Below are 57671 nucleotides of genomic sequence, written 5' to 3'. Positions count from 1 at the left end.
GATTGATGACTATGCCTTTGGCGGCGGTGCAGGGATGGTGATGATGATTGAGCCGATTGATAAGTGCATTTCGGAGCTGCAGGCCGACCGCAAGTATGATGCCATCATCTACATGACGCCGGACGGGCAGACGCTTAACCAGGGCATCGTGAATCAGTTTTCGCTATTGGAGAACGTGATCATACTTTGCGGCCACTACAAAGGCGTGGATGAGCGCGTACGGCAGCATTTCGTGACGCACGAGATCAGCATCGGGGACTATGTCCTGTCGGGTGGTGAGCTGGGCGCAGCGGTGCTGGCAGACGCCATTATCCGCATCATCCCGGGCGTGCTGAACGACGAGACCTCGGCGCTGACAGACTCGTTCCAGGACGGTTTGCTAGCCCCGCCGGTGTATACCCGCCCTGCCGAGTACAAAGGCCTGAAAGTGCCGGACATCCTGATGTCGGGCGATACGCCGAAGATTGAGCAGTGGCGCTTTGAGCAGGCCGTGGAGCGCACCAGGCAGCGCCGCCCCGATCTGTTAAGCGAGTAACAGAACCAAACAGGGTCATAGGCAAAATTTTGCTGAGGTGGCCGCCAGAAACTATATTTTTTTTCTGCAAATGTTCTTATGTAATAAATATTTACATATCTTTGCAGTCCGAAATTTGAAGAAGATACTTTAAGAGAACATAGCCATCATGAGCGAACTAATTAAATTCATTGAGCAGGAATCTACTGACAAGCGCGCCTCTTTCCCAACTTTCCAGGCGGGTGATACTATAAACATTCACGTGAAAATCCGTGAGGGTAACAAAGAGCGTATCCAGCAGTTCCAGGGTGTTGTGATTCAGCGTAAGAACGTGAACACAAACGGAGAAACGTTCACTGTAAGAAAAGTATCTAACCAAATTGGCTTAGAGCGTATCTTCCCGCTTCTTTCTCCATCCATCGAGAAGATCGAGCTGGTAAGAAGAGGTAAAGTAAGAAGAGCAAGACTGTACTACCTGAGAGGACTTCAGGGCAAGGCGGCTCGTATCAAGGAAAGAAGATAAGAATACCTGTTTTCATAAGTTTTCCATAGTTTTTGTGAAAAGGAGCCGACAACCTCGGCTCCTTTTTTTGTGCCTATACTTTACCCTGCGCTGCCGGTTATACTTTACCCTGCCGCCAGTGCTGCTTATATTTGCAGTGTAACCCTAAGCACTTCCGCACCATGAAACGCCATACTTTATACTTGCTACCCTTGCTGCTGTTTTTTGCCTCCTGCAAAACCGACTACGCCGGGCTGCCCACCTACTCGGCAAACAAGCAGCTGCAGGCGGTGGTGGAGACGCCGGCCGGGAACACCCGCAGGCTGGTGTATGATAAAGAGAAGAAAGAGTTTGTGCCGGACCTGAATGCGGGCCACGAGCGAGAGGTGAACTTCCTCCCCTACCCGGGCAACCTTGGCTTTATACCTTCCACGGAGATAGACAAGAATGGCAGAGGGCTGGAGGTACTGGTGCTGGCGGAGCGGCGCGAGCCGGGCACGGAGATGGAGGTGATCCCGGTAGGGCTGATCCAGCTGGAGAATTACGGGGAGCTGCGCCATGTGGTGGTGGCCGTGCCATCGCGGCCCAGCGAGCGCCGCATCGACGCCACGAATTACAAGAGCTTCAGCCAGAACTATCCGGGCGCCAAGGCCATACTTCAGATCTGGTTCTCAAACTACAACAAAGCCTCCAACACCAAGTTTGTAGGCTGGCGCGACGAGAAGTTCGCCGAGAAGGAGATCCAGCGCTGGATGAAGCTGTAGCCGGGCTATACTTGCGTCTCCTGAGGTCCGTAATTAGAGCAGGCTGGGAAGTATGAGCTATACTTTATACTTCTGCTTCACGAACCATAGCCCATAAAAAAGAGACGCAATCATGGCGTCTCCTCAAGTATAAAATCCCGATTGCAATTTACTACTTTGGTGAAGGTGTGAACCCACCCCTAACCCCTCCCAAGAGGGGAATCATTACAGTTGCAGGAATTCCCCTCCTCAACATAGTTAGAGGTGGGTGTTATAAAATCAAAAGTATAAAACCGGTTGCTACTTGTTTACCTGCAGCAGCTTGGCCCGGACCGCATCCACGGCTTTCTCCATGTCCTGTACGCGCTGGCGGCTCAGCTCCTGCTTCTGTTGGTTCACCTGCACGTCCTGCTCCAGTTGCTTCAGGTCTTCGGCATTGCGCACCAGCTCGGCCTCCAGCTCTTTGCGGCGCTGCTTGTTGCGCTCTATACTTAGCTGCAGGCTGTTGGCCTCTTTCACCACGCGGTCCTGCTCGGCTTTGGTGGCCTTCAGCACGTCCTCTGCGGCGTTTATCTGCCGGAACACATCATCGCGGTACAGCTTTTGGGCAAAGGCCCGCATAAACTTCTCTGCGGCGGCATATTCCTTGGGTGTGGCGGCTTTGCTGAGGTAACCAGTCCCCAGGTCCAGCGTCCACCACACCTTGCTGCCCGTGGCATCGCTGCTCACCATCGAGTACAGGCGCACGGGCTCCTTCGCGATTTCCTCCAGCTTCGCTGCGTCCACTGTTATCACGCCCTTGGAAACCTTCGCCCGGCCGGCCTCCTCGCCCAGGTATTCCTTCCAGGAGCGCTCCACGGTTTTGGGGTCCAGCTGCACCAAGAGCTGCTGCCCATGCCTTTTCACGCCCAGCACCTCCTGCTCCACCTCTTTTACCTGCACCGCCTGCGCCTGGCAAACGCCGGCCACCAACACGAAAATAGCAAGTATAAATCCTCTCATACGGCTCCTGTTTTTTTGTACTCCGATAGGTTTGATTGATACACGAAGTTAAAGAATAGCCGGCAGAATGGGCGAAGGCGAAACGAATTAATTTAGAACCTTTTGGTTTGGGATTCGGGCAAGCTACGCTAACTTTGCAAACTTATGGCACGCGCAGTCGGAGGTAATCGGGGGTAGGGCCAAACTTTACCGACCAAAAGCTGTTTAAAGCACTATGAGAGTAACCGTTTGCCGGAAGGAGCACTTCAACGCTGCGCACCGACTACACAACCCCGCCTGGACGGACGAGCAGAACAGCGCGGTTTTCGGGCTGTGCAACAACCCCCACTACCATGGGCACAACTATGAGCTGGTCGTAAAACTGACGGGCACGGTAGACCCCGAGACTGGGTACGTGTACGACATGAAGAAGCTGAGCGACCTGGTGAAGGAGGAGGTGGTAAGCAAGTTCGACCACCGGAACCTGAACCTGGACACCGCAGAGTTCCGGGAGCTGAACCCCACCGCCGAGAACATAGCGGTGGTGATCTGGAAAAAACTGCGCGACAAGATCAGCCCCGATTACGACTTAGCAGTACAACTGTATGAAACTGAACGAAACTTTGTGGAATATAATGGATAACCACGACCTGGAGAACGAGGAGGCGATGGACGACCACGTGATGAGCTCTCTGGAGACGCCCATGCGCGACGACGCCTTTGCACTTTCCGACGACGAGAAGATTACCATCATCGAGGGGCACTTCCGCGAGATCATGCACACCCTGGGCCTGGACCTGAAGGACGACAGCCTGAAGGGCACACCGCACCGCGTGGCCAAGATGTACGTGAAGGAGATCTTCAGCGGCCTGCACCCCGACAACAAGCCGCATGCGCGCCGCTTCGAGAACAAGTACAAGTATAACAAAATGCTGGTGGAGCGCGACATTACCGTTTACTCCTCCTGCGAGCACCACTTTGTGCCCATCATTGGCAAGGCGCACGTGGCTTATATCCCCAACGAGCACGTGATCGGGCTCTCCAAGCTGAACCGCATTGTGCAGTACTACGCCCGCCGCCCGCAGGTGCAGGAGCGCATGACCATGCAGATAGCCAGCGAGCTGAAGCAGGCGCTGCAGACAGAGAACGTGGCGGTGCTGATAGAGGCCGACCACCTGTGCGTGATGAGCCGCGGCGTGAACGACGTGAGCAGCAGCACCATCACGGCGGAGTACTCCGGCTTGTTTGAGCAGGAGGCTTACCGCACGGAGTTCCTGGGCCACATCCGCACCAAGCGCTAACCCATACCCCATACTGGCATATCTTCCGGGGTGGGCCCCTGCACTCCTAAAAAATATAAGAAAACTTAAATATACCTAAGTTGCGTATAGGTGAACTTACTGTGCAAACATACACAAGCTTATGCCAGGAAAAATACTCATAACAGGAGGCTCGGGGTTAGTAGGGATGCGTTTATCGGAACTGCTGATAGACCAGGGCTACGAAGTGGCGCACCTCAGCCGCAAGCCCGATAAGGTATCCAGTTACAAAACCTTTAAGTGGGATGTAAAGAATGGCTACATCGATGAGAGCGCCCTCACCTACGCCGATTACATCGTGAACCTGGCAGGCGCCAGCATAGCCGCTGAAAAGTGGACGGATGAGCGCAAAAAGGAAATCCTGAAGAGCCGCGTGGACAGCACAAACCTGCTGCACAAGTGCCTTGGCCGCCCGGAGCACCACGTAAAAGGGTTTATCTCCGCCTCTGCCATCGGCATCTACGGCGATGCCGGCGACCAACTGATGTCGGAGGAGAGCACCTACGGCGATGACTTTCTGGCGGAGGTATGCAAAGCCTGGGAGGCAGCTGCCTGGCAAATGCGCGACCTGGGCCTGCGCACCGTTATCCTGCGGCTGGGCATCGTGCTGAGCCCGAAGGGCGGTGCCCTGCCGCAGATAGCCAGGCCGGTAAAAATGATGGCCGGCGCCCCGCTGGGTACCGGCAGGCAGTACATGTCCTGGATTCATATCGATGACCTGTGCCGCCTGTTCATCCGCGCCATCGAGGACACGCAGCTGGAGGGGGTGTACAATGCCGTGGCCCCGCACCCGGTCACGAACAAGGAATTCACCCAAGAGTTGGCCGAGGCCATGAATAAGCCCCTGGTGCTGCCCAAGGTGCCCGCCTTTGCCATAAACCTGATGATGGGCGAGATGAGTGAGGTGGTGCTGGCCAGCCAGCGCGTAAGCGCCAACAAGGTGCTGCAGACGGGCTTCACGTTCGAGTACAACTACCTGGAGGATGCCCTGGAGTCGTTTTACGAAAAGAATGAGGAGTAGAGAAAACCCAAGTATAAAAGAAGAAGGGCCGGCTAAAGTATAGCCGGCCCTTCTTCTTTTATGCTTGAGCAGGTGCTGTTAGCGCCATTGCTGCCGGCAACAGCCGCAGTTTATACTTCTACAGGATATCCCCAACGTTCAGCAGTTCCAGGATGGAGTCCATCTGGGTGGAGTCTGGCATGGTTTGTTTCGGCAGCACGGTGGTGCAGTTATACTTCTTGCTGATCTTGACGGTAGGCTTGGGGAAGCGGCCCATGGTGTAGCCCAGGTCCTTGTCCTGGTAAATACGCTCCATGTAGCGCCCGAACACCGGCAGCGCCGTCTTAGAGCCCTCGCCCAGCTGCGAGGTACGGAAGTGGATGCTGCGGTCCTCGCCACCCACCCACACGCCCGTCACCAGGTCTTTGGTCACGCCCATGAACCAGCCGTCGGAGTGGTTGGAGCTGGTACCGGTTTTACCCCCTATCTCGTTGCCTTTCCACAGATTATACTCCCACAGCGCCTGCGAGGTGCCGCCGGGCTCCTCCATGCCGCCCTTGAGCATGTGCATCATCAGGAAGGCCGTCTCCTCGCTCAGCACCTTCTTCTGCTTGGGCGTGAACTGGTGCAGCAGGTTTCCGTTCTGGTCCTCAATGCGGGTGATGAACATCGGCTCGGTGTGGAAGCCATAATTCGGGAAAGTACTGTAGGCGCCCACCATTTCAAAGATAGAAACATCGCTCGGGCCAAGGCCTATGGAAGGCACTGCCTGCAGCGGACTGCTGATGCCCAGCTTTTGGGCATACTTCACCACCGTTTCCCATCCTATCTTCTCAGTCAGTTGGGCCGTTACCGAGTTCACCGATTTGCCCATGCCCCGGCGCAATGTCATCGGAGCACCCGTATACTCCCAGTCGGCGTTGTTTGGTGACCAGCTTTTCTTTTCGCCCTTCTCCACGTAGTTGATGGTGATGCGCTGGTCCACGATCTTGTCGCAGGGCGAGTAGCCGTTGTCTATCGCGGCCACGTACACGAACGGCTTAAAGGTAGAGCCCGGCTGGCGGCGCGCCTGTTTCACGTGGTCATACTTAAAATACTTAAAGTTGATGCCGCCAACCCAAGCCTTGATATGGCCTGAGAAAGGGTCCATGGTCATCATGCCGCCGTGCAGGAAGTGCTTGTAGTAGGCCAGCGAGTCCAGCGGGCTCATGGTCACGGTCTTCTCCAACGAGTCGTTGTCCCAGGTGAACACCTTCATCTCGCGCGGGCGGTTCAATTCCTTGTTTATCGCCTGCATGTCATCGCCATACTTTTTTTGCAGGCGCTTGTAGTAGGCGGTGCGCTTGATGGTTGCCTCGATAAAGCCCGGTATCTCGCGGTTCTTCTCATCCACCCACGGGTTTTTGCCTTTCCAGTGGTTGTCGAAGCGGCGCTGCAGCTTGCGCATCTGCTCCTCCATGGCAGCCTCGGCGTGGGCTTGCATCCTGGAGTCGATGGTGGTGTATACTTTCAGGCCGTCGCGGTACAGATCGTAGCCGTTGTCCTTGCACCACTCCTGCAGGTAATCGGCCACGGCTCCCCTGAAGTAAGTGGCGGGGCCGTCGTAATGGTTCTCCACGTTGTAGTCCAGCACCAGCGGCACCTGGCTCAGCGAGTCGGCCGCGGTTTTATCCAGGTAACCATACTTTACCATCTGGCCCAGCACCACGTTGCGGCGGCGGGTGGCGTTCTCGGGGTTAAAGCGGGGGCTGTAGTAGGTCGGGGCTTTGAGCAGGCCCACCAGCATGGCGGCCTCCTCCATCTTCAGCTTCTCGGGTGTGTTGTTAAAGAAAGTCTTGGCCGCTACCTTAATCCCGAAGGAGTTGGAGCCAAAGTCCACCGTGTTCAGGTACATCGTCAGGATCTCCTCCTTGGTGTAGCGCTGCTCCAGTTTGATGGCCGTGAGCCACTCCTTTGTTTTGGAGATCACGATACTGAGGCCGGGGATGTGGCCCAGCACGCCCTTGGAGTCGTCGGTGCGGGTTTTGTAGAGGTTCTTGGCCAGCTGCTGGGTAATGGTACTGGCGCCGCGGGCCTCGCCCTGAAAGGTGCCGTACACCGCCGATACGATCGCCTCCGGGTCGATGCCGGCATGTTCGTGAAAACGGATATCCTCGGTGGCCAGCAGCGCCTGCACCAGTTGCGGCGAGAGCTCCCTGTAGGTTACGGGGCTGCGGTTCTCCCGGAAATATTTCCCGATCAGCTTGCCGTCGGACGTGTACAGCTCGGAGGCCTGGTCGGACCTGGGGTTCTCCAGCCTGTCGAGGCTTGGCGTGGCGCCGAACAGGTACAGCACGTTGTGCTCCACGCTCAGCAGGTACCCCACCACCACAGCAATCCCCAGGAAAAATGCTTTCCAGGCAAAGCTGATCACCTTATGGGCTATGGATGAGGATGTTTTAGGTTCTTGTACTTTCTCTTGCTCCTTCGGCATCTTTAGCAAATAGCGGCTGTTCCGGTTAAATTCCCAATCGCACTTTATACAAAACGATCACAAAGATACTTTTTGTACACAACTTCCAAGAAGTACGCCCTGTATTACTTCGCAAATATTGTTAGAACAAGTATACTTTGACGTGTGCTGGCTATATTTGTTCCAGAAGTCGCACTTAAGATCGCCACAAAAATGCAAGCTACACTACAACAGGCTTTTAACAGAGTAATTGGGCTGCCGCTGAACAAGACCACCCGTACCGAAACAGTTGTATACTTCCACTTTGGCCACACCCACTACACCACACCGCAGGGCCTGGTGCTGGACGTGGGCGAGATGACCCTGGCCGTGAACTGCCCCTGGGAGCTGCAACTGACCGACGGCGGCCGCATAAAGCACAGCGAAATGTACATCCGCAAGCGCGAGGCGGGCCTGCCAACACCGGTATGGGACTGGAAAAGGCCCGGTTCCAGCATGCTGGACCAGCGCCTGACGGAACTGGTAAAGAACAACCCGAACCTGGTGGTGGAGCGCGCGGAGCAGCAGGATAACTGGGGGCTGCTCTTATACTTTAGCGATGGCTCCACGCTCTCGGTGCTGCCGGAGCCGGAGAAACCCTCTGCGGAGTACTGGCAGTTCTTCAGCAACACCGGCGACGGGCTGCGGGTAGGTGCCTGTGAGAGGGGTTTGATCTAAAATTTATAACTCAAGTTGCGATCAACCCACCCCTACCCCTCCCAAGAGGGGAATTTCGCAAAAGAGTAGGTGATTCCCCTCCTCGGAGGGGTAGGGGTGGGTTTACACCTGCACTGCATCAGTAAATCGCAACTTGTTAATTTATACTTCCATACTTTCTTTGGCGCAAGTATAGACCGGCTGCGTTTATACTTGCGCCTATACTTTTGAGAGGCCGGAAAACCTTTGCCGGTGCTACGGAGTACCTCAGCAAAAAGCAGCCCTTGAACATCCGCCTCCAACTTTTCGAGTTTGAAGACCTGCGCTGGTTCCCGCACGTTCTCCGGCAGGGCATGCTCGACTTCCTGCGCTTCATGATCACGCGGCTGAACGCCTACGAGGCGGCGATTCCGCTGCTGCAGGAACTGCTGGAGCGCACCCACCAGCGCCACATCACCGACCTTTGCTCGGGTGCCGGAGGCGGTATCGCCGCCATACAGCAGCAGCTGAGCCAGCGCATGGGCACCACCGTCCGCGTCACCCTCTCCGACCTTTACCCGAACCTCGGCGCATACGAGTACCTGCAGGAAAGCTCCGGAGGTGCCATCAACTTTATACCTGAGCCCGTTAATGCCACGGCTGTGCCGCCAGGTATAAAAGGCGTGCGCACCATCTTCTCCTCGTTCCACCATTTTCCGCCGCACCTGGCCAAAGCCATACTTCAGGACGCCGCCGGCAGGCGTGCCGCCATCGGCATTTTTGAGGGGGCCAGCAAAAGCTGGCTGGAGTTGCTGCTGCTGTGGCTGCTCTTCCCCATACTTATACTTCTGGTCACGCCCTTTATCCGTCCGTTCCGGCTCAGCAGGCTGTTTTTCACGTACATCTTACCACTTATCCCTTTGGGTATACTTTGGGATGGCACGGTATCGCTGCTGCGCATGTACACGCCCGAGCAACTGCAGCGCATGGCATCGGAGGTAAAAACAGCAAATTATACCTGGCGCTCCGGCCGCGCCGGTGCCGGTCCGGGCAAGCATGTGATTTACCTGATCGGGTATCCGGAGGAATTTTGAATGAGTGATTGAATGAATGTTGCGGATAACGGACAACGAACTTGAACAGCAAGTATAGCACTGCCCTCACGCTGATGCGCATCCCGTTCTCGGTGTACCTGATGCCGATTTTCTGGTTTGCGCTGAGCACGCTGCCCCAGGTGGACGTGTGGCAGGCGGTGGCGGTATTCCTGGTGCTGCATGGGCTGGTGTACCCCGCTAGCAACGGCTACAACTCCTACTACGACCGCGACGAGGGAAGTATAGGCGGCCTTAAAAAACCACCAAAGCCTAACCGGCAGCTCATGCACCTGGTGCTGCTGTTCGATGTGCTGGCCATACTTTTCAGCCTGCTGCTCTCGCCGCTCTTTGCCAGCCTGGTAGCGCTGTACCTGTTTATCTCCAAGGCCTACAGTTACGAGGGCATCCGCCTGAAGAAGTACCCGATCCTGAGCACAGTGGTGGTTACATTTTTTCAGGGGGCGTTTACCTACGGGATGGTGCAGGTAGGCGTGGGGCTAGCAATGCAGCAGGTGCTTCAGCCCCCGAACATCTGGTTTGCGCTGGTGAGTACACTTTTCCTGTGCGGCTCCTACCCCCTCACTCAAATCTATCAGCATGCCGAAGACAGCCGCCGCGGCGACCGTACCCTGAGCCTGCTGCTGGGCATCAACGGCACCTACATGTTTGCCGCTGTCAGTTTGCTGGCTGGCACGGCGCTGCTGCTGTGGCTATACTTCAGCGTGGGGCAGGTGGGCAATATTTTCATCTTCCTGCTCTGCACGGCGCCTGTTGTATACTTTTTTGCCGGGTGGGTGCTGCGCGCGCAGAAAGACCGTGGTGTGGTGAACTTTGAGAATACGATGCAGATGAACAAGCTCTCTTCCCTGTGCATTAGCGGGGCTTTTTTGTTGATGTTGCTAGCCCGCACATGGCCAACATAAACCTGATTCCGTAGTAGCGAATAGCTGCAACACACTACGCCCATGAAGTTCTTAGACGCTGTCGTGGCGGGCATCGCCGGCACCGCCGCCATGACTGCCTTTTTATACTTGCTCTCGTTTGCCACGCACCGCGTGATGAAGGTGACGCGCCTCCTGGGCACCATGTTGCTGAACCGCACCCACCCTGATGGCAGCCTCTCAGAACTCACCGGCACCAAGGTGGCGGGCACCATTGCACACTATGCCGCGGGCATATTCTTCTCTGTAGTTTACCTGGCGCTCTGGAATTCCGGTGTAGGGGTGCCCACCGCCTCCTGGGGACTGTTGTTCGGCCTGGCGCACGGGCTAGTCGCGATGGTGATCTGGTACTTCTTTTTCATGGTGCACCCCCGCCCGCCGATCATCACCCTCCGCAGCTACCTCACCTCGCTCATCTTTGCCCACATTGTCTTCGGTTTTGTTGCTACCTATACTTTCTACCTGTTGTTAAGGCCGGATTATAGTTTTTGGTGGTAGGCAATCGGATTTTTACAGACGTCGCCCCTCCCCTAACGGTAGCTGCCATAGCCAAAGTATAAGTTTCATAGTTACTGGTATCGCGCGGACAGGTCGCGAACTGTCTCTACAGAAGTATGAACCCGCTCCTGGTCTTATCACCCCACCCCAACCCTCCCCTAAGAACAGGGGAGGGAGCTCGGTTCGAGTTACATAGCAGGCGGCTATCGAAATGTTCCCAGCCTTTGGGCTGAGCGCCTATGCGAGTTTTTCCGGTGCCGAACGTGAGTGAGGCAGCCCGAGGTACGAGGGCAGGAAAAGCTCCCAGCGCGATGCCCGAAGGCGAGCCCTCTCGGGCTGGAGAGCACCAAAGTATGATGTGCAACAGTAGGTTTGTGGGAACTAGAGGATCAGCGGTTGCTAGAAAGGATAGCTTGTGTCGAATTGCTGGAAGCAGCGGCTATGAAAGTATAAATCGGTAAGTATAAAGAATAGTTGAAGTATAAAGGATGGCCCAAGATAAAACTTTAGCAAATGCAAGTATGGCTTTTCAAGCCAGTCGAGTCACAGACCCGACGCCATGGTTGGATACAAGTCTGAAGACTTGCACCATTAATTAAGTAAAGGCACAAGCGTCCGCTTGCGCCAGAAATAACATATCAAAGTATAAAACAAAACAGCCTGCCAAACACGAAGTATGGCAGGCTGCAAGTATATGTTAAGCTAACGCTTCTCCTTACCCGTTCATCGAGATCAGGAACTCCTCGTTGCTCTTGGTGCCTTTCATTCTTTCTTTCAGGAACTCCATGGCCTCTATCGAGTTCATGTCGGACATGAACTTGCGCAGGATCCAGATACGGTTCAGCTCGTCGCGGTCCATCAGCAGGTCCTCGCGGCGCGTACCGGAAGCCGGAACGTCAATGGCTGGGTACACGCGGCGGTTGGCCAGCTTGCGGTCCAGTTGCAGTTCCATGTTACCGGTACCCTTGAATTCTTCGAAGATCACCTCGTCCATCTTAGAGCCCGTGTCGATCAGGGCCGTGGCAATGATAGTGAGCGAGCCGCCGTTTTCTACGTTACGGGCCGCACCGAAGAAGCGCTTCGGCTTGTGCAGTGCGTTGGCATCCACACCACCCGACAGAATTTTGCCGGACGAAGGAACCACCGTGTTATAGGCACGTGCCAGGCGTGTAATGGAATCCAGCAGAATTACCACATCGTGGCCGCACTCTACCATGCGCTTGGCTTTATCCAGTACAATGCTCGATACCTTCACGTGGCGCTCGGCCTGCTCGTCGAACGTAGAGGCAATTACCTCGGCTCTTACGCTGCGGGCCATATCAGTTACTTCTTCCGGGCGCTCGTCAATCAGCAGGATCATCAGGTATACTTCCGGGTGGTTTTCCGAGATGGCGTTAGCGATCTCCTTGAGCAGCACGGTTTTACCTGTCTTCGGCTGCGCCACGATCATACCACGCTGGCCTTTACCGATAGGGGCAAACAGGTCCAGGATACGGGTGGAAAGCTGGCTTGGGCGTGTGGTCAGTTTCAGGCGCTCTTCCGGGAAAAGCGGCGTCAGGTGCTGGAACGGGATACGGTCGCGGATCTCCTCGGTCGTGCGTCCGTTCACGGTTTCCACCTTAAGTAGTGCAAAATATTTCTCTCCTTCCTTCGGCGGGCGGATCTGGCCTTTTACCGTATCGCCCGTCTTCAGTCCAAATAATTTGATCTGTGATGGGGAAACGTAGATATCGTCCGGCGAGGCGAGGTAGTTGTAGTGGGTGGAACGCAGGAAGCCGTAGCCATCCTGCATCAGTTCCAGCACACCTTCGTTCAGGATGATACCATCAAACTCTTTAAAGTTATTGGCACTAGCGGCATTCTGCTGGCTGCTACGGCGCGTGTTATCAGTACGGTCGTTGCTGCGGTTGTCGCCACGGTTATCGTTGCCACGATTGTCATTACCACGGCTATCATTGCCACGGTTATCGTTTCCGCGATTGTCGTTTCCGCGGTTATCGTTACCACGGTTATCATTGCCGCGGTTATCGTTGCGATTTTCTCTTTCTGCCTTGTTATCGTTGCCGCGGTTATCACGCGCCTCAGACCGGTTTTCACGGGTTTCGGGGCGGTTCTCACGCACTTCAGTGCGGGTGTCGGTGCGGTTATCGTCTTTGCGAACGCGCTCGCGCTGGCCCTGGGCGCCATGGTCTTTGGCAGGAGCCTCGGCGGGCACAGCCACCGGCACTCTTTCCTCGGTCCGGGCAGCGGCCTGCACGCGGGGGCGCCTTTCGGGCTTGGCAGGGGCTTCTTCTACTTCTACAGCAACTGCAACATCAGCAGACTCTTCACTACCAGCAGATTCGGCTTGTATTGCAGGATTGTATTTTTTGGAGATGGTGTCTGAAGGGGAAACGGCTTGCTGATCGAGGATCTTGTAAATGAGGTCTTGTTTGCTGAGCTTCTTAAAGTTCTTAACACCCAAGTGCTCAGCAATCTCTTTGAGCTCTGAAAGAAGCCTATCTTTCAATTCTTCAATTTTATACATAAATAGTGGTATGGTAGTTAACTTAACTTGCCAGGTATCGCGGTGAGCGAACAAAGCGAGAGATTTTCGTTTATTTCAGGAAAATAGAATAGGTTGCGAAAGAGTCAGAAAGGCACGGGAACTATGGCCTTCTTCAAATGTACCGCAATGTTATTGCAATGCCTTTTAATTAACAAATATTACCGGTTGTTTTAGATAAAAAGTTTCAATTTTTGCTTAAAAGATTTCGCAAAAGCCGCTAACTAGTTAAAAAGCTCTATTTTTGCGTTCATACTTTATACTTACTTATGCTACAGCTACCAGTTTTAAGAGAACAGACCGAGCAGGTGATTGCCGGGCTGAACAAGAAAAACTACAAAAACGCGGCCCAGGAAGTTGCCGCTCTGCTGGAGCTCGACCAGCAACGACGCCAGATCCAGAACGAGCACGATACCCTTCAAAGCCGCGCCAATTCCTTATCCAAGGAAATCGGCCTGCTGATGAAGAGCGGGGAGCGCGAGAAGGCCGAGGCCGCCAAAGCCGAAACCTCCGAACTGAAGCAGCAAACCAAAGCCCTAGCTGAGCAACTCTCCTCCATCGAAGACGACATCCAGAAGGCGCTGTACAAGCTGCCGAACCTGCCGCACGAGAGCGTACCCTTTGGCAAAAGCGCCGAGGACAACGAGGTGGTGCTGGAGCATGGCCAGATACCTAAGTTGCACGAAGGCGCGCAGCCGCACTGGGAACTAATTCAGAAGTACGATATCATTGACTTTGAGTTGGGTAATAAAGTATCCGGGGCTGGTTTTCCGTTCTACAAGAAGCAGGGGGCACGTTTGCAGCGCGCGCTTATCAACTTCTTCCTGGATGAGGCCATCAAGGCCGGGTACATGGAGGTGCAGCCACCGATTGTGGTAAACGAGGCGTCTGGCTACGGCACGGGCCAGTTGCCCGACAAGGACGGCCAGATGTATCATGCCACGGCAGATAACCTGTACCTGATCCCGACAGCGGAGGTTCCTATTACAAACATGTACCGCGATGAAATTGTTCCGGTGGATCAGCTGCCAATCAAGAATGCCGGACACACGCCCTGCTTCCGCCGCGAGGCCGGCTCGTGGGGCGCCGACGTGCGCGGCCTGAACCGCCTGCACCAGTTCGACAAGGTGGAGATTGTGCAGATAACGCTGCCCGAGAAGTCTTACGAGGCGCTGGAGCAGATGAGCAGCTACATACAGGGGCTGTTGCAGAAACTGGAGCTGCCTTACCGCGTGCTGCGCCTGTGCGGCGGCGACATGGGCTTTACCTCTGCCCTTACCTATGATATGGAAGTATACTCTGCCGCCCAGGGCCGCTGGCTGGAGGTAAGCTCGGCCTCAAACTTCGAGACCTACCAGGCCAACCGCCTGAAGCTGCGCTACAGAACCGAGTCGGGCAAAACACAGCTGCTGCATACGTTGAACGGAAGCGCCCTGGCCCTGCCCCGCATTGTAGCGGCTATACTTGAGAATAACCAAACGCCGGACGGCATTAACATGCCAAAGGTGCTGCACTCCTACTTAGGGTTTGAGAAGATTTCCTAATTTGAGGATTTGGAAATGTGGAGATGTGAAGATGCTCCAACCCTACTAAGCAGAACAGCCGCTGACCAAATCAGCGGCTGTTCTGCTTAGTAGCTTACGCCCTTGCTGTGTGTTTTCACCAGCAAGCAAAAGGGCGCGTAAGTATAAAATTTGAAGCTGTGTAAATTTGGAGATGGGAAGATGGGGATGGGAAGATGGGAGGATTTGGAAATTCTTTAAAACAAACGCCGCTGACTACTCAACGGCTTTTGTCCTGTTAATGGAGCGAATATAATTTATTGCCCAATCTTCACATCTCCAAATTTCCAAATCTTCTCATTCCCAAATTCCCAAATCTCCAAATCTATCAACCACCAAACTGCTCCAGGTAAGCCTGGTACTGGTTTTTGAGTTTATACTTCTTGATCAGGATCTTGGGCTCATCGAAGTTCTCGGCCTGTAGCGCTTTGGTTTGCAGCAGCTGCTCCAGGGCCAGTCGCTCGTCTTCGGCACCGTCTATACTTTCATAGTCTGTTAAGAATGTTGGCGTAAGCAGCAGTTTATTCTTCTTAATCGCCACATATCCCACCGACATCAACTTCTCCAGCCCCTGCTCCACTTCATTCTGCGAGAGCACGGTTCCGTCCACGGCATCGGCCATGAGCAAGATTTCGTGCAGCGGCGCACCGCCCTCTTCGCCGGATGCTAAAAGAAGCGCCTCCAGTAGTTGCACATCGGCTTCCTGCCAGGTTAAGTTATATTTAGGCATAGCTTTTACTCATAAATCGGTTCAAATATAGCCCGTAAGTTCATTTACTTTGCAATATATACTTGTATCTGTATATTTATTACCTGTTACCAGCTCCTAACATCACGTGATACTACTCAGAAAACAAACTTGTTTACTTTTCCTGCCGCTCCTGCTGTGCCTGGTGGCACTGCAAAGCTTCGGTCAGTCGTCAAAGGGCTTCATCATCAAGAAAGGCGGAGAGTACAACGAAGGCTTTATAAGCTTCGACCACCGTCAGCCCTGGCAGATACAATTCAACCGCTTCCGACAAGGCTCCTCCATGCTCTACAGTTCTGAGCAACTTGCTGGGTTCAAACTCAAGGACGGTAAGAACTTTGTTACCAAAACCATACTTGCTGATGGCAAGCCGCTGCATATTTTTATAGAGGTATTAGGCGACAGCACATTCTTCTACTTCAGGCGCGACAACGTTTTTCTCAAGCCCTCCTCTGCCTCTGAACAAATCCGGGAGCAGGACCTGCTCCCGTACCTACGATCGCTGACAGCCCCTTCCGATAGCTGGTACGATGAGCTCCACCTGTTCAAACTCAAGCCAAAAGCGCTACGCTATTTTGTGAACAATAGAGCAGAAGGCAAGTCGCCAACCATTATGTTTAGCAGCGTTGGCGTTTTCTCTTCCTTTAACCGCTCCGTGCTTACTAGCAAAGGCTCATGGCTGGAGGGGAATGACAGCCCGGTAAAAGCAACATCCCTCAATATCAGCGCGGGTGCCTTTGCCGACCTGCCGCTCTGGTCGGTGAACAACCTGTCGGTGCAAACACAGGCCAGCTACGGCAAAATGCGGTTTAACGAAACTACGACCGGCCGGGATACGCGCTATGATTACAAAGTGGACCTCGACTACGCCAGCCTCTCCCTGCTGCCAAAGTATAGCCATACCCTCTCCAAGCTGCGCCTGTTTGCGCAGGCAGGCCCAAGTGTAACCTATATTCTGCAAAGCGACACCCAGGCGGTGAAAGCCGTAACCGAGGGAGACAAGGTATGGCTGCACCTTGCCCCTTCCCTTGTCAGCTCTGAGGTGATGTTTGGGTTTGAGGCAGGTGCAGGCATCAGCTATTTTTACCTCCCCAGGCACTACGTGTCAGTGGGCATCAGCCAGGGAAACACTTTCAGCAAACAGTTCCATATCAGCAACCAGTCCCTTACCGTTAGCCTCAACCTATGAAAACCTGCTTCACCCGTTACATCCTGTACCTGGTCTTTGTTTGCCTGTGCAGCTGCGCCAAAGAGGAGGAGTTCCCGAAGGCGCTGCAACACCCTTACCTGGAGATGCAGCAGGCCTTTCCTGACAGCACTGGCATAAAGGCGTCGGCCATTATCCTATACCAGGGCGAAAACGCTCCAACAGAGTATGGATTCGCCTACAAACCCCAATCGGGTGATCAGCAGTCAGAGGCGAGAGTATCCGCCACCATGGCTGACAATAAGTTCAGCGCCGTCTTGTCGGCAAGGCTTACCAGTAGAATCACTTATGAAGTAAGAGCCTACGCCGTTGTGGACGACAAGACCATTTACAGCCCCTACATGGAAGCCACGAGCTTTGTCACCAGCCCGCCTACCATCACAGACTTTTCACCTAAAGAAGGCCCTGACCACACCCAGATTACCATAACAGGCTTCAACTTTTCAAAAAACAAGTATGAAATGGAGGTGTTCGTTGGACCAGTAAGAGCCAATGTTTTATCATCTGATGACAACAAACTGGTAGTAAGGATATCGGGGTCGAAGCATTTTGGCTCCTTCCCGATACAGGTGAAGAGGTATAAGGACAAAATAGGCGTATCAGAGGAGACATTCAGAATCTGGGGACCTGAAATACATAAGATGTCCAAGCTAGAGGCCACACCCGGCGATACGCTAACGCTGTTCGGGAAGCACCTCTTCGGTGGGCAATGGGGGCCGTACGTGCGTCACGGACTGATGCAATTTAAAGTGCTCTCCGCCTTCGACACGAAACTGCTGGTGGAGGTTCCCTTTCCGGATCCTGCGGAATTTGACACGCCGCTGCCACTCACGGTTACGGCCGGCGAGAAAACCGCCAGTATTCCTTTCAGCTTTACCATCCGCTCCAACTTCAGTTCGGCTACAGCGCTGGACCTGCCGGTACAGTCAAGCTATATGCCAGCTTTTGAGGCCGATGGAAAGGGGTATTTCTTCGATTACAACCGTGTAATTAGCTACTCTACGGCCACCGGGCAGTGGCGTGAGGAAAGCAAGTTTCCGGGGCTAGGTCGCTCTACTCCACTGTGGCAGCGTGTTGGCGACAAGGCCTACCTTATTGGGGGCACGAAAGGATTCTACAATTATGGTGATGTGTGGGAGTATGACTTCAGGTCAGGCATTTGGAAGGAGAAGCCTGGCCTCAAGGTTTATACGTCGCGCGTAGCAAGCTTTGTGTTGGACGGGAAGATATACTTTGCCGGGGGCACCAGCAACGAAAGCAGCTATATCCTACGGCGCTACGACCCGCAGACGGAGCAGTTCACAACACTTAACAGGGTACCAGGTTATGTTGCATATGGTAGCGCATTCAGCCAAAATGGCAAAGGTTACCTACTGGTGAACGGGAGCGTGATGGAGTACAACCAGGCCACAGACTCCTGGTCCGTTCACAGCCAGTACAGCGCCAGCGACAGCCATGCCTTTACCACAGACGGCTCAGATGTATACCTGCTCACGCAGAGGCAGTACCCGACACTGTATCGCTACAACACCTCTACTAAATCGTGGGAAAAGGCTGCTTTCTACCCCGGCTGTGTGGCAGACCAGTACGGCTACTATTACAATATAAGTTTCTCTGGCTTTGCCACTAAGGATGCCCTATACGTGGGCATGCTTCGTTCGTCTGCTTATAGCAATTGCTTTACCCGTTTTTATAAGTATACGCCTTAACTATAGCCCTTCAAACGAGATCTCCCGCATGCACTTAAAGTGTCCTTTGGGGCACTTGCTGTAGCCGATTTTGGAGCAGGGGCGGCAGCTGAGGCCGCGTACCTCCAGCACTTTATACTTCGTCCGGAAGGGGTACATGCCAAACTCCGGAATGGTGTTGCCCCACACGCTGATGATGTCTTTCCCAAAAGCCGCTGCAATGTGCATCAGGCCCGTGTCGTGGCTTACCACCTGCGTGGCCTGCCGCACCAGTGAGGCCGAGCCATTGAGGTTATACTTGCCGCAGGCGTTGTAAATCGTTGTTCGTTGTTCGTTGTTCGTTGATCGGTTGGTGAAGTGTGCAGTGATTTCTTCACCGGTGGCGGCGTCTTCCTTGCCCCCCAAAAGTATAACTGGCTGCTGCAGGCGCTCGCACAATTCTATAATTCGCTCGGTGGGCAGGCGCTTGGTATAGTGCTGCGCGCCAATGGCAAAGGCTACATAACCGTTCTGAAATCCTTCCGGCAAAGTATAAACGTCCACCTCATCCGGGGCAGGTATAAAATAGTCCAGGCCACCGCCATCGTCTTTCACACCCAGCGCAGCAGCGGCATCCAGGTAGCGTTGTACAATGTGCACGTCAGGCAGGCGGTTTAGTTTGAAGTTTACCATCAGCCACTTCTCGTAGTTGAGCTTATTAAAGCTGCGGCCCGGCTTGCCCAGTCTTGCTTTGATGATGCGCGTGCGCAGGTTGTTGTGCAAATCCACTACATAGTCGAAGTTCTTCGCTTTCAGCTCCTGCACCAGGTCGCTCAGTTTCTCGCCCAGCACATGCACTTTGTCCACGTACGGGTTAGGAGCAAGTATACTTTGGAAGGCTTTTTTGGTAACATAATGCACCTCCGCCCCCGGCACCTGCTGCTTGATGCAGCGGATAACAGGCGTGGTCAGCACAATATCGCCGATGGAGGAAAAACGAAGTATGAGGATTTTGGGCATGTTATACTTTAAACAAACGCTGCCGCAAGTTTTCAACTTGTGGCTATACTTGGGGTAAGCTTTCAGCTTACGGATTTCATAGACTACAGCTATACTTTTGCAAGCTGGAAGCTGGAAGCAGGTTGACCGTTAGCTACTTTATCTTCTCCTTCCTCTCCCTGAAATACTTCTCCACTTCCTCCAGCGGCTTAGCGTTAAAGGTCATCTCTTTCGTTAGACCTCCCTTGCGGCCAACCAATACGCCATACTTCATGTCGTCGTAGCCGCTGGTGTGGTGGGCATCGGGGTTTATACTGAGCATCACGCCTTTTTCCAAAGCATAGTGCACGTAGCGCCAGTCCAGGTCCAGCCGCCAGGGGTTGGAGTTGATCTCGATGATGACGTTGTTGGCGGCGCAGGCATCAATCACCATTTTGTGGTTGATCGGGTAGCCCTCGCGGCGCAGCAGCAGGCGACCAGTCGGGTGGCCGAGCATGGTGGTATAAGGGTTCTCAATAGCCGTGATCAAACGGGCCGAAGCTTTCTGCTCATCCATGTTCAAAGTGCTGTGGATGCTGGCCACGATGAAGTCAAAGGTCCTGAGGATATCCTCGTCATAGTCCAAAGAGCCATCGCCTAGGATATCCGACTCAATGCCTTTAAAAATTTTAAACGGAGCCAGTTTCTTGTTCAGCTCGTCGATCTCTTTCTGCTGGCGCAGCACATCGCCCTCGCGCAGGCCACCGGCATAGGCAGCCGTTTTGCTGTGGTCCGAGATGCCCAGGTACTCATAGCCCATGTCGCGGCAGTAAGTGGCCATCTGTTCTAAAGTATGGGCGCCGTCGGAGTAGGTGCTGTGGTTGTGCAGGATGCCCTTGAGGTCGGAGAGTTCGAGCAGCTTTGGCAGTTTGTTTTGCAGGGCCAGTTCAAGCTCGTTGGTGCCCTCGCGCAGCTCTGGCGCTACGTACGCCATGCCCGCCGATTTATAGATATCCGCTTCCGAAGCATAGCCTTGCTCGCGCACCACCGTCAGCAGGTTGGTGCTGCCCGTAAACAGTTGCGCCAGGTGCTCCGGGGCCGAAGAAGTCTGCAATAACTCGTTGGCAAAGCGCTCAGTGGGCACCAGCCGCACCTCCACCGGCATACCGCTTTCAGTAAGCGCGCCGCGCCAGGCAAAGGGGCCGGAGTTTTTCTGGTCTTCCTGCAGCTCCGCTATACTTTGTAAAGCCTCATGTGACCGGGCCGGAGCCTCGGTAGCAAGTATAAACTGCAGCGCGGTGATGATCTCCATGCGGCGGCGCATCTCGCCTACCAACTCCACCTGCGCCCCGGGCACAGCGGCTTTTATACGTTGCAGCAGCTGCTCGGCCACCAGCTCGGCTTCGGCATACAATAATTTGCCCCGGTTTTGCTGGGTAAAGAGCAGCGCCTGCCGGATGTTTTCCTGCGTTTTGGCGCCAAAGCCCTTCAGTTTGCTCACCTTGTCCAGCTCGCAGGCCTCCAGCAGTTCCTCCACCGTCTCGGCACCCAACTCTTTCCAGAGGTTACGTACTTTTTTGGGGCCGATGCCTTTGATGCTCAGCATCTCCACCACGCCCGGCGGCGTTACCTGCAGCATCTGGTCGAGCTCGGCAAAAGTGCCTTTCTCGTTTAGCTCCAAGATCTTGGCCGCGATGCCTTTGCCCACGCCCTGTATACTTTCCAGCTGCGCCTGCGTCAGGGTTTCCAGCGGCTCTTCCACCAGCTCCAGCGCCGCTACGGCGTTGGCGTAAGAGCGAATCTTGAACGGATTCTCGTCGTGCAGCTCCATGAGTTCGGCTGCCAGCTTAAACTGTTTTATGATCTTCTTGTTTTCCAAAGCCTGCGTGTTGTCGGTGTGCTGCAAAGATAGGAAAAGCGCCCGAACCTTGGTCCTTTCCGGCGGCGCCCTTACCCCCTGCATACTTTATTTCGTAATAATCTTCAGCCCTTGCCGTTAGCAAACCGGGAGCAGAATAGTTGTATGCTTATACTTACATATACCGTCCTTATTCCCTACCTTAGCATATAAACCTGATTTATACCTATGAGATATACGTCTGTGCTGTGCCTGTTGTGCCTGCTGTTTATGGCGGTAACGTGCAAGAAAAACGATAAAGTGGCTGCGCAACTTGCCGGGAAAGTATGGCTGCACTCCTTCGAGGAAGACGAGGAGGGACTGTGGGTATACCGCCCTAACACCTATGATTTTCCGCCCTCGCGGGGACGCACCGGTTTCAGCATAGAGCCGGGAGGCGTGTTCAAGCGCTTCGAGATTGCCCCTACCGACGGCCTGCAGGAAGAGGTGGGCGAGTGGGAGCAGCTGCAGAAAGACCTGGTGCAGGTGCGCATGGCCGAGGGCAGCACGCCGCCTACCGAGTACCGCATCCAGATCGTTTCTTTGAGCGATGACTTATTGAAAGTGAAGCGGATAGAATAATCTATAAACATAATTATACTTTAAAAGTATAGATTATACTTAAGTCATGAAGAGCTACGAGCATCTGTCCAATACAGCCCGCAGGGGAATTAGTCTGCTACTACAACTAATCATATTTGGATTGATGATGGCGGATATGATCGGTACCATTTGGGGAGGTGTGGCGGGAGGCTTGCTTATAGCCGTTGCACTGCAGGAGTGCGTCATGTACTTTAACCGGAGAAAATCAGGCGCTTAAGCCGCAAGTATACTTTTAGCCATAGAGAAAGGACTGAAGAAAACCCTGCCCTTATTTCTAATCGCAGCTTTTGTTGCCCTGGTGCTTCTGGTAACTGCATACTTTTAAAAGAACACCGTAACGAAAAAGCCCATGCTCAACTACGAGAAGCTATCGAGATCGACCCGGACCAGGACAGCCATGCTGCTGTTGCTGCTGTTCATGGTGCTCGCGGTAGCCGATCTTTTCATCAGTTTTTTCGGGGGGGTGGTGCTAGGCCTGCTGCTGGTGCAGTTCGAGATGGAGGTGCAGCGGTTTTTCAGGCACTCGGCGGGACGCAGCCCCAGCGTTGCCAGGCTCCTGAAGGCCTACGCCGACCTGGGTCTTGAGCGCAAGCTCCAGCTGAAAGCCGGCCTGCAGGTGCTTGTGTTTATACTTATACTTGCCGACGTGCTGGACTCTTTCTGGGGAGGCATGATCAGCGGGGTGCTGCTGGCCCTGCTCGCCGACGACCTGATCCGCTACCAGCGCCGGAAGCGAAAAATCACCATCAAAAAGAACTAACGCCACCCATACTTCTGGCCAAAGATGAAATCGTTCGAAATGTCCTTTAGTAGTACCAGAGGACTCAACACCCCAAACTCTTTAACTCCCAAACTTTCTAACTCTCTAACTTTCTAACTCTTTTCACCCTTACACCAATGCAACACTGGTTAGTAAAATCAGAACCTGAGACATACTCCTGGGCAAAGCTTGTGCAGGAAGGCCGCACCATGTGGGACGGCGTGCGCAACTACCAGGCCCGCAACAACATGCAGCAAATGCAGCCCGGCGACCTGGTGCTGTTCTACCACAGCGTATCCGTAAAAGCTATTGTGGGCATTGCCAAAGTGGATAAAGCCGCTTATCCTGACCCAACCGCCAAAGACGATAAAGGCCAGTGGGTGGTGGTGGACCTGGTGCCTTTCCGCGACTTTAAAGACCCCGTAACGCTGGAGCAGATAAAGAAAGACGAGCGCCTGAAGGACATCGCGCTGCTGCGCCAGTCGCGCCTCTCGGTGATGCCGCTAAAGGCCGAGGAGTTCGATGTGCTGCTGGCACTGGGCAACTAAACCCCGCAAAATCAAGGCATAGAACAACGAATAGCAGCTATTTGCAGTAAAATGGAAATAGCTGCTATTTTTATACTATTCCCTCACCGGATAGCATCAACTCCGTGTACGCTATGCCATACATTCGCCACCTGCTCGCCCTGCTGTTCGCGTGTATACTTGTGCCGCTGCTGGCCCAGGAGGCGCCCACGCAGCCCGTGCGCCTGGAGCTGCCGCTCAAAGCCGAGGACGTGGACATAGAGGTGATCGCCCTGCCCGACAGCAGCCTGCTGGTGTACCACAAGACCAGCAACCTCTGGGAGACCGAGGCTACCTTCCACTTCACCAAGTATAACAGCCAGCTGCAGGAAGTATGGACCGACACCGCCGCCCTCGCTCCCGACAACGACTACATCCGCTCCTATACTTTTGGCCCGCACACGTTCCTGGTGTATGGCGGGGATAACCTGCGCGATTATACCTTTGTGCGCCTGAGCCATGAAACCGGTGAGACCTGGCATAAGAAGTTCGAGATTGAGCAATTGGAGGAGATCTATGAGTACCGGGTGCTGCAGGGCAACTTCTTCCTCATCGGGCGCAACCGCAAAGACGGCAAGTCGCTCCTGCTGCACCTGAACCCTGAATCCGGGGAGATAACCCCGCTGCCCTCGCTCTATGGCGAGGAGTCCTCGTTCACGGACATGCTCTCTGACCATGAGCAGGACCGGCTGGACGTGGTGATCTCCGAGTCGAACGGCCGCATTTCGAGGCTGCAGGTAAAGAGTTTCGATGCCACCGGGAAGCTGCTCAAGAACTATTTTATACTTCAGAAGGAGGACAAGAGCCTGCTGAATGCCGAGGTAACGCCCGGCGACACGACCCAAAAACTGCTCATCGGCACCTACGGCACCCGCGACCTGCGCTACTCCCAGGGCTTTTTTGCCACGCTGATGGCCTCGCAGGTGGTGGAGGGTAATTTCTACAGCATCCTTGAACTCAACAACTTCCTCAAGTACATGAAGCCCCGCCGCGAGGAGCGCGCGCGCCGCCGCCAGGAGCAGCGCCTGAGGTCCGGCCGCGGCTCTGGCCTGAACTACCGCCTGCTCCTCCACGACCTCATCGAGACACCCTATGGCTACATACTGGCCGCAGAGGCATACTTCCCGCAGCACAGCAACGAGCGCAGCAGCGTCCTGAGCATGACTCCAAGTGGCCTCAGGCCCTACAAGTTGGCGGATGGGTTTAAGCGCAGCCACGCCGTGGCCCTGGGCTTCGATAAGAGCGGCCAGCTGCTTTGGGACAACGCCATGCCTTTAACGGGCATCACCACGTATTACCTGCGGCATGCGGTGGAGGTGCAGCCCCTAACCGACGGGCGCGTGGTGATGGCTTATCCCGAGAATACCAGGATCGTGTACCAGATCATGAACGACAACCGCTATAACGATGAGAAAACGGAGCTGGAGCTGCTGCCCTACGAAGAGAACGAGAAGATACAGACCAACGAATACCCCGGCCTGATCCGGTGGTACGGCAACAGCATGGCGGCCTTTGGGTTTCAGCATATCAAAACCAAGGGGAAAGGCACCCGGCAGGCATTCTCCATCACCAAGATCACGTTTTAACTCCCCAACTCTCTAACTCCCAAACTTTCTAACTTTTTAACCTTCTAACCTTCTAACTTTCTATCTCCCCCAATCCTTTCTATATTTGCATTCAATTATCCCGGCTATGCAGAAGAGACTCATCGTAAACCACCAACTGCTCGACATCATGGTGATGCGCCTGTGCCACCAGCTCATCGAGAGCCATGGCGACTTTTCTGATTCTGTGATTCTGGGCCTGCAGCCGCGCGGCAAGTATGTGGCGCAGCGCATCCAACGCACCCTGGCCAGTATACTGGGCAAGCAGGTGCCCACCGGCCTCCTCGACACCACCTTCCACCGCGACGACTTCCGCCGCCGCGACACACCCATCACGGCCAACGCCACCAAGATCGATTTTCTGGTGGAGGGCAAAAACGTGATTCTGGTGGATGACGTGCTGTATACAGGCCGTTCGGTGCGCGCCGCCCTGGATGCCATGATTGCCTATGGACGCCCGGCCAGCGTGGAGCTGCTGGTGCTGGTAGACCGCCTCTACACGCGCCACCTGCCCATCCAGCCTACTTATGTGGGCCGCAAGGTAAATTCGCTGCTGAGCCAGCGGGTGCTGGTGGAGTGGAAAGGCGAGCAGGCCGAGGAAGACGCCATCTGGCTAATTACCAAAACCGACGAATAAACTTTACTCATACATGCAAGAGCTCAGCGTCCGGCACCTGTTAGGTATCAAAGACATCACCCCCCAAGACATCCAGCTCATTTTTGAGACTGCCGATAATTTCAAAGATGTACTGAACAGGCCGATAAAGAAAGTGCCTTCGCTGCGCGACATCACCATCGCCAACGTATTCTTCGAGAACTCCACGCGCACCCGCCTCTCCTTTGAGCTGGCCGAAAAGCGCCTCTCTGCCGACACCATCAACTTCAGCAGCAGCGGCAGTTCCGTTAAAAAAGGCGAAACCCTGCTCGACACGGTCAACAACATCCTGGCCATGAAGGTGGACATGATCGTGATGCGCCACTCCAGCCCCGGTGCCCCCCACTTCCTGAGCAAGCACATCCCGGCCAACATCGTAAACGCCGGCGACGGCACCCACGAGCACCCGACGCAGGCCCTCCTTGACTCCTTCTCCATAAGAGAGCGACTGGGCGAGGTGGCCGGCAAAAGGGTGGTGATCATCGGGGATATCCTGCACTCGCGGGTAGCGCTTTCTAATATCTTCGCGCTGCAGAAGCAGGGTGCTGAGGTGATGGTGTGCGGCCCGATCACGCTGCTGCCAAAGTATATCCAGCAGCTGGGTGTGAAGGTGGAGACCGACGTGCGCAAGGCGCTGGAATGGTGCGACGTGGCCAACGTGCTGCGCATACAGCTGGAGCGCCAGCAGATGAAGTATTTCCCCTCGCTGCGCGAGTATACGTTATACTATGGCATCGACAAGAAAATGCTAGACAGCCTGAACAAAGAAATCGTACTGATGCACCCGGGCCCGATAAACCGCGGCGTAGAACTCAGCTCCGATGCCGCCGACTCGCACCACTCCATTATCCTTAACCAGGTGGAAAACGGCGTAGCCATACGCATGGCCGTGTTATACCTGCTGGCCCAGAGAGGTTGATATAAAGTATAAACCTGTATAGAAGTATAAAGTATAAACCCCGCTCCTGCTACAGGGGCGGGGTTTATACTTTTACTCCATAGCTAAATCAGAAGTATAAGCCTTTCTCCCGCTGGCGCGAGTTTGCAACTCGTGCGTACTATGGTGTCGGGTTACTTTGGGCATATTTTTATACTTGCCGATTTATACTTTGCCATACTTCTGCTGGCGCAAGCTGAATGTCCCGGAGCATTTCGGGGCGTCTGCTTGTGCCTTTTTATACTTTGGCTATACTTTTTATACTTGCTGTTCCGGACATCCTTGTCCAGAACTTTGCCTGCTGCGGACTTCCAAGTCCGCGTAAGCCATACTGTTATACTTGCTGATTCATACTTTATACTTTCCTAGCGCAAGCGTCCGCTTGTGTCTTCCATAGCTGTTGCTTCCTTCCACTTGAACAAAGCTATCTTTACTAGCTACTTTTCATCCTCCAGCCTTACAAGCCTAAAGTTTCACATCATACTTTGGTGCTCTCAAGCCCGAGAGGGCTCGTCCTTTGGTTTCGCGCTGTGTACATTTCCTTTGCTTGACCTTACGGTCTCCGCAATTTCGCTAAAGCGAAACCGTAAATCTACAAGGCACTCGACGGAAAGACTGGGTTCAGATTCGATAGCTACGGCTTTTGTCATCTCGACCTTTGGGAGAGATCTCTTTAAAATTCCAGATAGATCTCTCATTTCATTCGAGATGACAAAAATGTATAGCTCCCTCCGCTGTTCTGGGGGTAGCAGCCCTCGATAAAAGGGAAGGTTGGGGTGGGATGATCCTAGGTTTATAGGTATAAAAACAAAAAAGCGCCGCAGGCTTTCGTCTGCGGCGCTTTTGTTACTATTTATCAGATGATTAATCCAGGTCTAACTGCATGTCCGGCGTATTCATCTCGAAGCCTACCCTTCTGTTTCTGGCACGCTCCTTCTCCGTTCTGCGCTTAGACAGACGCTCGTTCACTTTTACGAGTGGCTGCGTTTCGCCGTAGCCTTTGGTTACCAGTCGATCCGGGTTCTGCACGCCTTGCTGCACCAGGTATTCCTTCACAGCCTCGGCTCTGCGCTCAGACAGCGCCTGGTTGTACTCCTCAGAACCGATGAAGTCGGCGTGGCCTTTGATCAGCAGCACGTGATCCGGGTATTTCTGCAGGGCCACGGTGATGCTATCCAGCAGTTGCTTGTAGCTATCCTGTACGCGGGCTCTGTCGAACTCGAAGCGTACTTTCTCCTCGATCAGTTTCTTGGTAGCCTCATCCAGCTCAGGGCAGCCTTTGGTTTCAGCAGTACCTGCTGAGTTAGGGCAAGCATCCTCGTTATCCGGAACACCGTCACCATCTGAGTCTACAGGGCAACCATCCGGGCCAACCTGCACGCCAGAAGGAGTATCAGGGCACTTATCCTGTGCATCGGCTACACCGTCGTTGTCAGAGTCAGGGCATCCGTTGGTAGCGGCAGTACCGGCCTCATCAGGGCACTGGTCATCTTTGTCTGCAATGCCGTCACCGTCGCGGTCAGGGCAACCATTCAGGTTAGCCACGCCAGCCTCGCTTGGGCACTCATCCTGGTAATCTGCCACACCGTCACCGTCTGTGTCAACAGGGCAACCGTTCTTATCTACCTGCACGCCAGTTGGGGTGTCAGGGCAGTCGTCGCGTCTGTCCGGCACACCATCGCCGTCCGTGTCTTTCGCCTTGCCAAGGTTAAAGCCAAGGCCCACGTTGTGCATCAGGAACTGGTCGTTGTCGCCGGTGTCGTAGCCATCGATCTTATCCTGGCCGATGAGCATGTAGTTGGTTTCCACAAAGGCGCTAACGGCATCAGAGAAACGGAAGCGGATACCCGCGCCGGCTCTGCCTGCCATGGTGAAGAACTTATCGTCGTTATGAACGGCAGGACCGCCCGCCGGAGCAGTGGCATCGGTCTTGGCCCAGGCGCCACCACCCGCAACCTGCAGGTAAGGGCCGATAAAGGCATCTTCTTTCAGGATGGTGCCATACATCTTAAGGCGCAGGCCCAGCATAACGGTACCCATCTGGGCATCAAACTTGCCACCTTCGTACAGGCCTTTGCCTTTGTCTTCTGTGCTGCCGTAGGTCAGGTGCAGACCTGCATCAAAGGAAGGGCTGATGTAACGGTTCAGGGAGAGGCCACCGCCCCACTCCAGATCTCCAAATTTATCATCGCCTGTGATGTCGCCTTTATACTGCAGGGCGCTTCCGTATATTTGCAGGTTTGTCCTTTGATCGGAGCTTTGCGCAAATACTTCCGGGCCTGCCACAAGCAGGAACACGAGTGCGAAAGCGAGCTTCTTAATTGTTGATAAATGTGTTTGCATGATTCTACAAAGTATATGTTGATATGACAATACGTGCATGTTTCGAAACGAGTTTATTTTGCGCAAAAAAATTTCTGCCCACTACCCCTTGCTGGCGCAGCCGTCTCACATGCTTCTTCAGGAACTGTAAATGTTCGCCCATAGGCTCTCATTCATTCGGGTTGAACATAACCCACTGTACACCACCACCTAAATTGCACTGGTTTCCGGCATTGTGGTTCAGACAGTACGCATTTCTATACTTCAAACTGAAACCAGCACGCAAGGTTGTACTGTTGATTTTTTTTTGACTCAAGGGCTGATATTTTAGAGTAAGGACGGCAAAAAAGATTGTCAGCCTCTGCTATTCTCCCCCTAAACTATCCATATGCTTTAATTCTGAGCCGCCTCCCGCATCAGCCGCTCAATATCATCAGCCTCCACCGGTATGTGCTGCATTAGGTCCTTGGCCCCGTTGTGCGTGATGAGGATATCGTTCTCCAGGCGTATGCCTATTCCTTCCTCCCGGATGTAGATGCCCGGCTCGCAGGTGAACACCATGCCATTCTCGAACGGGCGGAACTTGTTGCCCACGTCGTGCACATCCAGCCCCAGGTGGTGCGAGGTGCCGTGCATGAAGTATTTCTTGTACAGCGGCTTCTCCGGGTTCTGGTGGAGCACGTCGCTCTCATTCAGCAGGCCGAGCTTTATCAACTCGTTCTCCATCACGGTGCCTACAAACTTATGGTACTGGTCCAGGGTGTTGCCGGGCACCAGCATGCGCGTGGCGGTTTTCATCACCGTCAGCACGGCCTCGTATACTTCGCGCTGGCGCTTGGTGAACTTGCCGTTCACCGGCACGGTGCGCGTCAGGTCGGCGGCGTAGTTGGCGTACTCGGCCCCGAAGTCCATCAGCACCAGGTCGCCGTCCTTACACTCACGGCTGTTATCGGTGTAGTGCAGGATGCAGGCATTGATGCCCGAGGCGATGATAGACTCGTAGGCAGGCCCCTTGGAGCGGTTGCGCAGGAACTCGTGGAAGATCTCTGCCTCAATCTCATACTCCATCACGCCCGGCTTAATAAAGCCCAGCAGCCTGCGAAAGGCCTTGTCGGTGATGTTGCAGGCCTGCTGTATCAGCTCCACCTCCCGCCCTGACTTAATGGCTCTGAGGTGATGCATGATGGGAGCGCTGCGCTCATACTTGTGCAGCGGGAAGAGCTCCTTTACTTTTCTGATGAAGCGGGCATCGCGGGTCTCCACCTCCACCACGGCGCGCAGGTGCTCGTTGGTGTTCAGGTACAGGTGCTCGGCCTCGAATATAAGCGTGTGCAGCACCTGCTCGAACTGGTGCGTCCAGTAAATAGTCTGGATGCCTGATACCTCCCGTGCCTGTTCTTTGGTTAATTTATATCCTTCCCAGGTGAGGATGTGGTCGTTGGTCTCGCGGATGAACAGGATCTCCTGCATGCGCTCGTCCTTGCTGTCGGGGAAGAGCAAAAGTATACTTTCCTCCTGGTCCACGCCCGACAGGTAGAACAGATCGCTGTTCTGCCGGAAAGCCATGGTGCCGTCGGCATTGGTAGGCATGATGTCGTTGGCGTGGAAAATGGCGATGGACGAGGGCTTGAGCTGCTTAGCAAAGTTGTGGCGATGGTTAATAAACAGCTCCTGCCCGATTGGCTCGTATTTCATGCGTTTTATTTCGTAGGGGGTTCGCCTGATATTTTATACTTCAAATATAGCATATAACTGCAGGATGGGCAAATATAGTATGTGGAGGGGGGAATTTTGAGTGAGTGACTGAGTTTTGAAGGAGTGGATGAGGAGTGGATGAAGTGCTACTTTGTTAAAAGCTTGAGTAGCTTCTTTGATGTCTTCCGGTTGTTCAGTGTTATTAAAACGATTCCAGCAAATACCTTATTAGCATACCACGTTTCTGGCTCTTTATCTACCACCAGGACTTCTTTTATTCCATCATCTCTTATTATATCACGCACTTTACTTCTGGTACTCATACTTAATGTTGCCACATGGGGCGCTATTCCATCAATAATCAAAAATGGAACATACAATTCTTCTTTTTCTAAGGTCTCGCCTACAGCCTCAAATTCAAAAAACCGCTCACTAATCATTGCCCATTGATCACCTTTATCCAAAGCTTTTAGTGTGCTGGCCCACTCCTGGTTTTGCTCATACGGCATCATCAAAGGAGTCCCCGAAGAAACACTTTGCCCAAACAACAATCCGGTTGAGAAGCAGAAAAGCAAGGCTAGCAGAAGCTGTTTCATGTCATAGAACTCTCCAACTCTCTAACTCCCCAACTCTCAACACCTCCAGCAGCTGCTCATTCCGGATCTCGCGGGCGCATTTAAAGTGGCCCTCGGGGCAGGCTTTGTAGCCGTGCAAACCGCAGGGGCGGCAGTACAGCGGCTCCTGGCGCTCTACCACCTCGGCAAAGTCGGCCAGCGGGCCGAAGCCGAAGCGCGGCACCGTGGAGCAGTAAATGGCGCAGGTGGGGGCATTCAAGGCAGAGGCCAGGTGCATTGGGCCGGAGTCGTTCACATAATTCAGCACGGCGTCGCGCATCAGGGCCGCCGACTGCAGCAGGTTCAGCTGCCCACAGAGGTTCTCCACGCGCTGGCTTATACTTTGGCTGATGATCTCGTCGCAGTGCTGCTTATCGGCAGGCGAACCGAGCAGGTATACTTTATACTTAGGGTCGAGGCTGTTGATTAGCGTCACCCACTGTTCCTGCGGGTACTGCTTGGTGAACCACACCGAGGTAGGCGCCATGCAGATAAAGGGCTCCTGCTTCCACTGCTCCACCTTGGCAAAATCAACCTGGCTGGGGTAGAGCTTCGGCTTGGCCGGGATGGCGTTGGTTATACTTTGGATGAGCATGTTGTTGCGCTCCACTTCGTGCGTGCCCGATTTCACATCGTGCACGTAGCGGCGGGTGAAAAGGCGCGAGAACGGATTTTTCTCGAAGCCCACGGTCTCTCTGGCACCCGAGAAAGCGGTCAGCAGGCCGGTGGCCCCGAAGCGCTGCACGTTTACTACCAGATCATACTTCTCGGCGCGGATCTGGGAGAGCAGCCGCATCAGGCTTTTATACTTGCCTTCCTGCTTGTTCCAGACCAGCACCTGGCGCAGCAGCGGGTGGTCCTTCAACAGTCCCTCGTTGCCCTTGCGCAGCAGGAAATCGAGTCGGGCCTCCGGGTAGTAGGTGTGTAGTTTCTCCACCAGCGCCGTCGCCAGCACCACGTCCCCCAGGAAAGCCGTTTGTATGATGAGTATTTTATCCATGCTGACGACAAAACTACACGAAACCGGCCTTACTTAAAAATGCAATACCAGGCCGGCGCTTTTAACTTAGTAATCTGAATATTTCACTAAATCTATCGTTTCTTGCTTGTGAATACACCATGCATTCTTTAAGTTGGCAGACTTTGCTGTGCAGAATATCATTTTATGAATACACCCTTTACCGCTCTCCCCTTTTTTAAAAGTATAAAACAGCTTACGGCATTGCTGGTCCTGCCCCTGCTGCTGGCCGGTTGCGGCACCTCCGCCTACATGCCCAATGTGCCCAACGTGCCGATGTTCACCCAGAAAGGCGAGCTGAGCGCCGGCGGCCATGTGACACCGAAGGGCAACATCACGTTTAACACCGCCTACGCCGTGTCCGACCATTTTGCCGTGCTCCTGAACGGATCCATGCTGAGCACTGAGCGCCGCAAGCGCGATATGCGCCACAACCTTCTGGAGGCTGCCGGCGGTTACTACACCACGTTTGGACCTGAGAGCAACCGCATCCTGGAGATCTACGGCGGCATTGGGGGAGGCAGCTCGGAGCGCACGGAGAAAGAGGAAGACAGCGAGACCGGCGAGATGAGCTACGAGCGCCACGATGCCAACTTCAGCAAGTACTTTCTGCAGGTGAACTTCACCTCTAAACGAAAAAAATCGCTGCGGCTGCTGAACCGGGATTTTCCGCTGAACTACGGCACCGCCCTGCGCGCCAGCTATCTCAACATGCACGAGTATTCGTTGAACAACGTGCCGGGCCAGGAGGAGGACAACATTTTCCTGGAGCCGATCTTCTACACCCGCCTCACCCTGAACCCGTCGGTGCAGCTGCAGTACACCAGCGGCACCACCATCGGCCTGAAGAACCGCGACACGCTAACGGCGGCTTACTCGGTATTCGCGGTTGGTTTTGTGATTAATGTGGGCGGCTTGGAGAAGAAGCGGTAGCACGCTGAGGCATAGAAGTATACTTGCAACTATACGCTATACTTGGGCTATACTTTTATACTTGAGCCGGTTGTTGTTTATACTTGCCCCGGTTTATACTTCTATACTTGCGTTTATACCTGCTAAGTATAAAGTGAGCCCTGCCCTCACTCCATTTTGTCATCCTGGAAGGATCTTGTGGGCAAGTCACATCAACTTATCCATCCTCCTATCGGGCTGCTCTCATAAGTAGCCCATTAGTTATACTTCGGCCATACTTTCCTAGCCGCTGCTTCCTTTTACTTGACACAAGCTATACTTATTAGCTTCCGCTGATCCTCTAGTTCCCACAAGCCCATAGTTGCATCTCATACTTTGGTGCTCTCAAGCCCGAGAGGGCTCGCCTTCGGGCATCGCGCTGCGTTCCCTCCTGCCTCCGCTGCGCTACGGCTGCCCTTGACGGGCACCGGATCTCACAAGGCGCTCAACCCAAGGACTGGGATCAGATTCGATAGCCGCTGCCTTGCTGTCATCTCGACCATCGGGAGAGATCTCTATAGAATTCCCGATAGATCTCTCGCCCTGCTCGAGATGACAATAAAGTATAATAAGTGCAGAATTCTCTTCTCCAGTGGGGTAGGTTCATACTTTGTAGGGACAGGTCGCGACCTGTTCGCGCGAGGACAGCGCCTATGAAACTTATACTTTGACATGAGTAACAACAGGCTCCCCTCCTTGGCTAAGGAGGGGCTGGGGTGGTTGGACCCGGTATTGCAAAGCTCCCTCCCCTGTTTTTAGGGGAGGGTTGGGGAGGGGTGAAAGCAGAGGGACTGGGGTGGTGTTTACATTTCCCCGTCCGCAACAACCTCCCCCTTCCCCGGAAAGTCCGGTACTTTTTGCGTACCTTTGCAGGCTAATTTCAGAATGGAATGCCTGATTATCATATTCATACTTTAGAGAACGGAATACGGGTGGTACACAAGCAGGTGCTGCACACCAAGATAGCCCACAGCGGCTTCGTGATGGACATTGGCAGCCGCGATGAGCTGCCGCAGGAGCAGGGCCTGGCCCACTTCTGGGAGCACATGGCCTTCAAGGGTACCCTAAAACGCAAGTCGTTCCACATCCTAAACCGCCTGGAGACCGTGGGCGGCGAATTGAACGCCTACACCACCAAGGAGAAGATCTGCTTTTACAGCTCCGTGCTGGACAAGCACTTCGAGAAATCGTTTGAGTTGCTCACCGATATTACCTTCCACTCCGTTTTCCCGGAGAAGGAGATCGAGAAGGAGCGCGGCGTGATCCTGGAGGAGATGGCCATGTACCTCGACACGCCCGAGGAGGCCATCGTGGATGAGTTTGACGCCGTGGTGTTCGACGGGCACCCGCTGGGCAACAACATCCTGGGCACCAGGGAGAGTGTGTCGAACTTCCAGAAAAAGGATTTCAGGGGATTTATAGAGCGCAACCTGAGCACCGACGCGCTGGTGTTCTGCTCGGTGAGCAACCTGCCGTTCGAGAAGGTGCTGAAGCTGGCCGAGAAGTACCTCAGCGGCATCCCAAGTATAAAAAAACACCGCGAGCGCGTGCCGTTTACCGGCTATACGCCACAGGCCGTCACCATCGAGAAGCCAATCTCACAGGCGCACTGCGTGATCGGTTGCCCCGCCTACGCCCTGGACGACGATCGCCGCATCCCGTTCTTTATGCTCAACAACCTGCTGGGCGGCCCGGGCATGAACTCGCGCCTGAACCTGGCCGTGCGCGAAAAACACGGGCTGGTCTACACAATCGACTCCAACTACGCCACCTACATTGATACCGGCTTGCTCAGCATCTACTTCGGCACCGAGAAAAAGCAGCTCAAGCGTACCACCTCGCTGGTGATGAAGGAGCTGAAGAAGCTGCGTGAAAAGCAACTGGGCTCGCTGCAGTTGCACACGGCCAAGGAGCAGCTGATGGGGCAGCTGGCCATGGCCGAGGAAAGCAACATGGGCCTGATGATGATGCTCGGCAAAAGTATACTGGACCAGGACAAGGTAGAGTCGCTGAACGAGATTTTCGACAAGATCAAAAGTATAGAGGCACTCGACCTGATGGACATTGCCAACGACGTGCTGCGCGAAGAAAACCTGAGCATCCTGAATTACGTGCCTGCGTAGCGGAGCTACAATTAAGAATGAAGAATTAATAATTAGGAGGGAGAAATTGCCTGGTGCATTTTCAAATCAGCACATTTTCAAATCTTCAAATCTGACATATGGAATTTATAGACGAAGACCTGCTGCGCTATTCCGAGGACCATACCTCGCCGGAGAGTGAGCTGCTGCACAAGATAAACCGCCAGACGCACCTGAGCGTGATGCGGCCGCGCATGCTCTCGGGGCACCTGCAGGGGCGTTTGCTGGCCATGTACTCTAAAATGATACAGCCGCAGCAGATCCTGGAGATCGGCACGTACACCGGCTACTCGGCGCTCTGCATGGCCGAGGGGCTGCAGCCGGGCGGCACCCTGCACACCGTGGATATAAACGAGGAGCTGGAGGAGCGCGTGCGCGGCTATTTTGCCGAGTCGGGTTACGGCGAAAGTATAAAACTGTACATTGGCAATGCGCTGGAGATCGTACCCACGATAGAGGCCGTGTTCGACCTGGTGTTCATCGACGCCGATAAGATCAACTATGGCCGCTACTACGACATGGTGATAGACAAAGTGCGCCCCGGCGGCTATATTATTGCCGATAACGTGCTCTGGAGCGGCAAGGTGCTGGAGAAATACCGCAAGAAACTCGACGAGGACACCCAGGCTATGCTGGACTTTAACCGGCACGTGCACCAGGACGAGCGCGTGGAGAACATCCTGCTGCCCGTGCGCGACGGGTTGATGATCGCCCGGAAAAAGTAAAAGTATAACCTACGGCAATGTATAAAGAGAGGCTGCGGGTCTCTCTTTTTTGTTTCTTTTACGCTAACCTGCTAAACTTCTGCAGCTTAGCCCCCGCCCGTCCTGCCAAAGAAATATTTATACTTTCCGGCCCGAAAAAATAATGAAGGAACTTGGTGGGGCGTTTTAGAATACGAAGCTTTTTCCGTTAATTTTGCATTAGCTATATTCTATCCTGAACACATTAACATATAGACATTTATCTATTGTTAACTCAACAGGAAGTAGAGCCTCCGTATCACAGTTCATCAAACTTAAGCGTCTCCCGTCATGAGGAAATCCGTTGCCACATTCCTTGCGCTCCTGCTGTTGCCCCTGCTGGCACTGGCACAGGGTATCACCGTACCCCACAACATCTACTTTGCCGAGATCCACCTCAAGCTCAACAACAGGGCCCAGGCCGAGATCCAGAAAAAGGTAGATGCCCTGCAGCGCAGCCAGTTATACTTCCAGATGAAGGTGGATTTGGCAGACGCCTACTTTCCTATAATAGAGCGCGTGTTTCAGGAGGAAGGCGTTCCGGACGATTACAAATACCTGGCCCTGCAGGAAAGCGGCCTGATCGGCGATGCCGTGTCCACCTCCAACGCGGTGGGCTACTGGCAGTTTAAGCGCGAGGCTGCCCTGGACTTTAACCTGCGCATGGACCGCCACGTGGACGAGCGCCGCCACATTGTGGAGGCCAGCCGCGGTGCCGCCAAGTACTTTAAGCGAAGCAACAACTACTACAACAACTGGCTTAACTCGCTGCTCTCCTACTACCTGGGCTATACCGGCGCCAAGGCCTACACCAAGCCATCCGACAGCGGGGCCAGGCAGATGGACATCACCGAAAGGACAAATGAGTACATCCTGACCTTTCTGGCGCACAAGGTGGCCTATGATGCCTTTGTAGGCAAGGCCAACCCGCCGGCCGTGTCGCTGCGCGAGCTGCGTGCCAACCCGGGCCAAAGCCTCACGGAGATTGCCGTGGCCACCAAGACCGATTACAGCGAGCTGGAGAAGTATAACAAGTGGCTGCTGGGCAACTCCATCCCCTCGGATAAGGATTACTACGTGATGATCCCGGTGCGCAACGGCAATGACCTGAACGTGGTGGCATCCACCCGGGAAACAACGCCTACCCTGCCGCGCCAGAGCAGCTCCAACAAAGCCGCTGCCGCCATCGTGAAGCGCAATAACCTGAACGCGCTCGTGGCCCGCGAGAAGGACACCAAAGACAAACTGGCGCTGCAGGCAGGCATCTCCACCCGCAAGTTTCTGAAGTATAACGACATGCACAGCTTCGACAAGATTGAGGCTGGCAAGGCTTACTACATCGAGCCCAAGCGCGCCACCGCCGACACGGAGTTCCACGTGGTGCAGCCGGGCGAGACGATGCAGCTGATTTCGCAGCATTATGGCGTGCGCCTGAGCTACCTGCTGTTCAAGAACCGCATGAAGCGCAACGAGGTGCCGGTGCCGGGCCGCGTGCTGTGGCTGCAGAAGCGACGCCCCGCCCACACCCCGGTGGAAGTACGCGACCCGAGCCAGCAGAAAACCGCATCAGCACCTAAAGAGAAGTATGAGCCGGTGGCAAGTACAGCCGCATCAACTCCTACAAAAGGGAATTTCTTTACCCGCCTGGTTGACAAGCTAAAAGGAACGACACAGCCTGAGCAACCTGAACATGAGGAAGTAGTGGCCGCCGCACCTGTTGCCGAAGAGGCAGCACCTGAAGAGGAGGCGTTGGAGGAAACGGTATTGGTGGAAGAGGCAGCAGTTGCAGCAGCCCCATCCCCTAAAACCCCGGCCACGGAAAAGCCTACGCTTTACCCGGGCGCAGCTAAAACGGAGGCAGCCAAGGCAAAAGAGGTAGCTACTGAGGAAGAGGAGAAGTTCCCTGCGCAGGAGCCCGAATTAGAGCCCGCCCCGGACACGGAGGTAGACCCGTTTGTGACAGAAGAGGCGGAGGCAGCAGAAGCGCCAGTGCCAGCAGCAGCAACAGCCGCACCGGTAAAAGCGCCAGCCACCGCCACAAACGAAACGATCCCGGCACAGCAACCGACAGCAAACGCCACCACCCACATCGTGAAGCAGGGCGAAAGCCTGTGGGCCATCTCCAGAATGTACGCCGTAAGTATAAACGACCTGGTAACCTGGAATAAACTGGGCGACGCGCCGCTGAAACTGGGGCAGGAACTCCTTATTGTAGAGCCGCTGCAGCAGCCAGCCGAATCGCCGTTTACAGAGGATGCGGCAGAGGTTCCGGCCACCTTGCTCCCCACCAGCAGCGCTTTTCATACGGTAGCAGCCGGCGAAACCCTGTACCAGATCTCCAGGAAGTATAACGTGTCGGTAGACCAGCTGCGCCAGTGGAATACCCTGCAGGGCAGCAGCCTGAGCCTGGGCCAGGAACTGCGTATAAAAGCCCCGGCTGCGCCTGCCGCTGCTGCCGAGCCTGCGGCAACGGGCAACACCGCTTCCGGCGTTATTTATCACACCGTGGCCGCCGGCGAAAGCATGTACCAGATCTCCCGAAAGTATGACGTGACCATCAAGGATATCATGGAGTGGAACAACAAGCCGGACTTCGCGGTAAGCGCCGGCGAAAAGCTGGAGATCCGGAAGAAGTAGCTTTAGTTATTCGTTGCTCGTTATCCGTTAGTAGAAGTATGATGCGGTAGGAGTAGCAACCAACTATCAATTGGAAAATCACGATCACATGAAAGTATAAAAGCTGGCTTTGCGGCCAGCTTTTATACTTTCCCTTCCTCCCAAAACCAAAAACGAATAACGAATAACTAACAACGAAAAACTACCGCTCTTCCGGCGGGGCGGTGAGGTTGGAGGCTGTGTGCAGGCCTGTGGCGATCTCGGGCACAATGCCCAGGCGCTCGTAGATAGGCTGCACCATTTTGCGCAGGCGCGGCCTTTGCACAGCAAAAGGAATGATGCTGAGGGCACACAGAAAGCCGCAGCCCGCCAAGGTATACCCCACCCCGATCATCTCGGCCACCGAGCCCGCCAGCATACTCCCGATCGGGGCCATTCCCATAAAAGCGGTAGAGTAAAGGCTCATCACGCGGCCGCGTTTATCGTCATCCACTAAAGTCTGCAGCAGCGTGTTGCAGGAGGCCATCGTCACGATCATTCCAAAACCGGTGAAGAGCATGAGCACCAGCGAGAGCAACAGCACCTCGGAGAAGGAAAAGGCGATCAGGGCCAGCCCGAAGAGCGTCATCGTGAACAGCAGGACTTTCCCCAAACCCACCACCGATTTCCGTTGCGCCAGGAACAGGGCCCCGCTCAGTGCCCCCAGGCCGGAGGCCCCCATCAGGTAGCCCAGCGTATTGGCGCCGCCGTGCAGGATGTCGCGGGCAAACACGGGCAGCAGCACCGTGAACGGCATGCCAAACAAGCTCAGCAAGGCCACGATCATGATCAGTGAGCGGATGGGCGCAAACCCGAAAGCATACTGGAAACCGTGCCGGAGCGAGGCCCATACTTTGTGCTGCTGCGGCACCCGCTCAAAGGGCTTCAGGCGCATGAGCAGCAGCGAGGCCAGCACCGCTATGTAACTGACGGCGTTGATCAGGATGCACATCCCCTCGCCCACCGCTGCGATGAGCAGGCCGGCAATGGTAGGCCCCACCAGCCGGGCCATGTTGAACAGCGAGGAGTTCAGGGCGATGGCGTTGCTCAGGTCCTCGCGGCGATCCACCATCTGTACCACAAAGGCCTGCCGGGTGGATACGTCAAAGCCGTTAATGATGCCCAATATTGCACTCAGCGTCATGATATGCCATATTTCGATGCTATTGGTCAGCACCAGCGCCGCCAGCGTGGATGCCTGCACCATGGAGAGCGTTTGCGTGACCAGCAGCACCTTGTGGCGGTTAAACTTATCGGCGAGCACGCCGGCAAAAGGACCAAGTATAAACGAGGGAATCTGGCTGGAGAAGGTAACGGCGCCGAGCAGGAAAACCGAGTCGGTCAGGCGGTACACGAGCCAGCTAAGCGCGATCTGCTGCATCCAGGTGCCGACAAGCGAAATTCCCTGCCCCACAAAAAAGAGCCTGTAGTTGCGATAGTGCAAGGCCCTGAACATTCCCCCTAACTTACCCGAACTTTCTGCTGCTTCCATTTCTGCTGTTATTGCTGCGTGCGTTAATGTACAAACTTTAGCTTACGGACCATGCCCTACCCAGAGTTATAGCAATGCCAAAGTATAAAACACGGGGTGAAACCAAATGCAGGATTTCCTGTTTGCGTTAAAGCCTTGCAACCCATACTTTAGAACCTGGTATACTGACCGACTATAGAATTCCCTGTTTCATGAATGATTTTTTAAACCGCATATACTTTGGCAACACCGTAGAGGATTACCTCATCGCTTTCGGGATCATACTCCTGGGCTCCTTACTCATTACGCTTTTCCGAAAGTCCGTACTCTCCCGGATAGGGCGGTGGAGCGAGAACACGCACACCCGGTTCGACAACTTTGTGGTGAAGAGCTTTGCCCGCTTCGGCATCCCGGTCCTGCACTTCCTCGTGATTTATGTCGGGTTAAGCTACCTAGCCTTCTCTGCTAAAGTTGAGCGGATCCTAGGCATCGCCGTAACCGTGGCCATTACGGTCATGATCGTCCGTTTCGTGGCGTCCACGCTTAACCTGCTGGTCCAGTCCTACGTCAGGAGAAGGCATCCGGACAAAGCGTATGTCAATGAGGTGGGGGCGATCAGCCTTATCATCAACATCATCATCTGGACGATAGGCCTGGGCTTCCTCTTCGATAACATGGGCTACGACCTGACCACCGTTATTGCCGGCCTGGGTATTGGCGGTATAGCCGTGGCGCTTGCCGCCCAGAACATTCTCGGCGACCTGTTCAACTATTTCGTCATCTTCCTCGACAGGCCTTTTGAGGTGGGCGACTCCATTGCGGTAGGCGATAAGAACGGAACAATAGAGCATATCGGCGTGAAAACCACCCGCCTCAGGAGCCTGACCGGCGAGCAGCTGATCATCTCCAACAGCGACCTGACCAGTTCCCGCATTCATAACTACAAGCGCCAGCAACGCCGCCGGGTGGAGTTTACACTAGGTGTTGCCTACGAAACTTCGGTCGAGAACCTGAAGGCCATACCCGACCTGCTTAAAAGGATCGTTTCGGAACATGAACTGGTAGCGTTTGACCGGGCGCATTTTGCCTCGTACGGCGACTCTACCCTCAACTTTGTAGTGGTTTATAATGTGCTCACCTCTGATTTTGCCAAACACATGGACATCAGGCAGGCTATCAACCTGAACATCTTCCAGGAGTTTCAGCAGCGGGGCATCGAGTTCGCCTACCCTACCCAAAAGCTGTATGTGGTAAAAGAGCAGACGGAAAGCCGGCAGGAGGCGCAGCGCTACAGTTGATGATCAAACCAGAGTATAAAAGTATAGGCAGCGGCGGAGACTATTTCCGCCGCTTTTTTGTTAGCAGAATGGCCGCGCATAGTTTGGGCAGCCGCCCGATTTTGAGTAATTTTAACATCCCGGCGATGGCTTGGCAAGTATAGTTTATACTTACAGCAAGGCCATTATTAATTCTTCTTTCGTCATTACTAATTCCTCCTGAATGCCTGTTTTTTCGCATTTACATACCCATACCCAGTACTCGCTGCTCGACGGCCAGGCCAGCATTGGCGCGCTCATGAAAAAGGCGCAGGCCGATGGCATGCCCGCCGTGGCCATGACCGACCACGGAAACATGTTTGCTGCCTTCAACTTCGTGAACGAGGCCAACAAGTATAACGTGAAGCCGATCGTGGGCTGCGAGTTTTACCTGGTCGCCGACCGCCACCAGAAAACCTTCAGCAAAGAGGTACGGGATGTGCGCCACCACCAGTTGCTGCTGGCCAAAGACCAGGAAGGTTACCAGAACCTGGCCAAGCTTTGCTCGCTGTCTTACATTGAAGGTGTTTACAGCAAGTGGCCGCGCATCGATAAAGAGCTGCTTTTAAAGTATAGCAAAGGCCTGATCGCCACCAGTTGCTGCATCGGTGCCGAGGTACCGCAGGCCATCCTTTGGAAAACCGAGGAAGAGGCCGAGGAGATATTTAAGTGGTGGCTCGATGTATTTGGCGAGGATTATTACATCGAAATTCAGCGCCATGGCCTGATGAATATTGACGGCACCGGCAAAAGCCAGGAAGACATAAACCAGGTATTGCTGAAATGGGCCAAAAAGTATAACGTAAAGGTAATCTGCACTAACGACTCGCATTATGTAGACCAGGAAGACTGGAACGCGCACGATATTCTGCTTTGCGTGAATACTGGCGAGGACCAAAGCACTCCGGTTGGTGACTTTACAACTAAATATTATCGCTTTTTGTCGGATGACCAGAAGGTGATCTATGACACGGTGGAGAATGTGCGCCAGAAATACGGGCACCAATCCAGTGTGCGCCAGATGCTGAACCGCATTGACGAGGCCGGCCCCAAAACGCGCTTCGGCTTCCCCAACGACCAGTTCTACTTCAAGACGCAGGCTGAGATGAACGAGTTGTTCAAAGACGTGCCGGAAGCAGTGGATAATACGAACGACATAGTAGACAAGATAACGCCTCCGAAACTGAAGCGCGACATCCTGCTACCCAACTTCCCGATTCCGCCGGAGCACGCCGGGCCGGATGCCTACCTGCGCCACCTTACCTACGAGGGAGCTAAAAAGCGCTACACCGATATCACTCCTGAAATTGAGGAACGACTCGATTATGAGCTCCGCATTGTGGAGACGATGGGATTTGCCGGTTACTTTCTTATTGTGCAGGACTTTATTAACCGTGGCCGCGATATGGGCGTGTTTGTAGGTCCTGGCCGTGGTTCGGCGGCAGGTTCGGCGGTAGCGTATTGCATCGGTATCACCAACATCGACCCGATCAAGTATAACCTGCTGTTCGAGCGATTCCTGAATCCGGAGCGTGTATCGATGCCCGATATTGATATTGACTTTGACGACGTGAACCGCCAGCGCGTGATCGATTACGTGGTGGACAAGTATGGCAAGACGCAGGTAGCCCAGATCATCACGTTCGGTACGATGGCCGCCAAATCGTCTATCAAAGACGTGGCGCGTTCTACTTCATTGCCTCTGGCTGAAGCCAACGAGCTGGCCAAAATGGTACCTGAAACCCCAGGCACCACGCTGGCCAAGGCTTTTATGGAGAACCTGGACCTGGCTGCTATTCGTGAAGGAACTGACCACCGCGCTGCTGTGCTGAAACTGGCTGAAAAGCTGGAAGGCTCTATCCGTAACACCGGTATCCACGCAGCGGGCGTTATCATTGCTCCGGACAACATTACCAACTATATCCCGGTTTCTACTTCCAAAGACTCTGACCTACTGGTTACACAGTTTGATGGTAAGGTGATCGAGAGTGCGGGCATGCTGAAGATGGACTTTCTGGGCCTGAAAACCCTGACCATCATTAAAGATGCCATGGAGCTCATCAAGAAAAACCATGGTGTTGAGATCGATATAGATAACATTCCGATTGACGACGAAAAGACCTACCAACTATACCAGCGTGGCGACACCATTGGTACGTTCCAGTTCGAGTCGGAAGGTATGCGCATGTACCTTAAAGACCTGCAGCCGACCAACATTGAAGACCTGATTGCCATGAACGCCCTCTACCGTCCGGGCCCGATGCAGTTCATCCCGAACTTCATTAACCGGAAACATGGCAAAGAGGAGGTTGAATACCCGCACGAACTGCTGGAGCCGATCCTGAATTACTCGTACGGGATCATGGTGTACCAGGAGCAGATCATGCAGACGGCCCAGATCCTGGCCGGTTACTCGCTGGGTGGTGCCGACTTGCTGCGCCGCGCGATGGGTAAGAAGGACATGAAAAAGATGGCCGAGGAGCGTGAGAAATTCATTGCCGGAGCCGCCGAAATTCATAAAATTCCTTCTAAGAAAGCCTCTGAGGTATTCGACGTGATGGAGAAGTTTGCCCAGTACGGCTTTAACCGCTCGCACTCGGCTGCTTACTCTGTAGTTGCTTACCAGACAGGTTACCTGAAGGCTCACTACCCCGCCGAGTACATGGCGGCGGTGCTGACCAACAACATGAACGACATCAAAAAGGTAACGTTCTTTATTGAGGAAGCCCGCAAGCAAGGTGTAGCTGTATTAGGCCCGGACGTAAACGAATCGTTACTGAAGTTCAACGTGAACGAGCAGGGACAGATTCGTTTTGGTTTGGCTGCAATAAAAGGAACCGGCGAAGCTGCCGTAGATGCTATTATTGCAGAGCGTGAAAAAGGGTTGTACCAGGATATCTTCGACTTTGCCAAGCGCGTGAACCTGCGTGCGGTAAACAAGAAAACCTTTGAAAGTATGGCCTTGGCCGGCTGTTTCGACTCGTGGGAACTATACCACCGTGCCCAACTGATCGAGATTCCGGAAGGCGAGAGTATGCCTTTGCTGGAAAAAGCGGTACGTTACGGCAACAGTTACCAGGCAGAACAGCAGGCTGCGCAACAGTCGCTGTTTGGGGGAAGTGCCGCTGTAGCCGCGCCGTTACCTAAGTTACCCGAAGTGCCCGTTTGGACGCAGGCCGAAATGCTTCGCCGGGAGAAAGAGGTAGTAGGTTTTTATATGTCGGGCCACCCGCTCGACCAGTTTAAGCTGGAGATTGACTCTTACTGCACCTGCCCGCTGGACAGGATCGAAGAGTATAAGAACCGCGACGTGAACGTGGCCGGCATGGTAACCGATGTGGTGATCCGCACGGCTAAAAATGGTAACCCGTTTGCCCTCTTCACCATCGAGGACTATGACACATCGATGCAAATGGCCCTGTTTGGGGAAGATTACGTGAAGTTTTCGCCCTACCTGAAGATGGGTTTATACTTGTTTATCCGGGGCAAGGTGCAGCTGCGCTATAAAACTGAGGACCAGTGGGAGCTCAAGCCGCAGAACATTCAGCTGCTGGGTGATGTGATGGATAAGATGGCGCAGGGCGTTCAGGTAAATGTTAACCTGCAGCTTTTCACGCCAAACTTGGCCGAAGCTTTGGAAAACGCTATCGTATCGAGCCCAGGCCAGAAGCGTTTAGAGATTACCCTGCACGTGCCGGAGGAGAAACTGGCGCTACCCACCTACTCCCGCAAGTATAGAATCGACCCGAAGGTGTTTTTGAACTCTATCAAGGATATGGGGCTTGGGGAGTGCAGGCTGATTTGATTTGAAGATTTAGAGATGCGAAGATTTAGGCGCGCATCTGCTCTTCTGTAAAAGTATAAAAGAGGCGTGCTGCTGCGGTAGCATGCCTCTTTTTGCTTTTGATAGTTTTTGCTCATCCGGACTTCCTAGTCCGGATGGAATGCTGGCGGGGATTTCCTAATCCCCGTATTTCACTAACGCGGATTAGGAAATCCGCTTCAGCCTTTGTTTCGGACTAGGAAGTCCGAAACAGCACCTACTTATACAAAGTATAAATCACACATGGTACTCACATGGGACTCAAGAACAGGATCATACCAAGCAGTTTATACTTTCTGACGATGACGGTGGTCGACTGGGTGGATGTTTTTACGCGGCCTGTTTATAAACACATCGTTGTTGATGCTCTCAAATTCTGCCAAGAGAAGAAAGGGTTGAAACTTTGTGCCTGGGTACTGATGAGCAACCACCTGCACCTGATTGCCGCTGCTGAAGGGAAGAATCTATCAGACATCGTCCGGGACTTTAAGCAGTTTACCAGCCGCAAAATCATAGCCACGATACAGGAAGAACCCGAAAGCCGCAGGCAGTGGCTGCTGCACCGCTTTGAGTTCAATGCGCACCTGAGCACCAAAGTAAGGCACTATAAAGTATGGCAGGAAGGCAATGAGGCGAAGGAGCTTTTAAGCAATACCTTTATAGATCAGAAACTGGATTACATTCATCAAAATCCGGTGCGGGCGGAATGGGTAAACGAGCCGGAACATTACCGCTATAGCTCCGCTGCAAACTATGCTGATTTACCGGGTCTACTGGAAGTTGCGTTGCTGGATTGAAAACGTTAGAGTTTCTAGCTAATGTAGTTTTTCGGCCCTCTCTCACCCTCCTTTTTCCATATCTCTTGCCGCTGAAACTTTTACTTACAACATTTGTTTATACAAACATGAAGATATCCTGCAGCAATCTGTGCCGTAAGTATAACAAATGCCCTCGTTCGGTGTTCTACTATCCTAAGCACGACAGCTTGTCAGGAAACCTAAGTTTGGTGCCGTATTTGCCAAACCTGTAATTGTTACTATATTTAACCATTGAATTAAACACAACAAAACAATAAAATTATGGCTAACAAGGCGATAGAAATCACAGACGCGAACTTTGATGCGATTATCAATTCAGATAAACCAGTGCTGGTAGACTTTTGGGCAGAGTGGTGCGGACCGTGCCGTATGGTAGGCCCGATCGTGGAGGAACTGGCCGGCGAGTACGAAGGCAAAGCCGTGATCGGCAAAGTGGACGTGGACGCCAACCCACAGACTTCCGCTAAGTTCGGTATCCGCAGCATCCCTACCCTGCTGGTGTTCAAAAACGGTGAGGTAGTAGACAAGCAGGTTGGTGCTGTGCCTAAAAACGTGCTGTCTCAGAAGCTCGACGCGCAAATGGCTTAATCTGTAGCAGACATAACGAATAAAAAAAGGGCTCTCCTGGTAAAGGAGAGCCCTTTTTAGTTGCGCCTGCATTGTTACTTCACCGACACCTCCAGCCGCACCATCAGGTTCTGGTTAAATTCCTCCTCGCCTTTCTCTTTCGCCACTCTTCCCCGGTCAATCTCTATCCAGACCGGCTCATCCGTCAGGAAGCGGTAGACATAGAACGGGCAGGTGTCGCACTCGTTGGTCATGCCCACATACGGGCCGCTGTCCTGCTTTGTAGCCTGCGGCCAGCTTACCGCCGCGAAAACGCCCTCATCCGGAAGCACCAGGTTATACTTTGAGACATCGATCCAATGCCAGTAGGTATTGCCTTTTGGCTGAAGGATCAGCGGCTCCGGGAAGAGCGGCTCCCCGGGCAGCCCTGCGGAGTCTACGGCATACAGGTACACCTGCAGTTTGTTCGGCTTTCTGAACAGGTCCGGGAAAGAGCGCTTGTGGTAGATATACACCCCTATCCTATCTATAAAGCCGGAGTACCCTTTAGACGGGATGTGGTAGGCAGTTTGGTAGTGCGGGTAGCTTTTGCTTCCGCCGTGGCCGTAATCGGCTTTTTTCTGCGATGTGCCCAACACCTCTTTGCGCAGGTCGGGCCTTACCACCACCTCCTTCAGCTTCACCTCCTGGGCAAAGCCTTGCAGGCTTAGCAGCAGCAGGAACAGTAACAGCCAGGTTGCCCCAAGTTTCATTTGCTCACGTTAATTTACTTCGCACAAAAGGAAGGGGATCATCCCCAAGCCCACTATGTTTACAAACAACCTAAACAGGGTTCCTGTTTACTCTTCCCCCTCATTTTTAAGTATAACACTGATCTTTCCGCTCCGCTCCAGGTAGGCGTATTGGATGCGCTCTATGCCACCGTAGCTGCCCGAACTCCGGACAGCTTCCGTCAGGTCGTTTTCCGTGATGCTGTTCTCTGCCATTGCCTCCTTCTGCAACTCCCCGTCCTTTACCAGCGTCTTAGAGGCACCCTTTATAAAATCACTCACGCCAGAGTTAGTATAGAAGGCGAAAGAGGCCAGCAGCTTGTGCAGCATCACCAGCACGAAGGCAGCGACCAAGGTGGGCCAGAAAGGGGAATTACCGGTGATGGCCCGGCTTAAGATGGAGCCATAGATGATGCCCAGCACGATATCGAAAGCGGAGTTTTTCCCGAAGATGCGGTGGTTCCCGATTCGGATAATGAGCAGGGCGGCAAGGAAAACCCCCACCGCCCTCGCAGACATCTGCCACCAGGTTAATGTCTCTTCATGGATGCCTAAAACAAGGTCAACATACTCTCCCATAACCCTGCAAACGCACAGATCCGGCAGCGAGTTCTACGGCCTTAGCTGGCGTCCTCACAGTTAGAGAGGCTTTTATCCAAAGTATAAATCACCTCAAAGTTTTTCTCTACCTCTTGTATCTGGTGCTGTAGGCGGGCGTTATACTCCTGCACTTTGTCCAGCCGCTCCTCAGTCATCTCCCTCTTGTTCAGGGCATCGAGCATCTTAATGGATTTGCCCAGTTCGCTGTTCTTCTCGTGCATGCGGCTCATGTACTGATCCAGGTTATCGCTGGTGGAGGCGGTGGCCATCTGCAGGTTGCTCTCGATGCATAGCTGGCGCTTCAGGTACTTAAACACCGTTGCCTCCGCGCTCTGGTTCAGCTCCTCCTTCTTTTTCAGGGCCTGCTTCAGCTTATAGCTGTCGTAGCGCTTATTGTAGTCGGTAATGGCCTCGCGCACTTTCTCGCGGCAGCTCTGGCACTTGGTAGCGCCGGCCTTTTCCAGCAGGTTGTTGCGCTGCGGCATGGTCTGGTCGTTGGCCTCAGTGCCGCTCAGGTTCTGCACCTCCTTCATAAACACCTCGTTATACTGCTGCTCCTCCAGCTTCTGGGTAAGGCGCACAATGGCCTCGCCCTCTACCGACGCCGTCAAGAACTCCTTCTTGGGCAGCTCGATGGCGTATAGCCTGGCCAGGGCCGCCTCGCGCTTCTCGGGTGTGTTCCACGATTTGGGGTCGTTCTCCAGCTCACGCAGCGTGTTTACCAGCAGCTTGCCGTTTTTCAGGTTGTGGTCGCCCTCTAAGTATAAATCGGCATTTACAAGTATGGACTCATACTCGGAGCGGAAGATGTTCTGGTAGGTGCTGTTCTTGGCAAACTCCTTCTCTCGGGCATCGAAGATCCCCTTCAGACGCTTGTACTCCTGCACGATGCCGAACAGGTTTTTCGCGTTGATGTCGGCGCTGTTGTTGCGGTAGTTCAGGCGATAGGTGTTCAGGTTGTGCTTCATGTCGGCAAAGGAGCGCAGGAACTCCACAAACAGCTTCTCCTGGCGAAAGGTCTCGTCGTTTATCAGCTGCTGGTCGTAAGCGGCCTGTATCTTCAGTTTGCGCTTCTCGATCAGGTCCAGTGTCACCTCATCGCCGGTCAGCACATCCATCTTGTAGAGCGATTTATAGTTGGCCACCACCATAAATGGATAGTCTTTGTAGCCGGTCATCTCCTCCAGCTGGCGGCGGTCCAGCTTGTTTGGGTTCTTCTGCAGGTAGTCGGTCAGCTTCACGGTCTTGATGTCCACCTTCTTCACATCGCTCGGCACGAACACGTAAATGCGCACCGAGTGCAGGCGCGTGTCAAAATCCTGGCCCTCGTAGAGGCGGATGGTGGAGCTGAACTTATACTCCTTGCGGCTGGCCCTGGAGTTGAGCAGGTTCCCGAATTCCCCCACCAGCGAGAGCACCGCGGTGCTGGGCGAGGTAAGCTTGGAGATGGCCATCAGCTGGTTGGCCACCAGGTTAAACACCTGGTCGCTCTGGCCGTTGGTGATGGCCTTGGCATTGATGACGGCATCGATGTTGTTGTTGGCAGAGCCCAGCGGCATTTTATCGATGATGCGCACGACCTCCTGGTGGTCGCTCACCTGGGTTTTGTAGTCGTTCTTGTCCTGGTCGATGGCGAAGTTGTAGAGAGGGTACACAATGTCGTCGTTGCCGAACACCTTCATGTTCTTGAGCTGGGCCGTGATCATGAGGTACTCCAGCACGTTGCCATACTTCTTCTTGGGCTTGCGGGAGCCTGACTCCAGCTCGTTCAGCACGCGGGTAAACTTATTGCCGTTGTAGAGGTAAATATCGGTGGAGAGGTATTGCCACTCATCCGAAAACTGAAAATCATCGTTGTAACTATAGCCAAGGCGGGTTTCTATGTTGCGCTGCGCGAAAACGGCCTGCTGGCACACCAGTAAAATAGCTAAAGCTGAAATTATTCTTCTCATAAATTACGTTGCTGCGTCATGAGGGCTGTGGCTTGTACCGTACCGGCCCGGCTGAGACCACTAAACGCTAAAGGTTGAACTTAAGTGCATTAAAGATGCTAATAATAACGCTATAATCATAAATTTAATATGAAATCAAAGACGAAGGCATACGTGCTGCTAGGGTTTATACTTTGTCTCGGAGTTGCCTCCCCTCACACCGCCTCAGCGCAGGCTGCCACCGCAGTCACTTCGGAGTCCAGCGCTCCCAAACTTACCGAGGACGAGAAAGTGGAGTACCTGATACAGCGGATCGCTAAAATGGAAGGCGCCACTTTTATCCGCAACGGTAGCGAGCATACCTGCCGCCAGGCAGCCGAGCACCTGGAGTCGAAGTGGGAGAAACACCGGGATAGTATAAAAACTGCCGAGGGCTTTGTGGAGGAGCTCGCCTCCCGCTCCGGCCTCTCGGGCAAGGATTACCTTATCCGCTTTACCGATGGCACCACCAAGACAACCAACGAGGTGCTGCTAACGGAGCTCAAACAACTGGAGCAGTAACAGTTAAAGAACGAAACGCACCTCTTGCGCGTAAGGCAGAAGTATAAAACCTCCTTTGCCATGCTACAGCTTCTCGAACAATCTAAGGACGATCTGGTCGCTTTCCGGATCTCAGGCGACGTGAGCCGCAGCGACTACGACGTGATGCTGCCGCTGCTGCAGGAGCGCATTAAGCAGCACGGCAAGATCAGGGTGTACGCCGAGGTGCAGGACGTGGCGGATATCTCGCTGCGGGCGCTGTGGGAGGACATCAAATTCGACATTAAGCACGCCTCAAACTTCAGTAAGGTGGCTTTGGTGGGGGATAAGAAATGGATAGACTGGCTGACCATCATGGCCAAGCCTTTTACCAGTGCCGATGTGAAGTATTTTGATTTCACCCAGCGCCAGCTTGCCTGGGAGTGGATTAATTTGTGAGGCAGAAAGTATGATTTTGGTGAACTGTCCGGCAAGTATACTTGCCGGACAGTTGTATTTTCACCGGTTAGTGATGTTATAGCTGTCACGCTTATTCTTTAACAGAACCATACTTTTAAGCGCTGTTATACTTTCTGTTGATACAAGTTATACTTTTATACTTGCTTCTGGTATACCCTATGCTGGCGCAAGCGTCCGCTTGTGCCTCCTTATTTAATGGCGCAAGACCCCCGCTGGCGCGAGTTTGCAACTCGTGCCTACTATGATGTTGGGTTTGCAACCCAAGTGGCTTGAAAAGCCATACTTATACCCTGGCTATGCTTCGTTGCCACCGCTTCCCTCCACTTGAACCAAGCTATACTTACTAGCTGCCGTTCACCCTCAGTCTTACAGGCGTCTCGTTTCATTTCCGACATTGGTGCCCTCCAGGCCGAGAGGGCTCGCCTTCGGGCATCGCGCTGGGAGCTTTTCCTGCCCTCGTGCCTCGGGCTGCCTCGCTCGCGCTCGTCACCGGAAAAACTCGCATAGGCGCTCAACCCAAAGGCTGGGATCAGATTCAATAGCCACTTACTATGCAGTTTGAACCAAAGTCCCCCTTTGAAGGGCAACTATATACCAGTTGGGACAAAGCGTGTGTTGATTTTTAAAGAGGCGGGGAGCCTCCTTTTTTTTTATTTCTTCTCTTCCTTGCCCGTATCTTTAGGCTTGTCCTTCTTATCGGACACTGAAACTTTTAACAAGTCTTCAAACGTGCCTTTTACATGAAGCTTCTGCTCATACTTCTCTGGACGTTTTTTTGGTTCTTTCTTCTTAGCCATAGTGAAAAGGTGCAATCTTCTGCAATCAAATTAAATTGCTCAATTAATACGTAATACGCAACAATGGAAAATTTTTTTCAAATATTTTTATTATAAGGGAACTCATATATAATAGACTAAAATAAATAGCCTACAAAGAGGGCGTAAGGGGTAATGGATTGACTGATAGCTAATTGTAATATATTCCTACTAAGTAAACAACATAGGCGCCCTAGTGTGTTCTTTACCCTCTAGAATAAAATATCATCTCCCGCCCTAGAGAGTCTTGCTTAATTGCAAAGCTTTACATACCTTTGATATATAGAAAAAAGAAAAGCCCCGACTGTCTAAATCTAGGGCTTCTCTTCATAAGAATTTAATCTTTGCATTACAAAGGTGGCATCCTTGTGCCTATCCCTTTATTAATACAAAGATGCGTAAATTTATCCTTAATTCCAAACCGAAAACAATGGAAGACGCATTGATAGTAAAGCTGAATGAATCCCAACGCAATGAGCTTGTGAGCTACTACAGAGGCAAGCTCAATGAGTTAGAATCACAAGCGAATAATTACAGGGATTTACTAAGGCAGCTAACTTCTCCTTCTGGTGAATCAAATTATGTTGAATCAAATCATGCGCCTATAGCAAAGCCTATTTATGTGCCTGCTCCCTCGCAGGCCTCGGTTTTCACAGACAATCCCGAACATTCTGCTGCTATCAAGGATTACAAGCAGACCTGGTCCTGGTCTATGAAAATCAAATATGTGATTGCTAGCAATGGGAGGTGCCTTACATCAAGAGAGATCGTTGACCAACTTAGCCTCTTTGACACAAGCCTTACTAAAGTCGCTGATCCCATGAGTAGTGTATCAGGCTCTATAAGCGCGAAAATATCTAAGGGAGTGATATTTGACAGATATAGACCTTATGACGGAGCAGAATACTATACTGGACTCAAAGAATGGTTCGACGAAGATGGAGAACTAATAGATGAAAATCACAGGGGTTCAGAATAAAAAAAGGGTAGCAGCGCTACCCTAAGAATAAATAATGTTACCAGAGAGGCCTTTGAATAGGTAAACTGTGGAGCGGCTTTAGCTTCCAAAACCTTAGCCGTTGCGGGAGTGTAATTTAAACTGTGTCATTTCCTTCTTCCCATTTACTGGCCCTGTTGGTGTACTGGTGTGAATCCTTACAGCAACAGGGCCACACTTTTCCAGGTGCTTCTCACTTCAAGTCCAGCTGCATCCTGTCCCCAAACCAGATCGAGAGCTGCTGGGCCGTCTGGCTCCAGTTGGCAAGTGGCATCACCCACTTTTTGCTGATGTTCTGGTGCGATAAGTAGATCAGCTTCAGCAGGGCCATATCTGATGGGAAAGCTCCCTTGGTCTTGGTCACCTTGCGCACCTGGCGGTGAAAGCCTTCGATGGTGTTGGTGGTATAGATCAGCTTTCTGATCGGTTCTGTAAACTTAAAGTACGTGGAGAGTTTGTCCCAGTTCCGTTGCCAGCTCTCGAGCACCTTGGGGTACTTTCTGCCCCACTTCTCCTCCAATTCCAGTAGCCTCAGCTCAGCCAGCTCCTTGGTCTCTGCCCGGTACACGGGCTTGAGGTCGCGCAGGAACTCCTTCTGGTCCTTTGAGCCCACGTACTTGAGGCTATTGCGGATCTGGTGGACAATGCAGCTCTGTACTTCAGCCTGAGGGAAGACACTGGCGATGGCTTCGGCAAAGCCCTTGAGGTTATCGATGCAGGCGATGAGCATGTCGGCAACGCCCCGCTGCTGCAGGTCGGTGAGCACGGAGAGCCAGAAAGTGGCTCCCTCGCTTTCGGAGACGTACACGCCCAGCAACTCTTTGTGACCGTGGCGGTCAATGCCCAGGATGTTGTAGACGGCCTTGGAGACGGTGCGTCCTTCCTGCCGCACCTTGTAATGCATGGCGTCCAGCCAGACGATGCAGTAGAGCCTATCCAGCGGCCGGGCCTGCCATTCCTTTACCTGGGGCACTATCTTCTCGGTGAGCGCGGCGAGCGTGTCGTGGGAAATGTCCATATCGTACATGTCCTTGAGATGAGCCGAAATGTCCCTGAGGCTCATCCCTAAGCCGTACATGCTCAGAATGCGTGGCTCGAGGTTCTCGGCCAGCACCGTCTCCCTTTTTTTGATGATCTGCGGCTCGAAGCTGGCCGAGCGGTCGCGGGACGAGGCCACCTCAATGGTGCCGTCTGAGGTGCGGACCTGTTTGCTGACTTTGCCGTTGCGGCGGTTGCCTTGCCCTCGCTGCTCTTGCGACAGGTGCAGGTCCATCTCCGCGTCCAGGGCGGCCTCTAAGAAGTGCTTCAACAACGGGCCTAAGGCGCCGTCTTTGCCGAAGGTGGGTTTGCCGCTCCGGAACTCCTCCAGGAACTGGCGCTTGATCTTGTCTAGATCCAGCTCGTTTTTCTCTTCCATGTTGACTGTGTTAAAGGTAATACTCCTAATCCTTTGACACAGTTTGTTTTACAGCCTCGCCGTTGCTTTACTTTCAAAGGGTTTAGTGCCCATAGCTAAACCGCCTCTCACTTTTACTTTAGGTTAGTACGAGCTAATCTAAAGTGTTTACTAACAAACTGGCGTGTGCATCCGGATAAAATCCTTTATATAGTGCAGGCCACATTAGAGTCGCGAATATTAACAATAGTCTCATTAACTGTTTGTTAAAAATCGCAGCGTCACCTTTGTTAGTACAGGTTTTGGTTGAACACCCATTTAATTAGGCTACCTGTTTGACAGGTAGCCTTCCCTGTTTTCGATGTAAATATAAGGATTTATTTATTATTTGCTATAAGAGCCTTATAAGTAAGTCTTGTATTACCTACTTTGTTAACCGCATCATGGAATCTAGCACAATCCGTTACCTTCCTGTTGTTATAACGATACCCGAATTCGTGGCAGTACCTGTGCAAGTGCTTAGGGCTTACGTTGTGGTATATGCCGTAGATGCCTCTCTCTAATTGGCTCCAGAATCCCTCTATACTGTTAGTGTGGAATTCCCCTCTTACATATTCATCCTGTGCATGGTTTATAATCTCATGCGCCTTAAACTCTTTATGAAGGTCACCATAGGCTCCGAACCCATCGGTTACTACCATTGCGCTTGCGCTTACCTTCTCCCGTAGGATAGGCTTCAGTGTAGCACCATCTTCTTTGCTCATTACGAAGGTATGCACATTGCCTTCTCTTTGAAGCAAACCAAAAACAGGGGTTTTATTCACGTATCCCGTCCCTTTCTCCCTTAGCTCCTTTCTTACCTTCTTGTGCTTGTTCTCGGCCTTGCCACCAACATACGTTTCATCACACTCTACTGTGCCTTCTAACATCTGTGGGGCCTTCTCTCGCAGCATCTCTCTGATCCTGTGCAACACAAACCACGCTGTCTTCTGCGTGATGTTCAAGTCACGTGACAACTGTAAAGAGCTGATGCCCTTCTTGTGTGCAGTAACCAAATACATTGCAGCGAACCAAGTTCTCAACTTAATCTTAGTGTTTTCAAAGATTGTACCTGTGGTTACGGTAAACTTCTTGTAGCAAGTCTTTTCAGAGCATTTGAAGCCCCTGTTTGTTACATAGGCTTTGGTGCAACCACAATGAGGGCAAGAGGGAGTATCGCCCCAACGCTGCTGGCCTAGAAAAGCCTTACAAGTTTCCTCATCATTGAAGAAGTCTAGAAGTTGAAGTAGAGAATTGAACTGGCTTTTCATTTAGGTTGCTGATAAAGAACAAAGTAAAGATTCGTCTTGTCCCATCATATACCTAATTTAATGAAATAAAGTTTCAGCTTTTCTCTGCTTATTTTGTCCCAACTGGTATATAGTCCCCCTTTGAAGGGGGTAAGGGGATGTAATCGTCTGCTGAAAAATCCCCTCTCGGGAGGGACTAGGGGTGGGTTTACACTTTGTAGGGACAGGTCGCGACCTGTCCGCGCGAGGACAGCAGCTACAAAACTTATACTTTGGCAAAAGTAATTACAGGCTCCCTCCCCTGTTTTTAGGGGAGGGCTGGGGAGGGGTGAAACCAGGGGTAGTTGGACCCGGAACTCCAATGCATACACCACTAAAAACAACAAAGGCCTACGAAATTATTCGCTGGCCTTCGAAGCTATACTTTATACTCTGTTAGTCTTTGTAGATCGCTACTTCGGCTTTGCCGTTTTTAATGTAGCCGCGGTACATGCCCGCCGAGTTGAAAGGCATGGCAATGTTGCCCTTTTTATCCAGCGCAATTACGCCGCCTTCGCCACCGCGCTCCACCAGTTTCTTCATCACTACCTCATCGGCAGCTTTCTTCACGGAGTACCCTTTGTACTCCATCATAGCGGCAATGTCGTGGGCTACCACAGAGCGGATAAAGTACTCGCCGTGGCCTGTGGCCGATACGGCGCAGGTATTGTTATCGGCATAGGTGCCGGCACCGATGATCGGGGCGTCGCCCACGCGGCCGTAGCGCTTGTTGGTCATGCCGCCGGTGGAGGTGCCCGCTGCCAGGTTGCCGTACGCATCCAGTGCCACGGCGCCCACCGTGCCGAACTTGTTGCCCTCGGTAAAGATGTTCTCGTTGCTGCTGGTGCCGCCGTCGTGGTCGAGCTGCGTTTTCTCTTTGTCCTTTAGCTTCTGCAGCTGGTTATAGCGGGTTTCGGTGTGGAAGTAGGATGGATCCACCAGCTCGATGCCTTGCAGCTTGGCAAACTGCTCTGCGCCGCTGCCGATCATCATCACGTGCTCTGATTTCTCCATCACCGCACGGGCGGCCGAGATGGGGTTTTTGATGGTGGTCACGCTGGCCACAGAGCCCGCCATCAGCGTTTTGCCGTCCATTACGGCGGCATCCAACTCGTTCTTACCCTCATTGGTGAACACGGCCCCCTTTCCGGCGTTAAACAGCGGCGAGTCTTCCATCACATGAATGGTGGCCTCCACGGCATCCATGCTGGTGCCGCCTTTCTTCAGCACCGCATACCCCACCTGCAGCGCCTCGTTCAGCTTTTCGCGGTAAGCTTTCTCCTTCTCCGGGGTCATGTTCTGGCGGGTGATGGTGCCGGCGCCGCCGTGTATCACCAGCGTGATTTTGCTATAGTCGGGCTTGCCCTGGGCCAGGCTCACAAAGCCGGACAGCAGAAAGAGGCACAGAAAGTATAAACTCTTTTTCATGGATAGGTTACATGTGAAGTAAGGAATACGCGCTCTTAAATATAGTGCTTTTTGGCGTAACCGGTGCAAAATTCTCATCTTGCAGCCTTACACGCACCCGCTTATACCTATGTTCCTACTCCGGCTTCGGCACTGGCAGGCCTTTTTGCTCCTTTTCGTGCTCCCGTTCCTGCTGCAGCACGGCCTGCTCTGGCTGCTCGATGCCCTGCCTGTCCGTACGGGCCGGGTTAGCGCCATGCTGCTGGACGCGTTTCCGGCCACGGTGTACGTGTTGTGGCTTTGGAAGATCGGCTCCTGGCTCTATGGCCGGCTGCCGCAAAGTATAAAGATCACGCCGCTGTACTTTCATCTGGGCAACCTCTACCTCATACTTTACGCGCTGCTGTTTGTGTACACGTTGGCCGTGCTGCGCGATAGTATGGCCATGGGCTCTGTGCCCTTCGGCATGCTCGCCCTGCTGGTGCCCCTGCACTTGCTGGCCACATGCTGCTACCTGTATGCGGTATACTTTGCGGGCCGGTCGCTGGTGAGCGCGGAGCGGCAACGGGTGGCGGGAGGCGCGGAATACCTGGGCGCTTTTTTCCTTTTCCTGCTGTTGCCGTTGGGAATCTGGTTCCTGCAGCCCCGCCTGCGCAGGTTGTATCTTGCAGATTCTTAGCCTGATAAAAAATTTATTGGAAAAAATATAGCTCTAATGCAATATAACAAAGAATCTCGCGTTTTGGAGCAGAAACAAAGGGTAAATTCTTGGTTTTAATAGAGTTTTCTTAGCTTGCAGACATATCTTTTACCATATTTGCAAAGTATTCTCAAACATTATCCAAA

General features: G+C 53.3%; 50 protein-coding genes (1 of these 50 running past the window's edge). 32 read left to right on the top strand and 18 right to left on the bottom strand.

From position 1 onward, the window contains the following. The 3 genes from trmD to A3841_RS17185 all read left to right on the top strand — a co-directional run. A protein-coding gene (trmD, locus tag A3841_RS17195; protein WP_073854157.1) for a tRNA (guanosine(37)-N1)-methyltransferase TrmD crosses the window boundary here: on the top strand, positions 1-535 show its 3' portion. It extends 143 nt beyond the left edge of the window; only the last 535 of its 678 coding nucleotides appear in the window; the start codon falls outside the window, past its left edge; its stop codon occupies positions 533-535. A gap of 148 nt (positions 536-683) precedes the next feature. Then, the gene (gene rplS, locus A3841_RS17190) at positions 684-1037 is read left to right on the top strand and encodes a 50S ribosomal protein L19 (RefSeq protein ID WP_073854155.1); all 354 of its coding nucleotides are present in this window, start codon (positions 684-686) and stop codon (positions 1035-1037) included. Between the two features lie 161 nt (positions 1038-1198). After that, positions 1199-1780 carry an inorganic diphosphatase gene (locus tag A3841_RS17185; protein ID WP_073854272.1) on the top strand — a complete coding sequence of 194 codons (582 nt, stop codon included), beginning with the start codon at positions 1199-1201 and terminating at the stop codon, positions 1778-1780. A gap of 279 nt (positions 1781-2059) precedes the next feature. Here A3841_RS17185 and A3841_RS17180 read toward each other — a convergent pair whose 3' ends face one another. Further along, entirely contained in the window at positions 2060-2761 is a 702-nt protein-coding gene (locus A3841_RS17180) for a DNA repair ATPase (protein WP_073854152.1), read from the bottom strand. A 214-nt stretch (positions 2762-2975) separates the two neighbouring features. Between A3841_RS17180 and A3841_RS17175 the strand changes: the two genes are divergently transcribed. The 3 genes from A3841_RS17175 (at position 2976) to A3841_RS17165 (ending at position 5080) form a co-directional block, all read left to right on the top strand. Further along, positions 2976-3383, top strand: coding sequence for a 6-pyruvoyl trahydropterin synthase family protein (locus A3841_RS17175; protein ID WP_073854150.1), 408 nt, complete (start codon positions 2976-2978; stop codon positions 3381-3383). After that, on the top strand, positions 3346-4041 hold the full coding sequence (folE, locus tag A3841_RS17170) for a GTP cyclohydrolase I FolE (RefSeq protein ID WP_394332896.1): 696 nt from the start codon (positions 3346-3348) through the stop codon (positions 4039-4041). Before A3841_RS17175 ends, folE begins: the two co-directional genes overlap by 38 nt. A gap of 121 nt (positions 4042-4162) precedes the next feature. After that, complete coding sequence (locus tag A3841_RS17165) at positions 4163-5080, top strand: TIGR01777 family oxidoreductase (RefSeq protein WP_073854146.1); 918 nt, start codon at positions 4163-4165, stop codon at positions 5078-5080. 118 nt (positions 5081-5198) lie between these two features. Here the strand turns inward: A3841_RS17165 and A3841_RS17160 are convergent, their stop codons facing one another. After that, the gene (locus tag A3841_RS17160) at positions 5199-7532 is read right to left on the bottom strand and encodes a penicillin-binding protein 1A (protein ID WP_083610406.1); all 2334 of its coding nucleotides are present in this window, start codon (positions 7530-7532) and stop codon (positions 5199-5201) included. A 192-nt stretch (positions 7533-7724) separates the two neighbouring features. On the opposite strand from A3841_RS17160, the gene A3841_RS17155 reads away from it, so the two are divergent. The 4 genes from A3841_RS17155 (at position 7725) to A3841_RS17140 (ending at position 10719) form a co-directional block, all read left to right on the top strand. Continuing rightward, positions 7725-8228, top strand: coding sequence for a hypothetical protein (locus tag A3841_RS17155; RefSeq protein ID WP_073854268.1), 504 nt, complete (start codon positions 7725-7727; stop codon positions 8226-8228). A gap of 206 nt (positions 8229-8434) precedes the next feature. Further along, a complete protein-coding gene (locus A3841_RS17150) occupies positions 8435-9280 on the top strand; it encodes a hypothetical protein (RefSeq protein WP_083610405.1) in 846 nt (281 codons plus the stop codon). A 41-nt stretch (positions 9281-9321) separates the two neighbouring features. Then, the gene (locus A3841_RS17145; protein ID WP_235861454.1) at positions 9322-10203 is read left to right on the top strand and encodes a UbiA family prenyltransferase; all 882 of its coding nucleotides are present in this window, start codon (positions 9322-9324) and stop codon (positions 10201-10203) included. Positions 10204-10245: 42 nt separating this feature from the next. Further along, on the top strand, positions 10246-10719 hold the full coding sequence (locus A3841_RS17140; protein WP_073854144.1) for a hypothetical protein: 474 nt from the start codon (positions 10246-10248) through the stop codon (positions 10717-10719). A gap of 715 nt (positions 10720-11434) precedes the next feature. On the opposite strand, the gene rho is transcribed toward A3841_RS17140, so the two are convergent. Beyond that, complete coding sequence (gene rho / locus A3841_RS17135; protein ID WP_073854141.1) at positions 11435-13246, bottom strand: transcription termination factor Rho; 1812 nt, start codon at positions 13244-13246, stop codon at positions 11435-11437. A 287-nt stretch (positions 13247-13533) separates the two neighbouring features. Here rho and serS point away from each other — a divergent pair, with 287 nt between their 5' ends. Continuing rightward, complete coding sequence (serS, locus tag A3841_RS17130) at positions 13534-14808, top strand: serine--tRNA ligase (protein ID WP_073854139.1); 1275 nt, start codon at positions 13534-13536, stop codon at positions 14806-14808. Between the two features lie 346 nt (positions 14809-15154). Here the strand turns inward: serS and A3841_RS17125 are convergent, their stop codons facing one another. Next, positions 15155-15556: a hypothetical protein gene (locus A3841_RS17125; RefSeq protein ID WP_073854137.1), complete on the bottom strand. Its 402-nt coding sequence runs from the start codon at positions 15554-15556 to the stop codon at positions 15155-15157. A gap of 106 nt (positions 15557-15662) precedes the next feature. On the opposite strand from A3841_RS17125, the gene A3841_RS17120 reads away from it, so the two are divergent. Together A3841_RS17120 and A3841_RS17115 are read left to right on the top strand one after the other, a co-directional pair. After that, on the top strand, positions 15663-16763 hold the full coding sequence (locus A3841_RS17120; protein WP_139307999.1) for an outer membrane beta-barrel protein: 1101 nt from the start codon (positions 15663-15665) through the stop codon (positions 16761-16763). After that, entirely contained in the window at positions 16760-18490 is a 1731-nt protein-coding gene (locus tag A3841_RS17115; RefSeq protein ID WP_073854133.1) for an IPT/TIG domain-containing protein, read from the top strand. The genes A3841_RS17120 and A3841_RS17115 overlap by 4 nt, the downstream gene beginning before the upstream one ends. Here A3841_RS17115 and A3841_RS17110 read toward each other — a convergent pair whose 3' ends face one another. Then, positions 18491-19468 (bottom strand): glycosyltransferase family 9 protein, encoded by a 978-nt coding sequence (locus A3841_RS17110; protein WP_073854131.1) that lies wholly within the window; start codon positions 19466-19468, stop codon positions 18491-18493. It lies immediately after the preceding gene. Between the two features lie 133 nt (positions 19469-19601). Then, complete coding sequence (gene polX, locus A3841_RS17105; RefSeq protein WP_235861464.1) at positions 19602-21257, bottom strand: DNA polymerase/3'-5' exonuclease PolX; 1656 nt, start codon at positions 21255-21257, stop codon at positions 19602-19604. A gap of 255 nt (positions 21258-21512) precedes the next feature. On the opposite strand from polX, the gene A3841_RS17100 reads away from it, so the two are divergent. The 7 genes from A3841_RS17100 (at position 21513) to A3841_RS20095 (ending at position 26817) form a co-directional block, all read left to right on the top strand. After that, positions 21513-21905, top strand: a complete 393-nt coding sequence (locus tag A3841_RS17100) for a hypothetical protein (protein ID WP_073854129.1) — start codon at positions 21513-21515, stop codon at positions 21903-21905. A 370-nt stretch (positions 21906-22275) separates the two neighbouring features. Then, positions 22276-22686 carry a hypothetical protein gene (locus tag A3841_RS17090; RefSeq protein ID WP_073854125.1) on the top strand — a complete coding sequence of 137 codons (411 nt, stop codon included), beginning with the start codon at positions 22276-22278 and terminating at the stop codon, positions 22684-22686. Positions 22687-22823: 137 nt separating this feature from the next. Next, positions 22824-23234 carry an EVE domain-containing protein gene (locus A3841_RS17085; RefSeq protein ID WP_073854123.1) on the top strand — a complete coding sequence of 137 codons (411 nt, stop codon included), beginning with the start codon at positions 22824-22826 and terminating at the stop codon, positions 23232-23234. 113 nt (positions 23235-23347) lie between these two features. Next, the gene (locus A3841_RS17080; RefSeq protein WP_139307998.1) at positions 23348-24838 is read left to right on the top strand and encodes a hypothetical protein; all 1491 of its coding nucleotides are present in this window, start codon (positions 23348-23350) and stop codon (positions 24836-24838) included. Positions 24839-24944: 106 nt separating this feature from the next. Continuing rightward, complete coding sequence (pyrR, locus tag A3841_RS17075) at positions 24945-25493, top strand: bifunctional pyr operon transcriptional regulator/uracil phosphoribosyltransferase PyrR (protein ID WP_073854119.1); 549 nt, start codon at positions 24945-24947, stop codon at positions 25491-25493. 13 nt (positions 25494-25506) lie between these two features. Beyond that, the gene (locus A3841_RS17070) at positions 25507-26430 is read left to right on the top strand and encodes an aspartate carbamoyltransferase catalytic subunit (protein WP_073854117.1); all 924 of its coding nucleotides are present in this window, start codon (positions 25507-25509) and stop codon (positions 26428-26430) included. Between the two features lie 141 nt (positions 26431-26571). After that, positions 26572-26817: a hypothetical protein gene (locus tag A3841_RS20095; RefSeq protein ID WP_139307997.1), complete on the top strand. Its 246-nt coding sequence runs from the start codon at positions 26572-26574 to the stop codon at positions 26815-26817. A 495-nt stretch (positions 26818-27312) separates the two neighbouring features. On the opposite strand, the gene A3841_RS20805 is transcribed toward A3841_RS20095, so the two are convergent. From A3841_RS20805 to A3841_RS17050, 4 genes are all read right to left on the bottom strand, one after another. Next, on the bottom strand, positions 27313-28791 hold the full coding sequence (locus A3841_RS20805) for an OmpA family protein (RefSeq protein WP_170866226.1): 1479 nt from the start codon (positions 28789-28791) through the stop codon (positions 27313-27315). Positions 28792-29163: 372 nt separating this feature from the next. After that, positions 29164-30465 (bottom strand): aminopeptidase P N-terminal domain-containing protein, encoded by a 1302-nt coding sequence (locus tag A3841_RS17060; RefSeq protein ID WP_073854113.1) that lies wholly within the window; start codon positions 30463-30465, stop codon positions 29164-29166. 146 nt (positions 30466-30611) lie between these two features. Continuing rightward, positions 30612-31061: a hypothetical protein gene (locus A3841_RS17055; RefSeq protein WP_073854111.1), complete on the bottom strand. Its 450-nt coding sequence runs from the start codon at positions 31059-31061 to the stop codon at positions 30612-30614. A 1-nt stretch (position 31062) separates the two neighbouring features. Next, positions 31063-32079 carry a glycosyltransferase family 9 protein gene (locus A3841_RS17050; protein WP_073854109.1) on the bottom strand — a complete coding sequence of 339 codons (1017 nt, stop codon included), beginning with the start codon at positions 32077-32079 and terminating at the stop codon, positions 31063-31065. Between the two features lie 165 nt (positions 32080-32244). Between A3841_RS17050 and A3841_RS17045 the strand changes: the two genes are divergently transcribed. The 4 genes from A3841_RS17045 (at position 32245) to A3841_RS17030 (ending at position 38569) form a co-directional block, all read left to right on the top strand. Next, complete coding sequence (locus A3841_RS17045) at positions 32245-33030, top strand: hypothetical protein (protein ID WP_073854107.1); 786 nt, start codon at positions 32245-32247, stop codon at positions 33028-33030. Positions 33031-33938: 908 nt separating this feature from the next. Further along, positions 33939-35171, top strand: coding sequence for a M16 family metallopeptidase (locus A3841_RS17040; protein ID WP_073854105.1), 1233 nt, complete (start codon positions 33939-33941; stop codon positions 35169-35171). 98 nt (positions 35172-35269) lie between these two features. Beyond that, on the top strand, positions 35270-35914 hold the full coding sequence (locus A3841_RS17035) for an O-methyltransferase (RefSeq protein ID WP_073854103.1): 645 nt from the start codon (positions 35270-35272) through the stop codon (positions 35912-35914). 309 nt (positions 35915-36223) lie between these two features. Next, complete coding sequence (locus tag A3841_RS17030) at positions 36224-38569, top strand: LysM peptidoglycan-binding domain-containing protein (RefSeq protein WP_073854101.1); 2346 nt, start codon at positions 36224-36226, stop codon at positions 38567-38569. 181 nt (positions 38570-38750) lie between these two features. Here A3841_RS17030 and A3841_RS17025 read toward each other — a convergent pair whose 3' ends face one another. Then, entirely contained in the window at positions 38751-40079 is a 1329-nt protein-coding gene (locus A3841_RS17025) for an MFS transporter (protein ID WP_073854099.1), read from the bottom strand. A gap of 191 nt (positions 40080-40270) precedes the next feature. On the opposite strand from A3841_RS17025, the gene A3841_RS17020 reads away from it, so the two are divergent. The 4 genes from A3841_RS17020 to trxA all read left to right on the top strand — a co-directional run bounded on the left by A3841_RS17020 (position 40271) and on the right by trxA (position 46603). Next, on the top strand, positions 40271-41356 hold the full coding sequence (locus A3841_RS17020; protein ID WP_073854097.1) for a mechanosensitive ion channel family protein: 1086 nt from the start codon (positions 40271-40273) through the stop codon (positions 41354-41356). Positions 41357-41558: 202 nt separating this feature from the next. Then, positions 41559-45179 carry a DNA polymerase III subunit alpha gene (dnaE, locus tag A3841_RS17015; RefSeq protein WP_073854095.1) on the top strand — a complete coding sequence of 1207 codons (3621 nt, stop codon included), beginning with the start codon at positions 41559-41561 and terminating at the stop codon, positions 45177-45179. 272 nt (positions 45180-45451) lie between these two features. Next, the gene (locus tag A3841_RS17010; protein ID WP_073854093.1) at positions 45452-45994 is read left to right on the top strand and encodes an REP-associated tyrosine transposase; all 543 of its coding nucleotides are present in this window, start codon (positions 45452-45454) and stop codon (positions 45992-45994) included. A 282-nt stretch (positions 45995-46276) separates the two neighbouring features. Then, positions 46277-46603, top strand: a complete 327-nt coding sequence (gene trxA, locus A3841_RS17005; RefSeq protein WP_073854091.1) for a thioredoxin — start codon at positions 46277-46279, stop codon at positions 46601-46603. 74 nt (positions 46604-46677) lie between these two features. Here trxA and A3841_RS17000 read toward each other — a convergent pair whose 3' ends face one another. From A3841_RS17000 to A3841_RS16990, 3 genes are all read right to left on the bottom strand, one after another. Further along, positions 46678-47334 (bottom strand): hypothetical protein, encoded by a 657-nt coding sequence (locus A3841_RS17000; RefSeq protein ID WP_073854089.1) that lies wholly within the window; start codon positions 47332-47334, stop codon positions 46678-46680. Between the two features lie 87 nt (positions 47335-47421). Beyond that, entirely contained in the window at positions 47422-47871 is a 450-nt protein-coding gene (locus A3841_RS16995; RefSeq protein WP_235861453.1) for a DUF421 domain-containing protein, read from the bottom strand. A 101-nt stretch (positions 47872-47972) separates the two neighbouring features. Then, entirely contained in the window at positions 47973-49904 is a 1932-nt protein-coding gene (locus tag A3841_RS16990) for a hypothetical protein (RefSeq protein ID WP_073854085.1), read from the bottom strand. Positions 49905-50033: 129 nt separating this feature from the next. Between A3841_RS16990 and A3841_RS16985 the strand changes: the two genes are divergently transcribed. Both A3841_RS16985 and A3841_RS16980 read left to right on the top strand, forming a co-directional pair. Continuing rightward, positions 50034-50444: a DUF5329 family protein gene (locus A3841_RS16985; protein ID WP_073854083.1), complete on the top strand. Its 411-nt coding sequence runs from the start codon at positions 50034-50036 to the stop codon at positions 50442-50444. Between the two features lie 60 nt (positions 50445-50504). After that, entirely contained in the window at positions 50505-50861 is a 357-nt protein-coding gene (locus tag A3841_RS16980; protein WP_073854261.1) for a SpoIIAA family protein, read from the top strand. Positions 50862-51532: 671 nt separating this feature from the next. On the opposite strand, the gene A3841_RS20420 is transcribed toward A3841_RS16980, so the two are convergent. Next, positions 51533-51679, bottom strand: coding sequence for a hypothetical protein (locus tag A3841_RS20420; protein WP_170866225.1), 147 nt, complete (start codon positions 51677-51679; stop codon positions 51533-51535). Positions 51680-52127: 448 nt separating this feature from the next. On the opposite strand from A3841_RS20420, the gene A3841_RS16970 reads away from it, so the two are divergent. Next, complete coding sequence (locus A3841_RS16970; protein ID WP_139307996.1) at positions 52128-52676, top strand: hypothetical protein; 549 nt, start codon at positions 52128-52130, stop codon at positions 52674-52676. Positions 52677-52887: 211 nt separating this feature from the next. Here A3841_RS16970 and A3841_RS16965 read toward each other — a convergent pair whose 3' ends face one another. The 3 genes from A3841_RS16965 to A3841_RS16955 all read right to left on the bottom strand — a co-directional run bounded on the left by A3841_RS16965 (position 52888) and on the right by A3841_RS16955 (position 56846). Next, on the bottom strand, positions 52888-54111 hold the full coding sequence (locus A3841_RS16965; protein ID WP_073854077.1) for an IS256 family transposase: 1224 nt from the start codon (positions 54109-54111) through the stop codon (positions 52888-52890). Positions 54112-54467: 356 nt separating this feature from the next. Beyond that, on the bottom strand, positions 54468-55400 hold the full coding sequence (locus A3841_RS16960) for an IS1595 family transposase (protein ID WP_073854075.1): 933 nt from the start codon (positions 55398-55400) through the stop codon (positions 54468-54470). 414 nt (positions 55401-55814) lie between these two features. Beyond that, positions 55815-56846, bottom strand: a complete 1032-nt coding sequence (locus A3841_RS16955; protein ID WP_073854073.1) for an isoaspartyl peptidase/L-asparaginase family protein — start codon at positions 56844-56846, stop codon at positions 55815-55817. Between the two features lie 109 nt (positions 56847-56955). Here A3841_RS16955 and A3841_RS16950 point away from each other — a divergent pair, with 109 nt between their 5' ends. Then, complete coding sequence (locus A3841_RS16950) at positions 56956-57504, top strand: hypothetical protein (protein WP_073854071.1); 549 nt, start codon at positions 56956-56958, stop codon at positions 57502-57504. Positions 57505-57671: the final 167 nt, after the last annotated feature.

This window comes from Pontibacter flavimaris (genome assembly GCF_001907195.1).
In the GTDB taxonomy this organism is placed as follows: Bacteria; Bacteroidota; Bacteroidia; order Cytophagales; family Hymenobacteraceae; genus Pontibacter; species Pontibacter flavimaris.
The sequence above is the reverse complement of the archived record's forward strand: the minus strand, read 5'-3'. Positions and strand labels throughout refer to the sequence as shown.

Coding starts and splice junctions, on each gene's coding strand:
- A3841_RS17110 (WP_073854131.1), bottom strand. CDS start 19,468: ATGCCCAAAATCCTCATACTTCGTTTTTCCTCCATCGGCGATATTGTG.
- A3841_RS17000 (WP_073854089.1), bottom strand. CDS start 47,334: ATGAAACTTGGGGCAACCTGGCTGTTACTGTTCCTGCTGCTGCTAAGC.
- A3841_RS17175 (WP_073854150.1), top strand. CDS start 2,976: ATGAGAGTAACCGTTTGCCGGAAGGAGCACTTCAACGCTGCGCACCGA.
- A3841_RS16965 (WP_073854077.1), bottom strand. CDS start 54,111: ATGGAAGAGAAAAACGAGCTGGATCTAGACAAGATCAAGCGCCAGTTC.
- A3841_RS17060 (WP_073854113.1), bottom strand. CDS start 30,465: ATGAAATACGAGCCAATCGGGCAGGAGCTGTTTATTAACCATCGCCAC.
- A3841_RS16990 (WP_073854085.1), bottom strand. CDS start 49,904: ATGAGAAGAATAATTTCAGCTTTAGCTATTTTACTGGTGTGCCAGCAG.
- A3841_RS17055 (WP_073854111.1), bottom strand. CDS start 31,061: ATGAAACAGCTTCTGCTAGCCTTGCTTTTCTGCTTCTCAACCGGATTG.
- A3841_RS17185 (WP_073854272.1), top strand. CDS start 1,199: ATGAAACGCCATACTTTATACTTGCTACCCTTGCTGCTGTTTTTTGCC.
- A3841_RS17040 (WP_073854105.1), top strand. CDS start 33,939: ATGCCTGATTATCATATTCATACTTTAGAGAACGGAATACGGGTGGTA.
- A3841_RS20095 (WP_139307997.1), top strand. CDS start 26,572: ATGGTGTCGGGTTACTTTGGGCATATTTTTATACTTGCCGATTTATAC.
- A3841_RS16995 (WP_235861453.1), bottom strand. CDS start 47,871: ATGTCTGCGAGGGCGGTGGGGGTTTTCCTTGCCGCCCTGCTCATTATC.
- A3841_RS17030 (WP_073854101.1), top strand. CDS start 36,224: ATGAGGAAATCCGTTGCCACATTCCTTGCGCTCCTGCTGTTGCCCCTG.
- polX (WP_235861464.1), bottom strand. CDS start 21,257: ATGGAGCTGCACGACGAGAATCCGTTCAAGATTCGCTCTTACGCCAAC.
- folE (WP_394332896.1), top strand. CDS start 3,346: ATGAAACTGAACGAAACTTTGTGGAATATAATGGATAACCACGACCTG.
- A3841_RS17035 (WP_073854103.1), top strand. CDS start 35,270: ATGGAATTTATAGACGAAGACCTGCTGCGCTATTCCGAGGACCATACC.
- A3841_RS17160 (WP_083610406.1), bottom strand. CDS start 7,532: ATGCCGAAGGAGCAAGAGAAAGTACAAGAACCTAAAACATCCTCATCC.
- A3841_RS17070 (WP_073854117.1), top strand. CDS start 25,507: ATGCAAGAGCTCAGCGTCCGGCACCTGTTAGGTATCAAAGACATCACC.
- A3841_RS16970 (WP_139307996.1), top strand. CDS start 52,128: ATGGAAGACGCATTGATAGTAAAGCTGAATGAATCCCAACGCAATGAG.
- A3841_RS16950 (WP_073854071.1), top strand. CDS start 56,956: ATGTTCCTACTCCGGCTTCGGCACTGGCAGGCCTTTTTGCTCCTTTTC.
- A3841_RS16985 (WP_073854083.1), top strand. CDS start 50,034: ATGAAATCAAAGACGAAGGCATACGTGCTGCTAGGGTTTATACTTTGT.
- A3841_RS17100 (WP_073854129.1), top strand. CDS start 21,513: ATGAGATATACGTCTGTGCTGTGCCTGTTGTGCCTGCTGTTTATGGCG.
- A3841_RS17020 (WP_073854097.1), top strand. CDS start 40,271: ATGAATGATTTTTTAAACCGCATATACTTTGGCAACACCGTAGAGGAT.
- A3841_RS17180 (WP_073854152.1), bottom strand. CDS start 2,761: ATGAGAGGATTTATACTTGCTATTTTCGTGTTGGTGGCCGGCGTTTGC.
- A3841_RS17165 (WP_073854146.1), top strand. CDS start 4,163: ATGCCAGGAAAAATACTCATAACAGGAGGCTCGGGGTTAGTAGGGATG.
- A3841_RS17115 (WP_073854133.1), top strand. CDS start 16,760: ATGAAAACCTGCTTCACCCGTTACATCCTGTACCTGGTCTTTGTTTGC.
- pyrR (WP_073854119.1), top strand. CDS start 24,945: ATGCAGAAGAGACTCATCGTAAACCACCAACTGCTCGACATCATGGTG.
- A3841_RS17155 (WP_073854268.1), top strand. CDS start 7,725: ATGCAAGCTACACTACAACAGGCTTTTAACAGAGTAATTGGGCTGCCG.
- A3841_RS17085 (WP_073854123.1), top strand. CDS start 22,824: ATGCAACACTGGTTAGTAAAATCAGAACCTGAGACATACTCCTGGGCA.
- rho (WP_073854141.1), bottom strand. CDS start 13,246: ATGTATAAAATTGAAGAATTGAAAGATAGGCTTCTTTCAGAGCTCAAA.
- dnaE (WP_073854095.1), top strand. CDS start 41,559: ATGCCTGTTTTTTCGCATTTACATACCCATACCCAGTACTCGCTGCTC.
- A3841_RS20805 (WP_170866226.1), bottom strand. CDS start 28,791: ATGCAAACACATTTATCAACAATTAAGAAGCTCGCTTTCGCACTCGTG.
- A3841_RS16980 (WP_073854261.1), top strand. CDS start 50,505: ATGCTACAGCTTCTCGAACAATCTAAGGACGATCTGGTCGCTTTCCGG.
- A3841_RS17125 (WP_073854137.1), bottom strand. CDS start 15,556: ATGCCTAAATATAACTTAACCTGGCAGGAAGCCGATGTGCAACTACTG.
- A3841_RS17010 (WP_073854093.1), top strand. CDS start 45,452: ATGGGACTCAAGAACAGGATCATACCAAGCAGTTTATACTTTCTGACG.
- A3841_RS17090 (WP_073854125.1), top strand. CDS start 22,276: ATGCTCAACTACGAGAAGCTATCGAGATCGACCCGGACCAGGACAGCC.
- A3841_RS16955 (WP_073854073.1), bottom strand. CDS start 56,846: ATGAAAAAGAGTTTATACTTTCTGTGCCTCTTTCTGCTGTCCGGCTTT.
- A3841_RS20420 (WP_170866225.1), bottom strand. CDS start 51,679: ATGGCTAAGAAGAAAGAACCAAAAAAACGTCCAGAGAAGTATGAGCAG.
- A3841_RS17045 (WP_073854107.1), top strand. CDS start 32,245: ATGAATACACCCTTTACCGCTCTCCCCTTTTTTAAAAGTATAAAACAG.
- A3841_RS17080 (WP_139307998.1), top strand. CDS start 23,348: ATGCCATACATTCGCCACCTGCTCGCCCTGCTGTTCGCGTGTATACTT.
- A3841_RS17025 (WP_073854099.1), bottom strand. CDS start 40,079: ATGGAAGCAGCAGAAAGTTCGGGTAAGTTAGGGGGAATGTTCAGGGCC.
- trxA (WP_073854091.1), top strand. CDS start 46,277: ATGGCTAACAAGGCGATAGAAATCACAGACGCGAACTTTGATGCGATT.
- A3841_RS16960 (WP_073854075.1), bottom strand. CDS start 55,400: ATGAAAAGCCAGTTCAATTCTCTACTTCAACTTCTAGACTTCTTCAAT.
- A3841_RS17140 (WP_073854144.1), top strand. CDS start 10,246: ATGAAGTTCTTAGACGCTGTCGTGGCGGGCATCGCCGGCACCGCCGCC.
- rplS (WP_073854155.1), top strand. CDS start 684: ATGAGCGAACTAATTAAATTCATTGAGCAGGAATCTACTGACAAGCGC.
- serS (WP_073854139.1), top strand. CDS start 13,534: ATGCTACAGCTACCAGTTTTAAGAGAACAGACCGAGCAGGTGATTGCC.
- A3841_RS17050 (WP_073854109.1), bottom strand. CDS start 32,079: ATGGATAAAATACTCATCATACAAACGGCTTTCCTGGGGGACGTGGTG.